Source organism: Ideonella sp. (genome assembly GCF_041287625.1).
Classification (GTDB): domain Bacteria; phylum Pseudomonadota; class Gammaproteobacteria; order Burkholderiales; family Burkholderiaceae_C; genus Ideonella.
The window spans coordinates 1-55465 of the sequence record NZ_JBGGNH010000007.1; the positions used below are offsets into that span (position 1 = coordinate 1).

Genomic DNA, 55465 nt, shown 5'->3' on the forward strand with positions numbered 1-55465 from the left:
GCTGCCGTCGGAGTCGGTGCCACTGTTGTAGTGGTTGGTCATCACGTAGATCTTCGACGTGATGCCGTCCTTGACGAAGTCCTGGCTCAGCGCGAACTCACCGTAGAAGTCGCACTCGTTGCCCAGGCGGTACTTCATGCCAGCCGAGCCGCCGTTCAGCGCGTAGCAGGCGCGCGAGGTGTTCTTCGAGGTCAGGCCGGGGCCGGCGCGGAAGTAGCCGCCCCAGTCGAGTGCGAAGGCCGACTGGGTGGTGGCGAGCAGCAGGCCGATGGCCAGCGGGGTGTGACGCCAAGCGGGGTGACGAATCTTCATGGTTGTCTCCTGACGGGGAGAGTGGGCCGCAGACCACTCGTGTTGTTGTGCAATGTTCAGACTGCTTGCGGCGAGCCGAATTATTAATGAATACTGAACAGCCAATTTATAGGTACTTACGATAGGGTGTTGGCGTACAAGCAACGCTTCTTCGGAGCCAATCAGCCGACAAGTTCGCGTAATCCCGGGTAACCTGCAAGTGAGCGCGCAGCCGCCACAGTCGGAGGCCGCTGGGATGCCCTTGCGGAGGGCCGCAGCGAGTTGCCCTTGCTCAGGGCGAGCGGGGCAGGCGCAGTTGCACCGAAAGACCGGTGGGGTGGACCGATTGCACCGACACCTGGCCGGCATGCCGCTCGACGATCTCCTTGACGATCGCCAGGCCCAGGCCGCAGCCCGTGCCTTCATGCGTGGCGCGGAAGAAGCGCTCGAACACCTGGTGCTGTTGCTCCAGCGGCAGGCCGGGGCCGTTGTCGTTCACTTCGACGCGCACCACATGCTCGCCTTCCGCCGCGACCAGCACCGTGACCTCGGCCCCGCGACCGGCATAGCGCAGCGCGTTGTCGATCACGTTGATCAAGGCCTCGCGCAGCAGCAGGCTGATGCCGCGCACGTACAGCGGCCCGGCCTCGTCCGCCACGGCAAAGCCCAGGTCCAGCCCGGCGTGCAAGGCGCGCGGCACCAGTTCCGCCGTCAGCTCGCGCGCCAGCTTGGCCATGTCCACCCGCTCCTGCGATTGGCGGGTGGCCGACTCCGGCTCGGCTCGCGCCAGCGTGAGCAGCTGGTTGACCAGGTGGGCGCTGCGGGTCGCGCTTTCGTGCACACGCTGCAGGCGAGCCTGCAAGGCGGGCTCGGTGGCATCTTTGAGTGCCAGTTCGGTCTGGCTTTTCAGGCCGGCCAGCGGCGTGCGAAGCTGATGGGCGGCGTCGCTGATGAAGCGCTTTTGCGCGCCCACGTTGCGCTGCACCGCGGCCAGCAGTGCATTGATGGCCTGGGCCAGCGCACGCACCTCGTGCGGCGCCACGTCGATCCGGATCGGCGTCAGGTCATTGGCTGCGCGGCCGACCACCTGGCTGCGCAGCCTGCTCAGCGGTGCCAGGCCGGCGCCGATGCCGGCCCAGACGATCATCGTCATCGCGATGATCAGCACCGACAACGGCAGCACCGTGTCCAGCAGGATGCGGCGCGCCAGCTCCTCCCGGTTGGTGCTGGAGCGCGCGACCTGGACCAGCATGGTCTGCGAAGGGCCGATGTCGTCGCCGTAGCTGAGGTAGAGCGCGGCCACCCGCACTTGCTCGAAAATCGGTTTTTCGCCTTGCTCCAGGTGAGGGTTGAGCTGGATCTGGCCGTCGTAGAAGCGCGGGTCGCCCGGTGCTGCGCCAGCATCGCCCGCGGTGGGCGGCGCTGGCAGGTTGCGGTTGCCGAGGATGAACTGCCCAGGCGGCGAGCTGACGGTGTAGAGCACCCTGTCGTTCGGGTCGGCCTCCAGGATGTCCTGCGCGGCACGCGGGAAGTCGATCAGCAACCCGTTGCCCACCGGCTTGACCTGGCGCGCCAGCGCACGGGTGGCCTGCAGCAAGCTGGCATCGATCGCCGCGTTGGCATAGCGGGCTGCCAGGTTGTAGGTGAAGAACGCGCCGGCCAGCCACAGCACGACTTGCGGCAGCAACACCCAGACCAGCAACTGCTGGCGCAGCGAGCGAGCGCCATGCAGCACGCCCAAGCCTTTGCCGAACAGCCGGTGGCTCAGCAGTTGCCAGCGGTCTGGCGGCAGCGGATCAGGCAGGCCGGCGGGCGCCGGCGGCGGGCCGGGCGGCAGGCCCGGGTCGGCATTCATGGGGGCGGGGCGATCGAAGGCAGGGACAAGGGCTGCTGCGCCGCGTCGGTGCAGCGCGCGGGTTCAGCGGAGCGCGGCTTCAGGCGACCACGGCTTCGGCTTCGAGCAGGTAACCCAGCCCGCGCACCGTGCGGATCGCCAGGCCCGAACCCTCCAGCTTGCGACGCAGCCGGTGGATGTAGACCTCGATCGCGTTGTTGCCACCGGCACCGCCTTCGCTGGCGCCCCCGGCGCGATCAGTGGCCCAGACCTGGTTGATCTGCTCCTTGGTGACCACCTTCTCGCGCTGCGTCAGCAGCAGGTCCAGCAGCATCCACTCGCGCGGGCTGAGTTCCAGCGGCTCGCTGCGCAGCATGGCTCGGCGGGTGTCGCGGTCGAAGCTCAGCGGGCCCATTTCGCTGGCGCTGCTGACCGGCTTGCTGCGGCGCAGCAGCGCCCGCAGCCGCGCTTCCAACTCGGGAAAGTCGAAAGGCTTGGTCAGGTAGTCGTCGGCCCCGGCATTCAGGCCGGCCACGCGGTCATCCAGGCTGTCGAGTGCGGTCAACACCAGGACCGGCAGGCCGGGCTTGGCGGCGCGCACGCGGCGCAGCACCGTCAGCCCGTCGACCATCGGCAGGCCAAGGTCCAGCACTGCCAGGTCGTAAGGTTGTTTGAGCAGCAGGAATTCGGCCACGGCGCCATTCGGTGCGTGCTCCACCTGGAAGCCAGCTTCGCGCAGCTGCGCAGACAGGGCGTCCGAGAGCAGAGCATCGTCTTCAGCGAGCAAGAGGTTCATGGGCAAAGCTTAACGTGCGCTGAGCGCGCCGGGGAGGCGGGAAACACCGGGCAAGACAAGACCCTTGCGCTGCACTTCAGCGCAAGCGGCTCAGCAGCGCCTGGGCGGCGGCCGGGTTGCGCTCCTTGGCGCCGCTGATGAAATAGAAGAACACGTCGCGCGGATGTGCCAGCTCGGCCGGCGGCGGGCCCGCTTCGATCTTCGGCAGCCCGGTCGGCTCCTGGCCGTCGCGCCAGGTGGCGACGCTTCTTGCCAGGCCGTCCAGCACTTCGGGCGTACAGCCCTCTGGTTGCCCGGACGCGGTGCGCATGAAGCGGCAGTAGGCGAAGTCGGCGGTGAGGTCGGGCAGCGGCGGGTAGTCGTCGGCCTCGGTGAACACCGTGGCCATGCCCATGGATCGCGCCAGGTCCAGGTATTCGCTGCAGCGGAAGCTCTCATGCCGGACGTCCAGCGCATGGCGCAGAGGCCGGCCGCCGAGCTCACTCGGCAGCAGCTTCAGGAAGGCGCCGAAGTCGGCCGCATCGAAACGCTTGCTCGGCGCAAACTGCCAGACGATGGGGCCGAGCTTGTCCTTCAATTCGAGCAGCCCGCTGGCCAGGAATTTCTCTACCGAGCCACCGGCCTCGGCCAGCACCCGTCGGTTGGTGGTGAAACGGTTGGCCTTCAGCGAGAACATGAAGCCGGGTGGCGTGTCGTCGTGCCACTTGGCGAAGGTGCCGGGCCGCTGGTCGCTGTAGTAGGTGCTGTTGATCTCGATCGAGCTGACCTTGCTGCTGGCGTAGGCGAGCTCCTTGGTCTTGGGCCAGCCTACGGGGAAGAAATTCCCGTCGCGCCAGGGCTCGAAGACCCAGCCGCCAATGCCCACGCGGATGCGCGGGCCGCCAACTGAAGACGAGGAGGAAGGCGAGTCCGGCAGGAGTGAAGGCGTGTGCATGGCGATGGGGCGCGCAGCCGCTGCGGCAATGGCTTGATCGTAGCGGCTCTGGCGCCGTAGGAGTGCGCCCACGCGCGGCCGAGGCCTGGTCCGTCTTGGCCGGCCGGGTGGGCGGGCCTATGGTTCGGCATTCGCCGCAGCCGCGGCATCAACAGGAGACTTCCCCCATGGACTGCAGCTTCCATCAGTTCCACGAGCTGTTTGCCCAGCTCGGCTTGCCCGCGGAGGAGGCAGACATTCGCAGCTTCATCCACGCTCACCGCCCACTGCCCGCTGGCGTACCGATCAACGAAGCCGATTTCTGGACGCCCGCCCAGGCCCAACTCCTCAAGGAGCAGCTCAAGCAGGACGCCGACTGGGCCGAGGTTGTCGACCAGTTGAACCTGGCCCTGCATTGAGCGCACCGGCCCGCATGCGGCTGGCCGCGCTGCTCAGCACTCGACGATGTTGACCGCCAGGCCGCCGCGGGCGGTTTCCTTGTATTTGGTCTTCATGTCGGCACCGGTCTCGCGCATGGTCTTGATGACCTTGTCGAGGCTGACGTGGTGGGTGCCGTCGCCGTGCAGCGCCATGCGCGCTGCGTTGATGGCCTTGACCGAGGCGATGGCGTTGCGCTCGATGCAGGGGATCTGCACCAGGCCGCCGACCGGGTCGCAGGTCAGGCCGAGGTGGTGTTCCATGCCGATCTCGGCTGCGTTTTCGACCTGTTCGGGCGTGCCGCCCATCACCGCGCAAAGCGCGCCGGCGGCCATCGAGCAGGCCACGCCGACTTCGCCCTGGCAGCCGACCTCGGCGCCCGAGATGCTGGCATTTTCCTTGTACAGGATGCCGATGGCCGCGGCGGTGAGCAGGAAGTCCACCACGCCGGCGTCGGTCGCGCTGTGCACGAAGCGCGAGTAGTAGTGCAGCACCGCGGGCACGATGCCGGCGGCGCCATTGGTTGGCGCCGTGACCACGCGGCCACCGGCGGCGTTTTCCTCGTTGACGGCCAGCGCATACAGGTTCACCCAGTCCATCACCTGCAGCGGGTCGCGCAGCGCGGCCTCGGGATTGGAAGTCAGCGCGCGATAGAGCGACGCGGCCCGGCGGCGCACCTTGAAGCCGCCCGGCAGGATGCCTTCGGTGCGGCAGCCGCGCGCCACGCAGTCCTGCATCACCTGCCAGATCTTCATCAGGCCGCTGTGGATCTCGGCCTCGGTGCGCCAGTGCAGTTCGTTGCGCCGCATGACCTGCGCGATGGACAGGCCGTGTTCCTGGCACAGCGCCAGCAACTGGTCGCCGCTGGTGAAGGGCAGCGGCAGCACGGTGGCGTCGGGTGCGATGACCTTTTGCTTGCTGCCGTCCGTCGCCACTTCGTCGCTGACGACAAAACCTCCGCCCACCGAGTAATAGGTGCGCGACTCCAGCTCGGCGCCGGCCATGTCATAAGCCGTGAACCGCATGCCGTTGGCATGGAAAGGCAAGGTTTCCCGGCGCATGAAGAGCAGGTCTTCGGCCTCGACGTACTCGACCTTGTGCTCGCCCAGCAAGTTCAACTGCCGCTCGCCGCGGATGGCTTCGAGGATGGCCGGCACCTGCTCCACGTCCACGCTGTCCGGCTCATGGCCGGCGAGTCCCAGCAGCACTGCCTTGTCGCTGCCATGGCCCTTGCCTGTGGCGCCCAACGAGCCGTAGAGCCAGCAGCGCACCCGGGCCACGCGCGGCAGCAGGCTTTCGTGCCGCAGGCGGCCGACGAACAGCCGCGCGGCGCGCATCGGCCCCACGGTGTGCGAACTGCTCGGGCCGATGCCGATCTTGAAAAGATCGAAGACTGAGACTGCCATGGAAGTCCTTTACCGCTGAACGGAGCAGAGCACAGTGGGCGCCGGGCCGCCCCAAGCCCACTGTGCACCCTCTCGGAGGGTGGTGGCGGTACCCCGCCACCGGGTGCTGTCATTCCGCGGGAATGCAACTGCAGAACAGGTTCCGGTCGCCCCAGACGTTGTCCACCCGGCCGACCGGCGACCAGTACTTGCCCTGGCGCAGGCTGGCCAGCGGGTAGGCCGCGGCTTCGCGGCTGTAGCCGTGCGCCCACTCCGTCTTCACCAGTTGCTCGGCGGTGTGCGGCGCGTTCTTCAGCGGGTTGTCCTCGCGCGGCAGCGTGCCGGCTTCGACCTGGCGGATCTCTTCGCGGATCGCGATCATCGCGTCGCAGAAGCGGTCCAGCTCGGCCTTGGGTTCGCTCTCGGTCGGCTCGACCATCAGCGTGCCGGCGACCGGGAAGGACAAGGTCGGCGCGTGGAAGCCGTAGTCGATCAGGCGCTTGGCCACGTCTTCGGCACTGATGCCCGACGAGTCCTTCAGCGGGCGCAGGTCGAGGATGCATTCATGCGCAACGCCGCCGCCCTTGATGCCGTCCTTGTTGCCGCTGAAGTGAATGTCGTAGTGGCCGGACAGGCGTGCTGCCACGTAGTTGGCGCTGAGGATCGCGGTTTCGGTCGCGGCCGTCAGGCCTTCGGCACCCATCATGCGAACGTACATCCAGCTGATCGGCAGCACGGCTGCGTTGCCAAGCGGTGCCGCGGAAACTGCGCCCACACCACCCAGGCGCTGCTGGCCGGCGGTGCCATGGCCCGGCAGGAAGGGCACGAGGTCTTCGACCACGCAGACCGGGCCGACGCCCGGGCCGCCACCGCCGTGCGGAATGCAGAAGGTCTTGTGCAGGTTCAGGTGGCTCACGTCGCCGCCGAACTGGCCGGGCGCGGCCACGCCGACCATGGCGTTCATGTTCGCGCCGTCCACGTACACCCGGCCGCCGAAGCTGTGCACCATCGCACACAGTTCCTTCACCTGCGGCTCGAACACGCCGTAGGTGGACGGGTAGGTGATCATGATGGCGGCCAGCTCGGCTGCGTGCTTCTCGCACTTGGCCTTCAGGTCCACCAGGTCCACGCTGCCGTTGGCGTCGCACTTCACCACGACGACCTGCATGCCGACCATCATCGCGCTGGCCGGGTTGGTGCCGTGCGCGCTCTCAGGGATCAGGCAGATGCGGCGGTGGGCTTCACCGCGGTTGGCATGCCAGGCCTGGATCGCCAGCAGGCCGGCGTATTCGCCCTGCGAGCCGGCGTTGGGCTGCAGGCTGATGCCGGCATAGCCGGTGGCCTGCGCCAGCCAGGCGCAGAGCTGCTCGTTCAGCAACGCATAGCCGGCCAGCTGGTCGGCCGGGGCAAACGGGTGAACTTGCGCGAACTCGGGCCAGGTGATGGGAATCATCTCGCTGGTCGCGTTCAGCTTCATCGTGCACGAGCCAAGCGGGATCATGCTGCGGTCCAGCGCCAGGTCCTTGTCCGAAAGCTTGCGGATGTAGCGCAGCATCTCGGTTTCGCTGTGGTGGGCGTTGAAGACCGGGTGCGTCAGGAAGGCCGAGCTGCGGGCCAGTTCGGCCGGCACCAGCGGCGCCACGCCGGCTTCGAACTGGTCGAAGGTGGGCAGCACAGCGCCATGGGCGAACAGGGCCCAGATCGCCAGCAGGTCGGCGCGCGTGGTGGTCTCGTCCAGCGTGATGCCGACCGAGGCGTCGCTGGCCTTGCGCAGGTTCATGCCAGCGGCGCGGGCCGCAGCCAGCACGGCCTCGGTTTGGCTGCTGGTCTGCACTTCCAAGGTGTCGAAGGCTTCTTCATGCGCCAGCGTGGCGCCCTGCTGCTTCAGGCCGGCGGCCAGGATGGCGGTGTAGCTGGCCACGCGGCGGGCGATGCGCTTGAGGCCTTCCGGGCCGTGGTAGACCGCGTACATGCTGGCGACGACGGCCGGCAGGACCTGCGCGGTGCAGATGTTGGACGTGGCCTTCTCGCGGCGGATGTGCTGCTCGCGGGTCTGCAGCGCCAGCCGGTAGGCCGGCGCGCCGTGCGCGTCGACGCTCACCCCCACCAGGCGGCCGGGCAGCGAGCGCTTGAACTCGTCCTTGCAGGCCAGGTAGGCGGCATGCGGGCCACCGGCGCCCATCGGCATGCCGAAGCGCTGGGTGTTGCCCAGCGCGATGTCGGCGCCTTGTTCGGCCGGCGCCTGGATCAGCGTCAGCGCCAGCAGGTCGGCCGCGACGATCAGCAGGCCGCCCTTGGCGTGCACCGCATCGGCCAGTGGCTGCAGCGCGCGCACCCGGCCGGTCACGCCGGGGTACTGCACCAGCGCGGCAAAGCACTCCTGCTGGCCAGCCTGCTCGGCCGGGCCGACGACGACGGTGATGCCCAGCGGCTTGGCCCGGGTGCGGACCACTTCCAGCGACTGCGGCAGCACGTCGTCGGCGACGAAGAAGGTTTCGCTCTTGCTCTTGCCCACGCGGGCGGCCAGCGTCATGGCTTCGGCCGCCGAGGTGGCTTCGTCCAGCATCGAGGCATTGGCCACGGCCATGCCGGTCAAGTCGGTCACCAGGGTCTGGAAGTTGACCAGGGCTTCCATGCGGCCTTGCGAGATCTCAGCCTGGTAAGGCGTGTAGGCGGTGTACCAGGCCGGGTTCTCGAGGATGTTGCGCAGGATGACGCCGGGCGTCAGCGTGCCGTGGTAACCCTGGCCGATGAAGCTCTTGAGGCACTGGTTTTTGCCGGCGATGGCCTTCAGCTCGGCCAGCGCCTGCGCTTCGGTTAGCGGCGCGGGCAATTGCATGGGCGCGCTGCGGGCGATGCTGGCAGGCACCAGGGTTTCGATCAGCGCACGGCGCGAGGCTGCGCCGATCACGCTGAGCATCGCGGCTTCGTCCTCCGGCGCCGGCCCGATGTGGCGGGCGACGAACTCGGCGTTGTTTTCAAGAGCGTCCAGGGGCGCGTGGGCGGACATCAGCATGGCAGCGGGTCTCGGCGGGGCGGCCGCGGTGGCGGCAGGAAAGAAAGGCGGGGAGGGTCCGGGGGCGGATCACGCCACCGAACCCGGCAGGATCAGTGCGGGATCAGAGCGTCTTCAGCAGCGCGTCGTATGAAGGCGCATCCATCAGCGCTTCGAACTCGGCCATGTCCGACACGTGGACCTTGAAGAACCAGCCGTTGCCCATCGGGTCGGTGTTGGCCAGCGACGGATCGGCGCGCAGCGCTTCGTTGACTTCGACGACTTCGCCGCTGACCGGCATGTAGATGTCGGCCGCGGCCTTGACGGACTCGACCACGCCGGCGATGTCGCCCTTGGCGTAGGTCGTGCCGACTTCGGGCAGGTCCACGAAGACCACGTCGCCCAGGGCGTCCTGCGCGTGCAGCGTGATGCCGACGACAGCGGCTTCGTGGTCCTCGATGTTGATCCACTCGTGATCGTTGGTGTACATGGTCGTCATGTGTCGGGCTCCGTGGTGTGTGGGGACAAAGAGAAATCAGCCGCGGTCATCAGCCGCGGTAGTAGCGGTTCGGTGTGAACGGTGTCGTGGCGACCGTCATCGGCAGCCGCTTGCCGCGCACTTCGGCGAAGACTTCGGTGCCGACTGCGGCATGCGAGGTGGGCAGGTAGGCCAGTGCGACGGGCGTGTTCACGGTGGGACCCAGCGTGCCGCTGGTCACGGTGCCCAGTTCGGTGCCGTCGGCCGCGAAGAGCTTGGTGCCTTCGCGCACTGGCGCCCGTTCCTTGCCGACCAGGCCGACGCGCTTGCGCGCCGCGCCTTCGGCGAACTGGCGGTCGATGACCGCGGCGCCGGGGTAGCCGCCAGCGCGAGCGCCACCGGCTCGCCGCACCTTCTGGATGCCCCACGTCAGGGCGGCTTCGACCGGCGTGGTCGTCGTGTCGATGTCATGGCCGTACAGGCACAGGCCGGCTTCCAGGCGCAGCGTGTCGCGTGCGCCCAGGCCGGCCGGCTTCACTTCGGGCTGGGCGAGCAGTTCGCGAGCCAGGGCCACGGCGTCGGCCTCGTGCACAGAGATCTCGTAGCCGTCTTCGCCGGTGTAGCCTGAGCGGGTCACGAAACAATCAGCGCCGGCCAGCGTGAACAGGCCGCCTGTCATGAAGGTCAGCTTGGCGACCTCGAGGTTCAGGCGGGAAAGCGCGTCGACCGCCTTCGGGCCTTGCAGCGCCAGCAGCGCACGCTCGGGCAGCGGCTTGACTTCGCAGCGGCTGCCGATGCGGGCCTGCAGGTGCGCGATGTCCGCATCCTTGCAGCCGGCGTTGACGATGACGAACAGGTCGCCAAACTTGCCTGCGGCCTCGCCGGCCGGGCGGGTGATCATCAGGTCGTCCAGCAGGCCACCCTGGTCATTGGTGAAGAACGCATAGCGCTGCTTGCCCGGCGCCAGGTCGATCACGTCCACCGGCACCAGGGTTTCCAGCGCGGCGGCGGCATCTGCGCCGATCAGGCGCAGCTGACCCATGTGCGAGACGTCGAACAGCGCGGCCGAGTCGCGGCACTGGCGGTGTTCGGCCATCAGGCCTGCGGGGTATTGCACCGGCATCGCATAGCCGGCGAATGGCACCATGCGGGCACCGAGTTCGAGGTGCAAGGCGTGCAGCGGGGTCTGCAGCAGGGCGGAAGTGGCCGGGGTGGGCGTGGAGCTCATGCGGGGTCGTCTCTTCAGGTCGGCGCTTGGAGGGCGGTCTGGCGAATCTCTTCATCCAATAGGCCCTCCCTGTCCGCTTTACCTGAGAGATTGACGGCGCGCCGTTGATGACGGCCACCGCTTGCCCCTTCGGTGGACGGGCTCATGGCCTTGCAGCCATCACCCGCCTCTCTCCAGTGAGGAACGCCCCGCCTGTTACGGCAAGACGCTTGTCAGTCCTTTTGCCTGAGCGTTCGAGGGGTGAACCTCTGCGCCTTCGGCGGCTCCGGGTGGAGCTCTCTCCTAACAAGCTGGGCAGTGTAACCGCAGCCGCGCGCCGCGCCAGCGCCATGCGATAGTCTCGGCCGTGCCGAAAAAAGACCCCGACCAAGCCCGTTACCAACCGACCTCGCGCCGCCAGCGCCTGGTCGTCATTGCCGTCACCGCCGCCACCGTGGTGGTGCTGTGGCTGCTGCTGATCTACCGGCCGGGCGGCCATTACACGATCTACGACCCGCCCAAGCCGGCTTGCAAGCCAGGGCAGGCGACCGACTGTGTGGGCGGCAAGGCGGACGTCCTGCTTTTGCCACCCGCGCCGGCGTCGAACAGCGGCGGCTGAATGCGCTGCGGCTGTCAGGCCGTGGCCAGCATCGCGCGGCCCACGGCTTCGGCGACCTCGATGCCGTCCACGCCAGCGGACATGATGCCGCCCGCGTACCCGGCGCCTTCGCCCGCCGGGAACAGGCCCTTGACGTTCAGGCTCTGGTGGTCCTTGCCGCGGGTCATGCGCAGCGGCGACGAGGTGCGGGTCTCGACGCCGGTCAGCACCGCGTCCGGCATCGAAAAGCCCTTGATCTGCCGCTCGAAGGCAGGCAGCGCTTCGCGGATCGCGTCCAGCACGTAGTGCGGCAGGACGGGGCGGTCCTTGGCGGCCAGCTCGGTCAAGTGCACGCCAGGCTTGTAAGAGGGCTCGACGCTGCCCAGCGTGCGGCTGGGCTGGCGCTTGATGAAATCGCCCACCAGCGCGCCCGGCGCCAGGTAGCCGCCGCCGCCCAGTTCATAGGCGCGAGACTCCCAGACGCGCTGGAAGGCCATGCCGTCCAGCGGGTTCACCGGGCCGCTGCCTGGCAGTTGCCGGTAGTCCGCCGGGTCGATGCCAACGACGATGCCGGCGTTGGCATTGCGCTCGTTGCGCGAATACTGGCTCATGCCGTTGGTCACCACGCGCTCGGGCTCGGAGGTGGCCGCCACGACTGTGCCGCCTGGGCACATGCAGAAGCTGTAGACCGAGCGGCCGTTGCTGGCGTGGTGCACCAGCTTGTAGTCGGCCGCGCCGAGGATGGGGTGGCCGGCATTCGGGCCGAATCGCGCCCGGTCGATCACACCTTGCGGATGCTCGACGCGGAAGCCAATGGAGAAGGGCTTGGCCTCCATGTAGACGCCGCGCTCGTGCAGCATCGTGAAGGTGTCGCGTGCGCTGTGGCCGAGGGCCATCACCACGTGGTCGGCGCGCAGTGTTTCGCCGGAGGCGAGTGTCACGCCGCGAATGTGGCGCTGTTCGCCCTTGCCTTCGATCAGCACATCGGTGACCCGCTGCTCGAAGCGGATCTCGCCGCCGAGCGCGACGATGTCGGCGCGGATCTTCTCGACCATGCTGACCAGCCGGAAGGTGCCGATGTGCGGCTTGCTGACGTAGAGGATCTCGTCGGGCGCGCCGGCCTTGACGAACTCGGCCAGCACCTTGCGCGTCAGGTGGCGCGGGTCGCTGATCTGGCTCCACAGCTTGCCGTCGGAAAAGGTGCCGGCGCCGCCCTCGCCGAACTGCACGTTCGACTCCGGGTTCAGCTGCTGCTGCCGCCACAGGCCCCAGGTGTCCTTGGTGCGCTGGCGCACTTCCTTGCCGCGCTCCAGCACGATGGGGCGCAGGCCCATCTGGGCCAGGATCAGCGCGGCGAAGATGCCGCAGGGGCCAAAGCCGACCACCAGCGGGCGGTGCTTGCCGCCGGCCGCAGTGTCGGCTGCGAAGTAGTCTGCCGGAACATGGCCGACAAAACGATAGGAGGTGTCCGGTGAGGGCCGGATGTGAGGGTCACCCGCATGCTTTTGAAGCACGGTGGCTTCATCAGCTTCTGGCGCCAACTCGCAGTCCACCGTGTAGATCAGCACGATGGCCGATTTCTTGCGCGCGTCGTAGGCGCGCTTGAACACGTTGAACCGGCTCAGCGCCGTGTCCGCAACACCCAGCCTGGCGACGATGGCCGGACGCAGTGCGTCTTCGGCATGGTTCAGCGGCAGGCGGAGTTCGGTGATCCTCAGCATGGTGCAGGTCTGCGGTGGCGGTCAGTCCAGGCCCTGGCGCAGGGCCAGTGGCACCACCGGCAGGCCAGGGCAGGGGGCTTTAGCCGCCCTTTTTCGCGCGCTTGCCGGCGCTCTTCTTGCTGCGGGTGTGCGAGCCACGTTCCAGGCTCACGCGCTGGCCGCGATGGGTGGTAACGGTCACGCCGCTCGGGACGGCGGGACGCGGGGTGGCCTTGCGGTCGGCTTCGGTAACGATCTTGTTGCCCATGGTGGCTCCAGTGAAAAAAGAATCAACCCTCAATTAGGCCACAAGCGCCGTGGCTGGCAGCCCCGCCTGGCGAGTCCGCCAGGCAAGGTTCAAAGAAAAAGCCGCCGCGCGGAGGGTGCGCAAGGCGGCTTGTTCAAGTGGCTTGGTGTCCTTTTGCGCAAACCCCGTGAAGGGTTGGCAAAGGTGACGAGCCTGATCTCGGCACTGGTCACAACAGTTAGGGCTGCTTGGTTCCCCACCTGACCCAGTTGGCCGTGCTTCCATGCGAGGAGGCCCGTCACCACGAATTCTAACCCAGGCCGAAGGGGCCACTTGAGGCCAGGCCAGGAAATGCGCTTAGCGCAGTTGCAGGTCGTCGTCGCCGAAACGCACATTGATCGGCTCGATCAGCACCTGCTTGCTGGCGCTGGCTTCCACCACGCCGGCAATGATCGCGTCCACACCCTGGGCCTTGGCGATTTCCACGGTGCGCTGGGCATCCTCGGCCTTCACGAACAGCGCGAAGCCCGCGCCCATGTTCAGCGTGGAATAGGCTTCGCGGTCGTCGTGCCTGGCGTGTTGCTGGATGAACTTCAGCACCGGCGGCACGGCGGGCACGGTGTGGATGCGGTAGGTCAAGCTGCTGGGGTGGCGCAGCAGCTTGCGCCAGCCGTGGCCGGTGATGTTGGCGCAATAGTGCATGGTCACGCCGGCCTTGGCCAGCGCTTCGGTGACCGGGCTGTACAGCGTGGTGGGCGCCAGCAGCGCTTCGCCGTAGGTGAGGCCGGGCTCGACTTCGGTCAGGTAGCCTTGCGGCAAGCGTTCGACCAGCTTGCGCGCCAGGCTCAGGCCGTTGGCATGGATGCCGCTGGAGCTGAGCAGCACGATGGCATCGCCCGCGCCCAGCGCGTCGCCCACGCTGAGGCGCGTCTTGGGGTTGATGATGCCGGTGCAGGACGCAGCCAGGTCGATGCGGCCGCTCTCGACGATGCCGGCCAGTGCCGGCGTTTCGCCGCCGCCCCAGGCCACGCCGCACACGTCACAGGCCTTCTTCCAGCCTTCGACCAGGGCCTGCGCACGCTGCGCGTCGGCGAACCAGTCGCTGCCGCCAGCAGCCCAGTAGGCTTGAACCACCAGCGGCGTGGCGCCAACGGTGATCAGGTCGTTGACCGCCATCGCGATCGTGTCCTGCGCAATGCCGGCGTAGTAGCTCTTGCCGGTCAGCGCCTTCATCTCGTCGGCCACCAGGGCCTTGGAACCGAGGCATTCGACGATGCTGGCCAGGTAGAAAGGCCCCACGTCGACCACGTAGGCCGACTCGCCGCGCGAGGCCGGCACTTCGCTGAAACCGTGGCCAGTCAGGTGGCCGGCGGTGGCGGCAGCGGCGCGCTGCGCGGCGACCTTCAGTGGGTCGATCAGGTCATAGTTGACGCCGGCCTGCTCGTAGCTGAGGGTGTCGGCGGCGGGGCTGTGGGAAGCGGATGCGGTCATGGCGCGATTATCCGACAGCCGCGGACGGCACCCGCTGAGTGGCCGGAGGCCTGCCGGCCTCCGGCCACTGGCTTCAGCGCTTGTTCGGCGCCGCCATGCCCGTCACCCGCACCGGGTTGCTGAAGCCCTTGCGCATGGCCTCGGCCATCTTTGCCGCCGTCATCTCCAGCTGCTTGGCGGCCAGGTCCAGCCCGGCGCGCTGGAGTTCAGGGTCGGACAGCTTCGCGGCCTCGGCCATTGCCAGCGCGGTGGCCAGCGAGCGCACCAGCGGGTCCCACGGGCCCACCGGGCCATTGCCGGTCGGGCCGCCGCCGTCGACCATCACGCCCCAGCTGACCCAGGTGCCCTGCTGGTAACGGCCGGGGTGCACCTTGATGCCGCCGCCGCCGCCAGTGCTCTGGTAGAACGCAAAGGCCACGCCGGTGCTGCCGGCGCCGGTGTGCAGGTGGGTGGTGCTGACGTTGTCGCTGCCGGCCGGGGCCTGCACCATCACCCGCCAGTCCAGGAAGGGCACCGCGTGGATGGTGTCGTAGGCCGACACCGTCTCGATTGCTGCGCTGGGCACGAAGCCGGTCTCGTTGGCGGCGTTGGTCAGCTCTGCGTCGGGCGAGATGGTGACGAAGTCGTCGTCGACGAAAGTGCCTTGCGCGACGTCGAAAGCATCGACGAAGGTGCCCTTTTCGCCATTGCCCCTGCCGCCACCAGGCAGGTACCAGGCGGTGGCCTGCACGTCGCTGCCTTCGACTTCGATGTTCAGGCTGGGCGAGAAGCTCACGCCAGGGCCGCCGGCTGCTCCGGTGACCGACCAGAAGGCGAATTGCGCGTTCTGCTCCTGGCCGTTGCTGTCTTCCCAGCTGATGTTGGACGAAGCCCAGGCCTGGTAGACGCCGGGGTTGTCCACCTGGGTGGACAGGGGGCTGACCAGGTCCAGCGCGGCGCTGCCGTGGCCGCGGCGGCCGCGAGAAAGCCAGGTCACGTAACGGGTGTGCACAGTGCTCATGTTTTGTCTCCAAAAAGGGTGCAGCGCATGGTCTGGACCCTGTCTGGGCGGCGGCGCTGCGGGCTGCCGCGAGCGGCGACAGCTGTGCTCATCGTGCGCTGCGGGCCTCCCGGTGTGCCACCCTCCGATGGGGGTTCGAGAAGGCCAAAAACGCGGATGTCGCATGCGGCACGGCGGGTCAACCCGAATGCCCGCGGCGTGCGCCGCGCCGCGGTCTGCAGGCTGGCCGGCCAACCTTAGAATGACCGGATGAGTTATGTCGTTCTGGCGCGCAAGTACCGCCCCCGCAGCTTCGAGGAAATGGTCGGCCAGGACCATGTGGTGCGCGCGTTGACGCATGCACTGGAGCAGCAGCGGCTGCACCATGCGTACCTGTTCACGGGCACGCGCGGCATTGGCAAGACGACGGTCTCGCGCATCCTGGCCAAGAGCCTGAACTGCACCGGGCCGGACGGCAACGGTGGCATCACCGCCAGGCCTTGCGGCCAGTGCACCGCCTGCCGCGAGATCGATGCCGACCGCTACATCGACTACATGGAGCTGGACGCTGCCTCCAATCGCAGCATCGACGAGATCCGGGAGCTGATCGAACGCGCGGCCTACAAGCCTTCGGTCGGCCGCTTCAAGGTCTTCATGATCGACGAAGCGCACCAGCTGACCAAGGACGCGTTCAACGCGCTGCTGAAGACGCTGGAGGAGCCGCCCGAGTACCTGAAGTTCGTGCTGGCGACGACCGACCCCGAGAAGATGCTGCCGACGGTGCTGAGCCGCTGCCTGCAGTTCAACCTGCGGCCGATGGCACCGCAGACGGTGCTGGAACATCTCACCCGCGTGCTGGAGGCCGAAAACGTGGCGGCCGAGCCGGGCGCGCTGCGCCTGCTGTCGCGTGCCGCACGGGGTTCGATGCGTGACGCGCTTTCGCTGACCGACCAGGCGATTGCCTACGGCGGCGGCCAGCTGCAGGAGCCTGCGGTGCGCGCGATGCTCGGCACCGTGGACCGCAGCCATGCGCTGCGGCTGGTGGGCGCGCTGGCGCAGCGCGACGGCAAGAGCGTGCTGGCGGAGGTCGAAGGGCTGCGCGCGCAAGGTTTGTCTGCCGCCGGCACGCTGGAGGAAATCGCTCGGTTGTTGCAGCACATGGCGGTGGAGCAGGCGGTGCCCGGCGCGCTGGACGAGACCGACCCGGACATGGAAGCGCCACGCCAACTGGCGCCGCAGCTGGCGCAGGACGAGACGCAACTGCTCTACAGCATGGTGCTGCACGGCCGCGCCGAGCTAAGCCTGGCGCCAGACGAATACGCCGGGCTGGTGATGGTCCTGCTGCGCTTCATGGCCTTCCCGGCTGCTGGCGGCGAAGCGCGTGCGCCTGCTGCGCCCGCGGTCAGGCCGACCGCGGCGCTGGTCGCCTCGCCGCAAGTGGCCTCGACCTCGGTCAGTCCGCCGCGGCCCGTGGTCGCCTCCGTGCCGACGCCTGTGCCTTCTCCGGCGCCTGTGGCCACCAGGCCTGCCGCAGCGCCGGCGGTCGCCGCCGCACCCGCTGTTGCTCCGCCGCCAGCCGCAGTGCCCAAGCCTGTCCCCGTGGCCAGCCATCCCGTGCCGCCTGCAGCGGTGCCCGCGGTGCCTCCAGGCCGCGCACCGCAGGTTCAGAAGCCTTCGACTGCCGATGAGCCGCCGCCCTGGATGGACGAGGCGCCATTCGAAGGTGAAGCCGCGCCACGCGTGGCGGCCCGGGCGCCGCGCGCGGTCGATCCCGAACCCGAGCCCGCTGCCCCGCGCGGCCCGGCCTCCGCCATGGCCTCGCGCCTGGCGCAGGCGCGGGACGCCGCGGCACAGCGCGAGCGCGACGCGGGCGACGCCTTGATGCTCGCCGAGCCGCCAGATGGGGCCGAGGACTTTGCCGAAGCACCTACCGTCCGCCCGGCGCCCGCGCCTGAGCGCGACCTGGCGATGCTGCGTGTGCCGCGCACGGCGCTGGGCGACCAATGGACTGAGGCGGTGGCAGGCATGTCGGCCAGCGGCAGCCTGGTGGCGCTGGTGCGCGCGCTGGCCATGCAGGCCGAGCTGATCGCGCAGGAGCCGGCAGGCGAGGGCGAAGCGGCGCGCTGGTCGCTGCGCGTCGAGCGCGAGACGCTGCGCGCGCCGCCGCTGGTCGAGAAGCTGCAGGCCGCGCTGCGCACTTGGTCCGGTCAGGCGGAGCTGGTGCTGGACGTTGCATCCGGTGTGGCGCTGGATTCCCCTGCGCTGCGCGATTCCGAACAGGCCAGGCTGCGCCAGCGCGAGGCCGAACTGGTGGTCCAATCACATCCATTGGTGCAGTCGCTGCTGGCCCAGTTCAGCACCGCCCGCATCGTGCCCGGCTCGATCAAGCCAACCTGAGCCGGTGCGCTGAATGCGCCAGTCTTGCTCCGTACTCCGAAAGAAAGGATCTCCCCATGATGAAGGGTCAACTCGCCGGCCTGATGAAGCAGGCCCAGGCCATGCAGGACAACCTGCGCAAGGCGCAGGATGAACTGGCGCTGATCGAGGTCGAGGGCCAGTCCGGCGCCGGCCTGGTCAAGGTCGTGATGACCTGCAAGAACGACGTCAAGCGCGTGACCATCGATCCCAGCCTGCTGGCCGATGACAAAGACATGCTGGAGGACCTGGTGGCCGCAGCCTTCAACGATGCGGTGCGCCGCGCTGAAACGCTGAGCCAGGAAAAGATGGGCAAGTTGACGGCCGGCATGCCGCTGCCGCCCGGCATGAAGATGCCGTTCTGATTTCAACGCGTGGGCCAGACCAGACTTGACGCATTGATTGAGGCGCTGCGGCGCCTGCCGGGCGTGGGCGTCAAATCGGCGCAGCGCATGGCCTTCCATCTGCTGCAGCACGACCGGGAGGGCGCCGAGCAGCTGGCCGAGGCACTGGGTGGCGCGCTGCGTGCGGTGCACCACTGCGAGCGTTGCCACACCTTCACCGAAGCGGCGATCTGCGACATCTGCAGTGACGAGTCGCGGGACGCGCGGCAGCTTTGCGTGATCGAGAGCCCGGCAGACCAGGCCGCGCTGGAGCGCACCGGCAGCTACCACGGCTTCTACTACGTGCTGATGGGCCGCATCAGCCCGCTGGACGGCATCGGCATCAGCGAGCTGGGGGGGCTGTCCATGGTGCAGCGCGCGCTGGATGGCAAGGTCGAGGAAGTCATTCTTGCGACCAGCTTCACTGCTGAAGGCGAGGCCACTGCGCATGTGCTGGCCGAGGGGCTGAAAGCGCAAGGCCTGCGGGTCACGCGGCTGGCGCGGGGCGTGCCGGCGGGCAGCGAGCTCGAGTATGTGGACCTGTCGACCATTGCGCATGCGATGGTGGATCGGCGCTGAAGCTCGCAACTCAAGTCCCAAAAAGCAAGCGGCGCCTGTGGGCGCCGTTTTGCATGGCGGGTGAAGGTGCGCTCAGCGTTGGGCCACCCGCAGCGGCTTGGGCGTCGCCTTCACATTGCGAGCCGCGGACACCGGCTTGCTCGCACGAACCGGGGTGGCACGTGCATTGGCCGTGCTCGCCACACGCGTTGCAGCCGCGCGTTGTGATGGCGCGGCCTGCGGCACGAAGACCACATAGGAAACGCCGGGCTTGAATTTCGCCGCTGCAGTCACCTTGTTCCAGGCCGCCACCTGCGCGGCACTGACGCGGTAACGCTGGGCCACTGCCGCCACGCTGTCGCCCTTCTTGCCTGCGCGCAGCGTCATGCGGCGCAGCGGTGGCACGTCTGGCGCCAGGGCCATGGTGGCGTTGTCGGCCAGCGCTTCGGGCACGTCGGCGTCCAGCTTGGCGCCGCGCGGCACCAGCAGCGTGGAGCCGGCCTTGACCAGCATGCGCGGCGGAATGCGGTTGACCTCGCGCAGCTGCGCTTCGCTCATGCCGACCTGCTTGGCGACATCCGCCGGGTGCAGCGTGCGCGGTGCCTGCCAGGCGGTCCAGCTGGCGAGCTGGCCGTGGAAGGCGCGCAGGTTGTCGGCGAACAGGTTGGCGTTGTCGTAGGGCAGCAGCACCTGCTCGGTGCCAGCGGCGAGGATCACCGGCTTGTTCATCTGCGGATTCAGCTGCTTGAATTCTTCCATCGGCACGTTGGCCAGCTTGGCCGCCAGCGCCACGTCCATGTCGCGCTCGATTGGCACGGTCAGGAAATACGGGTGGTTCTTCAGCGGCGGCAGTTGCACTGCAAACTGTTCGGGCTTGGCGATGATGTTCTTGATCGCCTGCAGCTTGGGCACGTAGTAGCGGGTTTCGTCCGGCATCTTCAGGCTGGCGTAGTCGGTCGGCAGGCCGGCCTTCTCGTTGCGCGCAATGGCGCGCTGCACATTGCCTTCGCCCCAGTTGTAGGCCGCCAGCGCGAGCTGCCAGTCGTTGAACATGGTGTGCAGCCGGTCCAGGTAGTCCAGCGCGGCGCGGGTGGAGGCCAGCACGTCGCGGCGGTCGTCGCGAAAAATGTTCTGCTTGAGCGCGTAGTCCTTGCCGGTGGCGGGCACGAACTGCCACATGCCGGAGGCCTTCGCGACGGAGATCGCCTGCGGATTGAACGCGCTTTCGACGAAGGGCAACAAGGCCAGCTCGGTCGGCATGTGGCGCTTTTCCAGTTCCTCGACCACGTGGTACAGGTAGCGCCCGCCGCGCTCGGCCATGCGGCGCATGTACTCTGGCTTGGCGGCGTAGAACTGCTCGCGGTTGGCGACCAGGTCGCCTTCAAGGTCCGGCATGGCGTAGCCGTTGCGGATGCGCTGCCAGAGGTCTTCCTGCGCGGTCAGTGCAAGCGGGTCGATTGGGGCGCCCGGCTCCAGCGGGTCGATTGGCCGCACGTCGCTGACCGGCGCTGATCCCAGGGCTTCCAGGTTCAGGCCAGCCACCGGGCTGGGCACTGCCGCGACGGGCTGCGTGCCACTGTCATTCCTCAGCTGGGCCGCGGGCGCATTGGCTGCGGTGAGCGCCGGCGTGCGGGCGAGCCGCTGGGCCACGGGGCCGTTGGCATTTGCCCCGGCGGTGTCGCCGAAATCAGGGGTTGCACAGCCTGCCAGCAAGGCGCCCAGGGTTGCCATGAAGCCGAGGAGGGGTTTGTTCATCTGAAGACGTTCTTCCATTCACGCAAGGCGGCAAAGGTCGACAGCGGGTCGTGCACCGAGGCGTCGTGTTGACGCGCGGAAGCCATCACCGCGGGCTGTTCGGACCGCAGGAAGGGGTTGATCGCTTGCTCGGTCGCAATCGTCGAAGGCAGCGTGGGCCTGCCTTCGCGGCGCAGCGCCTCGCAGTGTTCGACGTAGGCGACAAGCGCCGGGTTGGCGGGCTCCACGGCCTGCGCGAAGCGCAGGTTCGACAGGGTGTATTCATGGGCGCAGCAGACCCGGGTGTTGCCGGGCAAGGCGCTGAGCTTGTTCAGTGAGTCGTGCATCTGCCGTGGAGTTCCCTCGAACAATCGACCGCAGCCACCGGAAAAAAGCGTATCGCCACAAAACAGCAGCGGCGCCTCGGCGCCGCTGGCTGCAAGAAAGTAGGCAATGTGCCCTGAGGTGTGCCCCGGTACATCCAGGACCTCGAAGCAAAGGCCTTGCCAACATGCCACATCGCCATGATGCATCGGCGTAACGGGCACCGGCATCTTTTCGCTGGCAGGGCCCCACACCGGGCCTTGAAGCTGCGGCATCAGGGCTGCCACGCCGCCAACGTGATCACCGTGATGATGGGTCACTAGAATGCCCGACAGCACAAGATGCTGCGCCGCAAGTGCTTCCTGCACAGGTGCCGCATCACCCGGATCGACGACGAGCGCTTGTCGGCCGTCGTGCAGCATCCAGATGTAGTTGTCGGTGAAGGCAGGCAGTGCGACAAGTTTCATGACAGATGAGGCGAGGATTATAGAGATGACACACTGGCTGGAAACCCCGCCAGGACGTTATCTGCTGGACTGGGAGCAGGCGCGCATCGACGAGGCGGTGGCAGACCTGTTCGGTTTCCACGCCCTGCAGTTGGGCCTGCCGCAAATCGACGCCTTGCGCTGCAACCGCATGCCGCGGCGCTGGCTGGCCGGCTTGCCCTCCGGTGGTCCGTCGCCAGCGGCCCCGCCGATGTCCGCGCCAGCGATTGAACGCCCAACGGCGACATTCGGGCTTGATACCCTTGACGGTACCGGGGCGAACCCGGGCTTGCTGGCGCTGCGCCAGCCTTCATTGCTCTGCGAACCCGAGGCGCTGCCGTTCGAGGAGCGCAGCCTGGACCTGGTGGTGATGCCGCATACGCTGGAACTGGCGGCGGACGCTCACCGCACGCTGGCCGAGGTGGCCCGCGTGCTGCGGCCGGAAGGCCGGGTCGTGATCTCCGGCCTGAATCCGGTGAGCCTGTGGGGGCTTCGCCAACGCGGAGGGCGCGTGCGTCAATGGCTGGGCGCGCGCGAGCCTCCGTTGTTCCTGCCCAGCGAAGGCGAGTTCATCGGCTACTGGCGGTTGCGCGACTGGCTGCGCCTGCTGGGCATGGAACTGGAGATCGGGCGGCTGGGCTGTTATCGTCCGCCGCTTTTGTCGCCGCGCTGGCTGGAGCGATTCGGCTGGATGGAAAGCGTGGGCGGCCGCTGGTGGCCGGTCCTCGGCGCTGTCTACTTTGTCGTGGCGGTCAAGCGGGTGCGTGGCATGCGCCTGATTGGCCTGGCGCGCAATGAACGCAAGGCCAAGCAGGCCGCACCCGCGGCTGTGGCCAACCGGCAGGGTCGGCTCGGCCAGGCGCCAGCACCGGGCCCGCGGCGACCTTCCTGAAGAAACAAGACATGAGCGATGTGACGATCTACACCGACGGTGCCTGCAAAGGCAATCCTGGCCCGGGCGGCTGGGGAGCCTGGCTGCGCGCCGGTGAGCATGAAAAAGAGCTCTGGGGCGGCGAGAAGCTGACCACCAACAACCGCATGGAGCTGACCGCGGTGATCCAGGCGCTGAGCACGCTGAAGCGGCGTTGCACGGTGGCCATCTACACCGACAGCGAATACGTGCGCAACGGCATCATGACCTGGATCCACGGCTGGAAAAAACGCGGCTGGCGCACGGCCGACGGCAAGCCGGTCAAGAACGTCGAACTCTGGCAGGCACTGGAAGCGCAAGTGCTGCAGCACGACGTGACCTGGCACTGGGTCAAGGGCCACGCCGGCGACCCGGGCAACGAACGCGCAGACGCGCTGGCCAATCGCGGTGTGACGTCCTCGTCAAACTGAGTTTTGGGTCAACCGGGCACCGGGCCGCCCTGTCGCTCAGCCACCGATGTAGTGCATCTCGATTTTGCGTTCGGCGGCGTTTGACTGTTGGGATCGCAGCTCGGAATAGCGGTCGTTGCGGCCTTGCCAGATGGCCTGGATGTGCCCGCCCAGCGCCGCGTCACTGGCCGCGCCCTCGCGCAGCAACTGGCGCAAATCGTGGCCGCGGCTGGCGAACAGGCACAGGTAAAGCTTGCCTTCGGTCGACAGCCGGGCGCGGTTGCAGTCGCCGCAAAAGGCTTGGCTGACGCTGGAGATCAACCCGATTTCGCCGTGGCCATCGGCGTAGGCCCAGCGCTGCGCGGTTTCGCCGGGCGCGTTGGCGGGCAGTGCCAGCAGCGGCCAGTGCGCTGAAAGCCGGGCCAGCAGCTCGGCCGACGGCAGGACCTCGTCGAGCTGCCAGCGGTTCGTCGCGCCCACGTCCATGAACTCGATGAAGCGCAGCGTGACCTGCGGGCCGTAGTGCTCGCGCATGTGGCGGGCCATCGGCACGACCTGGTGGTCGTTGACGCCGCGCTTGACCACCATGTTGACCTTGATCGGGCCCAGGCCGGTGGCCAGCGCAGCGTCGATGCCGTGCAGCACATCGGCCACCGGAAAGCCCACGTCGTTCATGCGCTGGAACACGCTGTCGTCCAGCGCGTCCAGGCTGACTGTGACGCGCCGCAGGCCGGCGTCGCGCAAGGCCTGCGCCTTGCGGGCCAGCAGCGAGCCATTGGTCGTCAGCGTGATGTCCAGCGGCTGGCCGTCCACGCTGCGCAGCTCCGCCAGTTGCCCTACCAGGTTTTCCAGGTGCTTGCGCAGCAGCGGCTCGCCGCCAGTCAGCCGCAGCTTGCGCACGCCCAGCAGGGCGAACTGGCGCGCCAGCCGGGTGATTTCCTCGAAGCTCAGCAGCGCGTCATGCGGAAGAAACTGATGGCGCGAATCAAAGACTTCGCGCGGCATGCAGTAGCTGCAGCGGAAATTGCAACGGTCGGTGACCGAGATGCGCAGGTCGCGCAGCGGGCGCTGCAGGCTGTCCAGCACCACGCCATCTGAAGTTGCGGCGACAGGCACCACGGCCGGTGGCGCCAGGTCGCGCCAATCAGCCACAGGAATCACGCGTTTGGACATCCTCACATTGTGCCCGTGCGTTGCGAGGTCGGCGGCCGCGAGGGACATCGCCCACGGGGCCGATGAACACAAAGGCCCGCTTTTGCGGGCCGTTGTGAACCTTGGGCGAGCGCCGGTGGCGCCGGCTGCGTCAGTGGCGGTCGGTGGGGGCCACCATGACCGGCTCAGCCGCGCCGATTTGCGGCACGCGGCGCGCGCCATTGAAGCGCTTGGCCCAGTAGGAATAGTGCATGTCCTCGACCCGCACCTCGCCGCCAGCGCGCGGCGAATGGATGAACTTGCCGTCACCCACATAAATGCCGACGTGCGAAAAAGCGTGACGCAAGGTGTTGAAGAACACCAGGTCGCCGGGCTTGAGATCCGACTCCTTGACGGCCAGCAAGCCGGGGGCGCGGGCTTGTTCGTCGGCACGGCGCGGCAGTACCAAGCCAATGCTGTTTTCGAAGATGTGGCGGGTGAAGCCTGAGCAGTCGAAGCCTTCTTCGGCGGTGGTGCCGCCGCGGCGATAGCGCACGCCGATGAAGTTCATGGCCGACAGCACCAGGTCGGAAGCGGTGTCACGCACTTGCGAGAGCAGGGAGTGTTCGCCATTGCTGCCGACGACCGTCAGCATGCCGCGCTCTTGAAGCAGGCGCATGACGGGATCAGGGTTGGCGGCGTCGGGGGCGGCTTGCGCTGCCTGGCTCGCAAAGAGCAGCATCAGCATTGAAAACAAGCACAGCAGGACGAGTCGGGGACTCGGCTGGCTGACCCGGCCAGCGGGGAACTCGGGGGAATGCACGCGGGCAAGGATAGGCAAGCTGGCGAGGGGTGTCAAGCCAAAAAAGCCAGGAAAAATCATGCCTGACAAACCCTTAGCGCAGGTTGCCGCAGCTTTTTGTCACCAACGCCGTGTTGACTCGCGGGCCTGGGGTCCGCAGCAAAACGGGGCCATTGACCCCGTTTTGCATTTGAACCCGGTTTGCTCGGGCGCCGGCTGGCTTCAGCAGCGTGTCAAAGCACCTCGGAGGCAAAGTCCGCCAGGCGCGAGCGTTCGCCGCGGGCCAGCGTGATGTGGCCCGAATGCGGCCAGCCCTTGAAGCGGTCGACCGCGAAGGTCAGGCCGGACGAGCCTTCGGTGAGGTACGGTGTGTCGATCTGTGCCAGGTTGCCCAGGCAAACGATCTTGGTGCCAGGGCCGGCGCGCGTGATCAAGGTCTTCATCTGCTTGGGCGTCAGGTTCTGCGCCTCGTCGATGATGACGAACTTGTTCAGGAAGGTGCGGCCGCGCATGAAGTTCAGGCTCTTGATCTTGATCTTCGAGCGCACCAGGTCATTGGTGGCGGCGCGGCCCCATTCGCCGGCGGAGTTGTCGCTCTTGGCCAGCACTTCCAGGTTGTCGTCCAGCGCGCCCATCCATGGCCCCATCTTTTCTTCCTCGTTGCCAGGGAGGAAACCGATGTCCTCGCCGACCGGGACGGTGACCCGGGTCACGATGATCTCGGTGTAGCGCCGGTCCTCCATGACTTGGCTCAGGGCTGCGGCCAGCGTCATCAGCGTCTTGCCGGTGCCTGCGGTGCCGGTCAGCGTGATGAAGTCGCACTCCGAATCCATCAGCAGGTTCAAGGCGAAATTCTGTTCGCGGTTTCGTGCGGTCACGCCCCAGATGGAATGCTTGGCATGGGTGTAGTCGCGCAGGGTCTTGAGCACCGCGGTCTTGCCAGTGATCTCGTTGACGCGCGCATACAGCGGCGCTTCGCCAGGCACTTCCAGGAAGACAAACTGGTTGACCATCAAAGCCGGCACCAGCGGGCCGCTGATGCGGTAGAAAGTGTGGCCACCCTGGTTCCAGCTTTCCATGGTCTTGCCATGGCGCTCCCAGAAATCGGCTGGCAGCGCCATCACGCCGGTGTAGAGCAGGTCGCCGTCTTCCAGCGTCTTGTCGTTGAAATAGTCCTCGGCGGCCAAGCCCATCGCGCGGGCCTTGATGCGCATGTTGATGTCCTTGGACACCAGCACGACTTCGCGCTCCTTGCCGTGCTGCTCCCGCAGCGACTGCACGACGCCGAGGATCTGATTGTCGGCCTTGCCCTGCGGCAGGCCCGCCGGCAGCTTGGCATCCAGGAACGTGGTCTGGAAAAACAGCTTGCCGCCGGCCTCGCGGTGGCCGGTCTTGGCCAGCGGTACACCTGCAGCCGGGTCCAGGCTGTCGCCGGCCAGCGCGTCCAGTTCGCGGCTGACCTGGCGCACGTTGCGCGAGACCTCGCTCATGCCCTTCTTGTGGCCGTCGAGCTCTTCGAGCGTGATCATCGGCAGGTAGATGTCGTGCTCGTCGAAGCGGTAGATCGACATCGGGTCGTGCATCAGCACGTTGGTGTCCAGCACGAACAGCTTGGCCGGGCCGGTGTGGCGCGGCTTGCGGGGCTTGGCCTGCACGACCGGGCGGGCGGGCGCCGTGCTCTTCTTGGCGGCCGCCTTGGTGGGCAGTTGGCCGGTGGGTGCTGCGGCGCCAGGCGCCGGGTCCGCGCGCAGTTCGAGCGCGGGCGCACGTTCGTCGGCCGCTGGTGCGGCGACCTTGGTGGGCTGGCGGGAGGGTTTGGGTGCTGCCTGGGTGTCGTAGGCGGCAGCGGGGAGGAAGGAGGCGCGAGCGGCAGGGGGCTTGGGCAGTGGCATGGACAGCGGTGTTTGGATCGAAAGCAGGTTCAGAAACAAAAAAGCCGCACAGATGGCTGTGCGGCTTTTGGCTGGATGCGCGACGCGTTGATCTCGGGCATGAACCCATTATGCACAACTCGCCGACCCTGAAAAGCGGCTTGCGCCGCCTGCTTTCAGGCTGCTGTTTTCAATTCCTTCACGGCTTTGAGCACTTCATCCACATGGCCGGCGACCTTGATGCCGCGCCACTCGGCGCGCAGCACGCCTTTTTCGTCGATCAGGAAGGTGGAGCGTTCAATGCCCTTGACCTTCTTGCCGTACATGATCTTGTTCTTCACCACGCCAAACATGTGGCACAGCTTTTCTTCGGTGTCGGCAATCAGCTCGAATGGCAATTCAAGGTTTTGCTTGAACTTGTCGTGCGAAGCCATGTTGTCGCGCGAAACGCCGAATACAACGGCGCCCGCCTTGACAAAATCTTTGTGCTGGTCGCGGAACTGCATGGCTTCTGTCGTGCAGCCGGGCGTGTTGTCCTTGGGGTAGAAATAAAGGACCACGACCCGACCGTGAAACGCCTGCGGGGTGAACTTCACACCGCCGGTGGCCTGCGCTTCAATTTCCGGAAGATGTTTGTTGAGGGCTGGCGTCATGAGGATCTTGTCTTCTAGCGGGCGCCCCGGGAGGCATCACTCGACATTATAGATTGAAGCAGACATATTCCTGATCCCGGCTCGTACCAGAATGCCTCGGGGTCAGCCCTGAATCGAACATCACGCCGATCCGGCAGCGGGTGACAGCAGGATGGCGCCCACCACCTTGCGTCCTTCGTTGACCAGCACGTTGTAGGTGCGGCAGGCTGCGCCGGTGTCCATGGTCTCGATGCCGATGCGTCGCTCGATCAGTGCGCGGTACAGCTGCGGCGAGACAAACGCCAGCTTCGCGCCGCTGCCGAAGATCACCAGTTCAGGCTGCAGCGCGAGGATCTGCTCGAAGTGCGCCGCCGTCAGGTCCGCGGGCGAATTGGCAGCCCACGGTTGCACCTCGCCGCGCCAGGGCACCAGCACGCTGTGCGTGAACGGGGTCTGGTGCACCCACAGGCGATCGGCATCGAGCCGGGAAATGGCATTGACGCCTTCGAGTTGGTCGGGCTGGAATTTCAATCGACTTCCTTGGGGCGTTGAGGGTTGCCGGACCTGCGTGGCTGACATGGCCGCACGGGCTGCGGCTACGCGTTTTGGCAGGCCTGGCTTCGCTGGCTGCGAAGGCCTCCGGCAGGGCCTTTTCAGAGGGGGTCTATGGTTAAATTATAGGTTTCCTCACAGGAGAACCGGTTTGAAACCGATCGCCAAGTCCAGCAAGCTCGCCAACGTCGGCTACGACATCCGTGGCCCCGTGCTGGACAAAGCCCGGCAGATGGAGGAAGAGGGCCACAAGATCATCAAGCTGAACATCGGCAACGTTGCTGCGTTTGGTCTTGAGCCGCCCGACGAGATCGTGCAGGACATGATCCGCAACCTGCCAAATGCCGCCGGGTATACCGATTCCAAGGGCTTGTTTGCGCCGCGCAAGGCGGTGGTTCACTACTGCCAGGAAAAGAAGATCGCCGGCGTGACGGTGGACGATGTCTACCTCGGCAACGGCGCCTCCGAGTTGATCTCGATGAGCATGAACGCACTGCTGGACAGTGGCGACGAAGTGCTGATCCCGTCGCCCGACTACCCGCTCTACACCGCGGTGGTTTCGCTGTCCGGTGGCACGCCGGTGCACTACCACTGCGACGAAGGCTCCGGCTGGCTGCCGGACCTGGCCGACATGCGCGCCAAGATCACGCCGCGCACCAAGGCGCTGGTGCTGATCAACCCGAACAACCCGACCGGCGCGCTGTACCCGGACGAGATCCTGCAGGGCATGGTCGAGATCGCGCGGCAGCACGAGCTGGTGATCTTCTCGGACGAGATCTACGACAAGACCTTGTACGATGGCGCGACCCATACCAGCATCGCTTCGCTGGCAGACGACGTGCTGTTCCTGACCTTCAACGGCCTGTCCAAGAACTACCGCTCCTGCGGCTACCGGGCCGGCTGGATGGTGGTCTCGGGCAACAAGAAGCGCGCCCAGGACTACATTGAAGGCCTGAACATGCTGGCCTCCATGCGCCTGTGCGCCAACACGCCGGGCCAGTTGGCGATCCAGACCGCGCTGGGCGGCTACCAGAGCATCAAGGACCTGGTCGCGCCCGGTGGCCGCCTCGCGCGCCAGCGCGACCTGGCCTACGAGCTGCTGACCCAGATCCCCGGCGTCAGCGTCGTCAAGCCCAAGGCCGCGCTCTACATGTTCCCGCGGCTGGACCCGAAGCTGTACCCGATCGCCGACGACCAGCAATTCGCCTACGAGCTGCTGGCCGAGGAGAAGGTGCTGATCGTGCAGGGCACTGGCTTCAACTGGAACGCGCCGGACCACTTCCGCGTCGTCTTCCTGCCCAACACCGATGACCTCACCGAGGCCGTCGGCCGCATCGCGCGCTTCCTTGACGGCTATCGCAAGCGACACTCCGCCTGAGTTTTTTCCACGAGCATTGTTTTCATGAAACCCATCCAGGTTGGCCTGATTGGCCTGGGCACCGTCGGTGCCGGCGTCTTCCACGTGCTCTCCCGCAACCAGGAAGAGATTCGTCGCCGGGCCGGCCGTGGCATCGAGCTGGTCGCCGTCAACCGGCGCAACCTGGACCAGGCCCGCGCCATCGTTGGCGACAAGGCCGAGGTCGTGGCCAATGCGCGCGACATCATTGCCAACCCGGCGATCGACATCGTCATCGAGCTGGTCGGCGGCACCACGCTGGCCAAGGACCTGGTGCTCGAAGCCATTGCCGCCGGCAAGCACGTGGTCACGGCCAACAAGGCGCTGCTGGCAGTGCATGGCACCGAGATCTTTGCCGCCGCCCACGCCAAGGGCGTGATGGTCGGCTTCGAGGCAGCCGTGGCCGGCGGCATTCCCATCATCAAGGCGCTGCGCGAAGGCCTGACCGGCAACCGCATCGAATGGATCGCCGGCATCATCAACGGCACGACGAACTTCATCCTCAGCGAGATGCGCGACAAGGGGCTGGACTTCGCCACCGTGCTGAAGGAAGCCCAGCGCCTGGGCTATGCCGAAGCCGACCCGACCTTCGACATCGAAGGCGTGGACGCGGCGCACAAGCTGACCATCATGAGCGCCATCGCCTTCGGCGTGCCGGTGCAGTTCGCCAAGGCCCACATCGAAGGCATCACCCAGCTGCAGGCGGCCGACATCCGCTATGCCGAGCAGTTGGGCTACCGCATCAAGCTGCTGGGCATCACGCGCCGCCGTGAAGCCGTGGTGAACGGCGTCAAGGCCACCGTGGGCATCGAGCTTCGCGTGCACCCGACACTGGTGCCCACCAAGCGCCTGATCGCCAACGTCGAAGGCGCGATGAACGCCGTGGTGGTGCAGGGCGACGCTGTCGGCACCACGCTGTACTACGGCAAAGGCGCGGGCGCAGAGCCCACCGCCTCTGCAGTCGTTGCCGACCTGGTCGACATCACCCGCCTGCACACCGCCGACCCGGACCACCGCGTGCCCCACCTGGCCTTCCAGCCGGACGCCCTGGCCGACACGCCCATCCTGCCGCTGTCCGAAGTGCAGACCTCGTTCTACCTGCGCCTGCGTGTGGCGGACGAGCCTGGCGTGCTGTCCAGCATCACCACCATCCTGGCCGAGCAAAACCTGTCCATCGACGCCGTGCTGCAGCGCGAGTCCAACGAGGGCGAGAAGCAGACCGACCTGATCATCCTGACGCACGACACGCTGGAAGGCCGCATGCGCGCCGCGCTGGCGCAGATGCAGGCCCTGCCCACCGTGCTGGCGCCCATCGTCAGCATCCGGAAAGAAGAGCTCGCTTGAGCCGGACAACGCCCATGCTTTACATCAGCACCCGCGGCGACAAGACCGAGCGCCGCTTCTGCGAGATCCTGCTCGAAGGCCTGGCGCCCGATGGTGGGCTCTACCTGCCCGTCGTCTATCCGAAGGTCGACAGCACGACGCTCGCGCGCTGGCGCGGCCTGTCGTATGCAGAACTCGCCTTCGAGATCCTGTCGCTCTACATCGACGACATTCCAGCAGCCGACCTGAAGGCCTTGGTCCACAAGACCTACACCCCCGCCGTCTTCGGCAGCGAAGCCATCGTGCCGCTGCGTCCGCTGGGCGACAGCGGGCTGCAGATCGAAGCCTTGTCCAACGGCCCGACGCTGGCCTTCAAGGACATGGCGATGCAACTGCTGGGCAACCTGTTCGAGTACGAACTGGCGCGCCGTGGTGAACAGCTCAACATCCTCGGCGCCACCTCCGGCGACACCGGCAGCGCGGCCGAATACGCGATGCGCGGCAAGCGCGGCGTGCGTGTTTTCATGCTCAGCCCGCACGGCCGCATGAGCCCGTTCCAGCAGGCGCAGATGTTCAGCCTGCAGGACGAGAACATCCACAACATTGCCGTGGAAGGCGTGTTCGACGACGCGCAGGACATCGTCAAGGCCGTCTCGAACGACCTGGCGTTCAAGCGCCGGCACAAGATTGGCACCGTCAACTCGATCAACTGGGCGCGCCTCCTGGCGCAGGTCGTCTACTACTTCGCCGGCTACTTTCAAGCGACCAAGCAGGACAGCCAGCATGTCAGCTTCGCCGTGCCTTCGGGCAACTTCGGCAACGTCTGCGCCGGCCACGTGGCCCGCATGATGGGCCTGCCGATCAAGCAGCTGGTGGTGGCCACCAACGAAAACGACGTGCTGGACGAGTTCTTCCGCACCGGCACCTACCGGGTGCGCGGCAGCGCGGACACCTACGAGACCAGCAGCCCGTCGATGGACATCTCCAAGGCCTCGAACTTCGAGCGCTTCATCTTCGACCTGCTGGGCCATGACGCCGAGGCGGCAGAGCGCACGCGCACGCTGTTCAGCAAAGGCAGCTTCGCGCTGTCGGCTGACGAGAAGGCGAGCTTTGCCGAGTTTGGATTTGTCTCCGGCAAGAGCACGCATGCCGACCGCGTGGCCACCATCCGCGCCACCTGGAACCAGCACCACGACATGATCGACCCGCACACCGCCGACGGCGTGAAGGTCGCCGCTGAGCACGTCGAAGCTGGTGTGCCGATGATCGTGCTCGAAACCGCGCTGCCGGCCAAGTTTGCCGAGACCATTCGCGAAGCGCTGGGCCAGGAGCCGAGCCGCCCCGCAGCCTTGGCCGACATCGAACAGCTGCCCAAGCGCTTCACCGTGATGAAGCCTGACGTGGCCGCGGTCAAGTCCCTCATCGAGCAGCATTGCGCCTGAAGAAGCCATGAGCAGCGCAACCCACCCGCCGATGATGACCCTGGACGAGGCGCTGCAGCGCCTCACGTCGGCTGCCGCCGGGCACCGGCTGCAGGCGCAGGAAGCCGTGCCGACGGCGCAGGCGCTGGGCCGCGTGCTGGCCTCGCCGGTGCAGTCCACGCTGGACGTGCCGCCGGCCGACAACAGCGCGATGGACGGCTACGCGGTTCGCTTCGCGGACCTGGTGCCGGGGGCGTACGGCGCGGTGGTGCTGCCTGTCAGCCAGCGCATTGCGGCGGGCACACCCGGCCAACCGCTGGTGCCCGGCACCGCCGCGCGCATCTTCACCGGCGCCCAGGTGCCGGCGGGTGCGGACACGGTGCTGATGCAGGAAATCTGCGAAGCCCTGCCGGCCGCGGTGGACGTTGCGGGCGACGTGGCGCGGGTGCGCATTTCGCTCGCCACGGCGCCCAAGCTCGGGCAAGCCATACGCCGGCGTGGCGAAGACGTGGCGATGGGCGCCACGGTGCTGCGAGCCGGCGCACGGCTCACGCCGCAGGCGCTGGGCTTGGCGGCGGCGGTCGGGCTGGCCGAGCTACCCGTGCTGCGCCGCCCGCGCGTGGCGCTGTTCTCGACCGGCGACGAACTCGCCATGCCCGGCGAGCCGCTGAAGCCCGGTGCGATCTACAACTCCAATCGCTTCACGCTGCGTGCGCTGCTGCAGGCGGCCGGCTGCGAGGTACAGGACCTGGGCATCGTGCCCGACCGGCTGGACGCGACGCGCGCCGCGCTGCGCACCGCCGCGCGGGACGCGGACCTGATCGTGACTTCCGGTGGCGTCTCCGTCGGCGAGGAAGACCATTTGCGGCCGGCCGCCCAGGCCGAAGGCCGGCTGGACCTTTGGCAGATCGCCATCAAGCCTGGCAAGCCTCTGGCCTTTGGTGCAATCCGCCGTGGCGACGACGATGCCAGCGGCGAGGCGCTGTTCATCGGCCTGCCGGGCAACCCGGTCTCCAGCTTCGTGACCTTCCTGGTCACGGTGGCGCCAGTGCTGCGTGCACTGCAGGGCATGCCGGCCACGCTGCCGCAAAGCCTGCCGCTGCGCGCCGCCTTCGATTGGCCCAGGGCCGACAAGCGGCGCGAGTTCCTGCGCGTGCAGCTCACGCCCGAAGGCGAGTTGGCGCTGTTCGACAACCAGGGCTCCGGCGTGCTCACGTCCACCGTGTGGGCCGATGGCCTGGTGGACAACCCCGCCGGCCAGGCAATTGCGCGCGGCGACACGGTGCGCTTCCTGCCGCTGGCCAGCCTGATCGCGGCGTGACCATGATCACCATCCAGCTGAAGTTTTTCGCCTCCCTGCGCGAGGCCCTCGGCGCCGAGCAGGCGCTGAGCCTGCCGGCCGGCAGCAGCATTGCCGCAGCCCGTGCCGCACTGGTCGCGCGGGGCGAGCCCTTTGCCGGCAAGCTGGCGCAAGGCAGGGCGGTGCGCGCCGCGCTGAACCAGCAGCTGGCCGATGAGTCCGCCACGCTGGCGGATGGTGACGAACTGGCGTTTTTCCCGCCGGTCACCGGTGGCTGAGGCCATGGCCCGCGTCAGCATCCAGGCCGAAGACTTCGACCTGAGCGCCGAAGTGGCCGCCTTGCGCGCCGGCTTGGCGGGCGTCGGCGCGGTGGTCAGCTTCGTTGGCACGGTGCGCGACCGCAGCGACGGCGCCGCGGTCAGCGCCATGACGCTGGAACACTATCCCGGCATGACGGAGCGTGCCATCGAGGCCATGGTCGACCAGGCTGTCGCCCGCTTCGGCCTGCTGGCGGCGCGCGTGGTGCACCGCGTGGGCCCGCTGTTGCCGCTGGACCAGATCGTGCTGGTTGCGGTGGCTGCGGCGCATCGCGGTGAGGCATTTCAAGGCTGCGAATTCCTAATGGACTACCTGAAGACCCAGGCCCCGTTCTGGAAAAAGGAAGACACGCCGCAAGGCAGCCGATGGGTGGACGCCCGCGTGGCGGACGACGCGGCGCTGGCGCGCTGGGGCATCGTCGCCGGCAACGCCGCGGGCGAGGCGCAGGCGCCATGACGCCCACGCTGTTGCAAGCCCTGGCGGTGGCCATCGGCTCGGCGGTCGGGGCGCTCGCGCGCTGGGGCGCTGCCATCTGGCTGAACGGCAACTGGGGCGGCTTTCCGCTGGGCACCTTGTTCGTCAACTGCGCGGGCGGCCTGCTGATCGGCTTTGCGCTGGTCTGGTTCGCACGCTCGCCGGACGAGCTGCTGCGCCTGCTGCTGGTGACCGGCGTGCTGGGCGGCTTCACCACCTTCTCGTCCTTCTCCGGCGAATCGCTGGGCCTGCTGCAGCGCGGCCAGTTCGGCATGGCCTTGCTGCATTCGGCAGCTCACTTGTTCGGTGCGCTGGCTTGTGCTGCGGCTGGCTTCGGCCTGGGCCGGCTGGCATTGCGCTGATTGGCGCCGAGCTGCACATGGCCGTCTTGCTGAAGGTCGGCGAACTCGCCAGGCGCGCCGGCCTCACGGTGCGCACACTGCACCACTACGACAGCATCGGCCTGCTGCGCCCGTCCGCCCGCGCCGAAAACGATTACCGGCTCTACGACCAGGGCGACGTGGCCCGGCTGCATGCCATCCAGGCACTGCAGGGGCTGGGCCTGACGCTGGAGGAGGTTGGCCGGTTGCTGGCGGAAGGCGGTGCGCAGCTGCCGCAGATCGTCGAGCGCCAGCTGCAGTCCTTGCACCAGCAGATCCGCCAGGCGCAGGCGCTGCAGCAGCGGCTGGAGATGATGCAGCGCCGCCTCGGCGAAGGTGAGGAGCCGGAGCTGGACGAATTGCTCACCACGCTGCAGATGATGACCGTCTGCGACGCGCATTTCAGTCCCGCCGAGACGCGCCGCATCTTTGCCCAGTGGCCCAGCGTGGCGGCAGACTGGTGGCAGCTGATCGCCGAAGTGCAGGCGCTGATGGACAGCGGAGCGGAGCCGCTCGATCCGCAGGTACAGCCGCTGGCGCAGCGCTGGATGACGCTGATGCGCGACTGGATGCAGGGCGACTTCGACATGATGGAACGCTGGGGCAAGGCCTATCACAGCGACCCGGCCCTGCAGCGCGGTGGCGGGCCATCGCTGGCGATGGTGCAGTTCATCGAGCCGGCGGTGCAACTGCGGCTGTCGCTGATGCTGCGCTACCTCAGTGAAGACGATTTGCGCCGGCTGGGCCATGTGCCGCGCGAGGCCTGGGCGCAGCTGGCCACCGATGCGCAAGGCTTGATGGACGCCAAGGCCGGGCCCGGCAGCGAAGCCGTGCGTGCGCTGGTGCGCCGCTGGTTCGAGCTGTCGCATCAGTCGACCGGCGGCGACGCCCAGCTGCGCGACCGGTTGCGCCATGCCTTCGAGGCCGAGCCGCTGCTGCAACTGGGCGGACCGCTGACGCCCGAACTGCGCGCCTTCCTGAACCAGGCGATGTCCGACGGGGCTTGACCCTCACGCCACGTCAGGCCGGAAAGTTGCGGCCATGACAAGTCCAACACGCCCTCCGTCCGCAGCGCCCACGCCGCGCCAAGCGCTGCTGCGCGACCGCAATTTCCGCTGGATGCTCAGCGGCGGCCTGATCTCGATGCTGGGCGACCAGTTCACGCTGATCGCCTTGCCGTGGCTGGTGCTTCAAATGACGGCCGATACGCGGGTGCTGGGCATCGTGCTGGCCATGCTGGGCCTGCCGCGGGCGCTGTTCATCCTGATCGGTGGCGCCTTCGTGGACCGCCATTCGCCCAAGCAGGTGATGATGGTCACCAAGTACGTGAACGCCGCGCTGTTGGGCACGCTGGCGGTCATGGTCTGGGTGGGCACGCTGAACCTGCCGTGCTTGTATGCCTTGTCGCTGGGCATCGGCCTGGCCACGGCTTTCAGCATCCCGGCCGGCACGTCCATGCTGCCGCAGGTCGTCAAGCGCGAATGGCTGCAGCCGGCCAACAGCGTGATGCTGGGCCTGCGCCAGCTGACGATGTTCGCCGGCCCGCTGCTGGCCGGGCTGATGATCACCGTGCTGGGCACCGGCCATGAGGCGGGCGCGCTGACGGACGCACGCGGCCTCGCCGCAGCGTTCGCGCTGGACGCCTTCAGCTTCGCGATCACCATCTGGACGCTGTCCAAGGTGCGCATGCTGGGTGGCAAGCCGGCCCTGCCGGCAGGGGCCTCGGTGCTGGGTGCAGTGGTCGAGGGGCTGAAGTCCTTCTGGCGGGACGTGCAACTGCGCAGCTGTTTGCTCTACTGGTCTGCGGTGGCTTTGCTGATCAGCGGGCCGGTGCAGATTGCGCTGCCGGTGCTGGCCAAGGCGCAAGCGAACCTGGGCGCCGCAGCGCTGGGCAGCATGCTGGCTGCACACGGCGCCGGCACGCTGCTGGGCATGGGCCTGGCCGGCGCCAAGCCGCACTGGCGGCTGCGCAGCCTGGGGCTGACGCTGCTGGCGGTGGACGCGATGGTGGGCCTGCTGTTCATGCCCATGGGCAGCATCACCGCCGCCTGGCAGGGCGCAGGGCTGCTGCTGCTGATCGGTGCGCTGGGTGGCTTCATGCAGGTGGCCGTGTTCACCTGGATCCAGCGCCGCGTGCCGCAGGCCATGCTGGGCCGGGCGATGAGCCTGTTCATGTTCATCTTCATGGGCCTGGCGCCGGTCTCGGCAGCGGCCACCGGCTGGCTGCTGCGCGCGGTGCCGCTGAATGCGCTGTTCCTGGGCGGCGGCGGGCTGCTGGTCGCTGTGGTCATCGTGGCGCTGCTGGCCACGCCGATGCGCAACGTGAACGACGAGCCCGCGGCCGCCTGAATCCAGTGCAAAGTGCTGCGGGCGTGGCGATGCGGCGAAGTCCCTGGCGAAGAAACTGAGGGTAAACGCCTTACCATCGCTGTCTCATGTTGATGGAACGGCTGATCGATCCCCTGGACCTGCGCCACGCGCTGGGCCGTTTTGCCACGGGCGTGACCATCGTCACCTGCCGCGATGCCGCCGGCCACGCGGTCGGGCTGACGGCGAATTCGTTCAATGCGCTGTCGCTGGACCCGCCGCTGGTGCTGTGGTCGCTGCGCAGCGGCAGTCCGAACCGGACGATCTTCGAGCAGGCCACGCACTTTGCGATCAATGTGCTGGGCCAGGGGCAGATGGAGCTGTCGCGCCGTTTCGCCACGCCGCACGCAGACCGGTTTGCCGAAGGCTCCTGGCACGACGGCCCCGGCGGCGCGCCGCTGCTGGAGGGCGCGCTGGCGAACTTCTCCTGCCAGCTTCACAGCGCACAGGAAGCCGGTGACCATGTGCTGTTCATTGGCAGGGTGCTGGCGCTGCAGCATCATGCCGGCGCGCCGTTGGTGTTCCAGTCGGGTCATTACCGGGCGGTGGGCGAGCCGCTGTAGCCGGCGCGTGACCGGACGCTGGCCTTCTTGATGCAGCGCAAGCCGTGAGCGCGGGCTTTGCCATCGAATGCTGGCAGACCCGCGGCGGGACTTGAAAACAGGGTGCCTTTGCCCCATGTCCGTACGCAATTGGAGGTCATTCCCATGCGTCTCGACAAACTCACCACTGCATTCCAGCAAGCCCTCGCCGAGGCCCAGAGCCTGGCCGTGGCACGCGACAACCCTTACATCGAGCCGGCCCACGTGCTGGCCGCCATGCTGGCCCAGCCGGACGGCCCCAAGGCCTTGCTGGACCGTGCCGGCGCCAACACCGCGGCGCTGCGCACCGCGATGGAAACGGCGATCAACGGCCTGCCCAGCGTGCAGGGCCGTGACCAGCAGGTCCAGACCGGCCGCGAGCTGGTGCAACTGCTGCAGCAGGCCGACAAGGAGGCCATGCAGCGCGGCGACCAGTTCATTGCCAACGAAATGTTCCTGCTGGCGCTGGCCGATGCGAAGAACGACATCGGCGGCATCGTGCGCGGCCACGGGCTGACGCGCAAGGCACTCGAAGCCGCCATCACCGCCGTGCGCTGCGGCCAGACGGTCGACTCGGCCGAGGCCGAAGGCCAGCGCGAGGCGCTGAAGAAGTACACGCTGGACCTCACCGAGCGCGCCCGCCAGGGCAAGCTGGACCCGGTGATCGGCCGCGACGATGAGATCCGCCGCGCCATCCAGGTGCTGCAGCGCCGCAGCAAGAACAATCCGGTGCTGATCGGCGAACCCGGTGTGGGCAAGACGGCCATCGTCGAAGGCCTTGCGCAGCGCATCGTCAATGGCGAAGTGCCCGAAACCCTGAAGAACAAGCGTGTGCTGGTGCTGGACATGGCCGGCCTGCTGGCCGGTGCCAAGTACCGCGGCGAGTTCGAGGAACGGCTCAAGGCCGTGCTGAAGGAGGTCTCGCAGGACGAAGGGCGCATCATCCTGTTCATCGACGAGCTGCACACCATGGTGGGCGCCGGCAAGGCCGAAGGCGCGATGGACGCTGGCAACATGCTCAAACCTGCGCTGGCGCGCGGCGAGCTGCACTGCATTGGCGCCACCACGCTGGACGAGTACCGCAAGTACGTGGAGAAGGACGCTGCGCTGGAGCGCCGCTTCCAGAAAGTGCTGGTGGGCGAGCCCACCGTGGAGGCGACCATCGCCATCCTGCGCGGCCTGCAGGAAAAGTACGAGGTGCACCATGGCGTGGAGATCACCGACCCGGCCATCGTCGCTGCGGCCGAATTGAGCCACCGCTACATCACCGACCGTTTCCTGCCCGACAAGGCCATCGACCTGATCGACGAGGCCGTGGCCAAGATCAAGATCGAGATCGACTCCAAGCCCGAAGTCATGGACCGGCTGGACCGCCGCATGATCCAGCTGAAGATCGAGCGCGAGGCGATGAAGAAGGAGCACGACGAGGGCTCGCAGAAACGCCTGTCCTTGATCGAGGAAGAACTGCTGAAACTGCAGCGCGAGTACAACGACCTCGAAGAGATCTGGACTTCTGAAAAGGCCGCCGCGCAAGGCTCGGCCCACCTGAAGGAAGAGATCGACCGCATCAAGTTCCAGATCGAGGAATTGAAGCGCAAGGGCGACTTCAACAAGGTGGCCGAGCTGCAATACGGCAAGCTGCCCGAGCTGGAGAAGAAGCACAAGGAAGCGCAGGCCAAGGAGACTGGCAAGGCCCAGGGCGCGAAGGACGGCAGCGGCCGGCCGCAGTTGTTGCGCACGATGGTCGGTGCCGAAGAAATCGCCGAGGTCGTGGCGCGCGCCACCGGCATCCCGGTCGCCAAGCTGATGCAGGGCGAGCGGGACAAGCTGCTGCAGATGGAAACCAAGCTGCATGAGCGCGTCGTGGGGCAGGACGAAGCCATCGTCGCGGTGGCGGACGCCATTCGCCGCTCGCGCGCCGGCCTGTCCGACCCGAACCGGCCAACCGGCAGCTTCCTGTTCCTGGGCCCCACCGGCGTGGGCAAGACCGAGCTGTGCAAGGCGCTGGCCGGCTTCCTGTTCGACAGCGAGGACCACATGGTGCGCATCGACATGAGCGAGTTCATGGAGAAGCACTCGGTGAGCCGGCTGATCGGCGCGCCGCCGGGCTACGTGGGCTACGAGGAAGGCGGCACGTTGACCGAAGCCGTGCGCCGCAAGCCCTACAGCGTGCTGCTGCTCGACGAAGTGGAGAAGGCCCACCCGGACGTGTTCAACGTGCTGCTGCAGGTGCTGGACGATGGCCGGCTGACGGACGGCCAGGGCCGCACCGTGGACTTCAAGAACACGGTCATCGTGATGACCAGCAACCTTGGCTCGCACATGATCATGCAGATGCAGGGCCAGGATCCAGAGCTGATCCGCGAGGCGGTGTGGGGCGAGGTCAAGGCGCATTTCCGGCCTGAGTTCCTCAATCGCATCGACGAGACCGTTGTCTTCCACGCGCTGGACCAGCAGAACATCGCCGCGATTGCCCGCATCCAGCTGCGTGGCCTGGACGCACGCCTGACCAAGATGGACATGAAGCTCGAAGTCTCGGAAGCCGCGGTGGCCGAGATCGCCAAGGTCGGCTTCGACCCGGTGTTCGGCGCCCGGCCACTGAAGCGCGCGATCCAGCAGCGCATCGAGAACCCGGTCGCCAAGCTGATCCTGCAAGGCCGCTTCGGCCCGAAGGACGTGGTGCCGGTGGACGTGGAAGACGGCCAGTTCAACTTCGGCCGCGTGGTGCACTGAGCGCGCTTTGCGCCTGTGCTGAATCAGCCGCAAGCCCTGCTGGCGGCTCCGACCGGCGTGCGTCCCTAGAATGGGCGCACGCTTTTTTCATGGGCGAAGCCTCAAGCCGCCCTTTGCTGCACACACCATGTCCCAAGCTTCTGCGGCTGCGGCCAGCACCTCGCCTTCTTCCGTCAACGGCGAGCTGCCGGTGGTCATCGTCGGCGCCGGCCTGGCCGGGCTCACGGTGGCGCTGCACCTTGCCGAGCAGGGCCAGCCGGTCGTCGTGCTGGCCAAGCGTGACCTGGGCGAGGGCGCCACGGCCTGGGCCCAGGGCGGCATCGTCGGCGTGCTCGGGTCTGACGACAGCGTTGAATCCCACGTGCGCGACACGCAGGATGCCGGTGCCGGCCTGGTCGCTGAAGACACCGCGCGTTTCATCGCCGAGCACAGCGCCCGCGCCGTGGGCTGGCTGGTGGAGCAGGGCGTGCCGTTTTCGCCGGACCCGGACGGCCCGCTGGGCCTGCACCTGACACGCGAAGGCGGCCACGCGGTGCGCCGCATCGCCCACGCGGCAGACGCCACCGGCAAGGCCATCCACGAGTCGCTGCTGGGCCGCGCCCGCGCGCATCCGCTGGTGGACCTGCGCGCGCGCTGGATGGCGGTGGACCTGATCACCAACCGCCACCTGAAGCAGTCCGAAGGCAGCGCGCCACGTTGCCACGGCATCTATGCGCTGGACATCGACACCCAGCGCGTCGAGACGCTGCCCGCGCGCGCCGTGGTGCTGGCCACCGGCGGTGTGGGCAAGGTCTACCGCTACACCAGCAACCCCGACACGGCGACTGGCGACGGCATTGCCATGGCCTGGCGCGCTGGCTGCCGCGTCAGCAACATGGAGTTCATCCAGTTCCACCCGACCTGCCTGTACCACCCGCAGGAGCGCAGCTTCCTGATCACCGAAGCCATGCGCGGCGAAGGCGCGGTGCTGCGGCTGCCGGGCGTGCCGGCTGAAGACTCGCCGTGGGGCGCGCGCTTCATGGCCGCGCATGACGAGCGGCTGGAACTCGCGCCGCGCGACATCGTGGCCCGTGCGATCGACTTCGAGATGAAGAAGCACGGCGTGGACCATGTCTGGCTGGACGCGACCCACCTCGGTGAAGCCTTCCTGAAAGAACACTTCCCGAACATCCACGCCCGTTGCCTGACGCTGGGCATCGACATTGCGAAGCAGCCCATCCCCGTGGTGCCGGCCGCGCACTACACCTGCGGCGGCGTGGTCACCGACCTGTCTGGCCGCGCCGATGTGCCGGGTCTGTTCGCCGTCGGCGAAGCCACCTACACCGGCCTGCACGGCGCCAACCGGCTGGCCAGCAACTCGCTGCTCGAATGCGTGGTCATCGGCCAGACCTGTGCCAAGGCCATCCTCGAAGAAGCCGTGCCGCTGGCGCCGAAGCTGCCCGCCTGGGACGAAAGCCTGGTCGAAAACGCCGATGAGCAAGTCGTCATCTCGCACAACTGGGACGAGCTGCGCCTGCTGATGTGGAACTACGTCGGCATCGTCCGCACCACCAAGCGGCTGGAGCGGGCACTGCACCGCATCAAGCTGCTGAAAGACGAGATCGAGGACTACTACGCCAACTTCCGCGTCAACCGCGACCTGCTGGAACTGCGCAACCTCGTCGTCTGCGCCGAACTCATCGTGCGCTCAGCCCTGATGCGCCACGAAAGCCGCGGCCTGCACTACAGCCGCGACTTCCCGGCCACGCTGCCGGTGAGTTTTCCGACGGTGTTGACGAGGAAGGCGAAGAGCCGGTCCTGAGCGTTCAGCGCCGCGCCCGCATCGCGTTGCGGGCCTGCACGAAGCCGTAGGCGAACTCCACAGCTTCCATCACGGCGCGCTCGGATTCGCTCCGCTCATGCTCGGTCTGGAAAAACGCCAGGTCCACGTCGTGGCGGATGTAGCGCGGCGGTAGGCGGTTCAGCGCGACGCAGGCGATGTCGGCGAGTACGTCGTCGTTGTCCTGCAGGTGGGGAAAGTGCTGGCACTGGTCCAGCACCGTCGAGAACACGGCTTTTTCGTAGAAGTTGTGGATCGATGCGATGTCCATGACCAGTGCGCCGGCGGCGTGGCCGGGCGAGCAGACTGCAATGCGCCCAGTGTGCCGCCGGGTTCGCGCCGGTGGAGGGTGGCGGCGCTGTGCCAGATGACGGATTGACGCAGCATTTCACGGCCACGCCCCGGTCGCGCCCCTATAGTGCGCGCATCCGGCCGGCGCCCCGCCAGGCCTTCCCGATGGCTTCGCCACAGCGTTTCACGGAGACCCGATGCCCGCGCCGATCGAGTTCTATTTCGACTTTTCCTCGCCTTACGGCTACCTCGCTTCCGAATTGGTGGACGCGATTGCCGAGCGCCACGGCCGCAATGCGATCTGGCACGCCGTCGTGCTGGACGCGACCTACCAGTCGCAGGACCGCATCCGCATCCCCACGCACATGATGCGCAGCGAGTACGTGATGCGCGACGTCGAGCGCTCAGCCGGCTACTACGGCCTGCCGTACAAGGCGCCGGCACACCCCAGCCTGCATACCGAGCTGGCGGCCCGCGTGTTCCAGTGGCTGGGTGACCGCCAGCCGCAGCAGGCGCGCGACTTTGGCCACGGCGTGTTCCGCGCCCTGTTCACCGAGGACCGCAACATTGCCGATGCCGCGGTGCTGCAGGAACTGGCCACGAAAGCCGGCATGTCCGAGGCGGACTTCCACACGGTGCAGACCGACGGCACGACCAAGACGCGCCTGAAGGCCGAGATCGACGTGGCCCAGGCCCGCGGCGTCTTCGGCTCGCCGTTCTTCATCGTCGAAGGCGAGCGCTTCTGGGGCGTGGACCGGTTGCCGCAGCTGGAGCGGTGGCTGGAAAAAGGAGCTTATTGACGACCACCCCTACGCGCTTCGCGCGCCCCTCTAGGGGCACCACCAGCGGAGCGGCAGAGCCGGATCCGCGGCGGTCGCTGGATAGGTTCAAGTAGCGCCGGGCTTGGTGCGTTTTGCCCTGGCTTTTGCAACAGCGTCCAGTTGTGGGGCGTGCGCTGGGGAATTGGTGCTGAGCGCGTCCACGTCGATGGCGTCGAGGACATCGATGTGATGGTCGGCCAGCAGGCGCTTTCCGACCTGGCTGTGGGCGAGCTTGTAGAGGCGCTGGATCTTGTTGCCGAGGCGATCTGGCGAGGCCGGGTCGGCAGCCAGCTTCATCAGCGCCGCCTTCGCGACATGGATCGCCCAGGTGGCTTGGGTCAGCACGTGGGGGCCTTTTTCGTCCAGCAATCCCACCGCGTTCTGCGTCCTGGACTCCAGCAGATCGAATGGGTCCATGACCCTGATGAACCGATCCTTGCGCCACTCCACCAGCACGCTGTCCTGGACGACCTTGGCCGTGAACTCGTTGGACTTCCTCAATCCGTTGATGGTGTAGAGCTGGTGCAGGATGTCGATGTTGCGTTCCTTGCCATCGCCAACGGGCAGCCGCAGCTGCGCCACGATGGCCGTGCGGCTGGCCTTCTTCGGCTGCACCAGACGAGCCCGCATCTCGCGCGCCAGATCTCGGGCGCGGGCAGCATGGCCGAGCGCATCGCCGTCGTTCGAGACGACCGCACCTTCTGCGGTGATGCCGAATCTGTCCATCCAGAAGGCGAGGGCCTGTCCGCCAACCAGGACCATGTCCGAACCCATGTTGGACAGGAAGAGGTCGACGGTTGCCGCATCGAGCGGCGCTTCATCTGCGGGTAGTTGAGGATCGGTGGCCAAGGTGGCCGCTCAATAGGGCGAGTCGATGAGTCGCAGGTCCTTGGCTTTGCCGCCCGCGAACCAGCTCAGTTGATCGCCGGCCAATCGGCCGGACTGGACCTGCGCCAGGTCTCGCGCCTGTTGTGCGCGTTTGAAGGCCCAAAGTGCCGCGTCCGACGCCGTGCCGTCTTCTTGTGCGTCGGCGTTTCGCAGCAATGCCGCGATCTGCGCTGTCGACAAGCCGGAAGATTCAAGTGCCGCCCCAATGCGCGCCCAATGCTCGACCTGCTGTGCGGCCGAGCGGGACATCAAAGCGCCTTGCGCCTGTGCCGTCTTGAAAAGCGTGGCGCCGATGCGGATGGAGTTCGAAATCATGGACTTTCCGTGGCAATGTGCGGCATTTTGCCACTGCGAGGTGGCTCGGTGTGCAAAGCAAAACGGAGCCTTCCGGCCCCGCGTTCCGGGAAGTTTGCTGGACTCAGCCCGCCAAGCTGCCTAGCACCCGCATCGAATAGTCCGTCGCCTGCACGTCTTTCGTGAGCTTGCCGATGGAGATGCGGTCGACGCCGGTGGCGGCGATGTCGCGTAGGCCTTCGAGGGTGATGCCGCCGGAGGCTTCGAGCAGGGCGCGGCCGGCGGTGAGGGCGACGGCTTCGCGCATCTGGCCGGGGGTGAAGTTGTCCAGCAGCACGCTGGTGGCACCGGCGGTCAGGGCCTCGGCCAGTTGAGCCAGGGTTTCGACTTCGATCTGGATGTCCACCCCCGCGTTCAAGGCCTTGGCGTTGGCCAGCACCGGGGCGATGCCACCTGCTGCGGCAATGTGGTTTTCCTTGATCAGGATGCCGTGCCACAGCGCCAGGCGCTGGTTGGCCCCGCCGCCCACGCGCACCGCGTATTTCTGCGCCTGGCGCAGGCCGGGCAAGGTCTTGCGGGTGTCCAGCACCACGCAGCCGCGCGGGTTCGGCGAGGCGCCTTCGATGGCGTCGGCATGCCGGCGTGTGGTGGTGGCCACGGCTGACAGCAACTGTAGGAAGTTCAGGGCAGGGCGCTCGGCGGACAGCAGCGCGCGGGCGTCAGCTGCGATTTCCACCACCGGCGTGTTGGCCGCCATGCGCGCGCCTTCGGCGTAGTGCCACTGCAGCGTGGCCTGCGGGTCCAGCGCTGCGAAACAGGCGTCGAACCAGTCACGGCCGCAAAGCACGGCTTCCTCGCGCACGGTGACACGCGCTTCGACGCGGCGGCCGGCGGGCACCAGCAGGCTGGTCCAGTCGTGGGTGCCGATGTCTTCGAACAGCGCCTCGCGCACATTGCGCGCCCGGGCTTCCTCAAGTGTTTCGTTGTGGTCAAACATGATGTGCTTGGCGTCAGGCGGCACCGATGCCTTTGACCAGCCCCTGCACCTTGGGCGCGAGGGCGGAGGGGTTGGCTGCGACGAAGTCCAGCATGCGGTCAATGCAGCGCTTGGCTTCCAGGCCGAGCGCGGGTTCGACGTGGATTTCGCCAGCGCCTTGTTCCAGGCAGGCGATCACGCCGGCCAGGCCGTTCATCGCCATCCATGGGCAGTGCGCGCAGCTTTTGCAGGTGGCCGAATTGCCGGCAGTGGGCGCTTCGATCAGCGTCTTACCGGGTGCCAGCTGCCGCATGCGGTGCATGATCAGGTTGTCGGTGGCGACGATGTATTCGCTGGCCTTGCCGTTGATCACCGCGCTCAGCATCTGCGAGGTCGAGCCGATGACGTCGGCCAGCTTGACCACCGCCTCTGGCGACTCGGGGTGCACCAGCACCATCGCGTCCGGGTGCTCGGCCTTCAGCAGTTCCAGCTCGGTGGCGCGGAACTCGTCGTGCACGATGCAGGCGCCGTTCCACAGCAGCATGTCGGCGCCGGTTTCCTTCTGGATGTAGCCGCCGAGGTGGCGGTCCGGTGCCCAGATGATCTTCTGGCCCTGGTCCTTCAGGTGCTTGACGATGGCCAGCGCGCACGAGCTGGTGACCATCCAGTCGGCCCGGGCCTTTACCGCGGCGCTGGTGTTGGCGTAGACGACCACCTGGCGGTCTGGGTGTGCGTCGCAGAAGGCGGCGAAATCGGCCGGTGGGCAGCCCAGGTCCAGCGAGCAGGTGGCGTCCAGGTCGGGCATCAGCACGCGTTTGCCGGGTGACAGGATCTTGGCCGATTCGCCCATGAAGCGCACGCCGGCGACGACCAGCGTCTGGCTCGCATGGTCGCGTCCGAAGCGGGCCATCTCCAGCGAGTCGGCCACGCAGCCGCCGGTTTCGAGCGCCAGGTCCTGAAGGTCGCCGTCCACGTAGTAGTGGGCGACCAGCACCGCGTTGTGCGCTTTCAGCAGCGCCGCAGCCCGGGCCTTGCGCTCGGCGCGCTGCGACACCGTCAGGGGCGGCGGCACCTTGGCCCAGGCGTGCATGGTGCAGCTGTCACCCTTGGCGTCCTGCCGGGTGTAGTCGAAGAGTACTTCGTTCATTTTTGCATTTTAGTACGTGGCATTGCCGGCAAGGCATGTGGGGGCATGCAGCTTTGCCAAGCACGGCTTCAGTTCATGCGAACGCGAAAAACTGGCTGGGGGGCATGCCGACGGCGCGTTTGACCATGGCCGTGAAGGCGCTCGGGCTGGCATAGCCCAACTCCGCGGCGATGAGCCGCATCGGCTGCTTGCGCGCTGCCAGCGAAAGTGCGTGACCCAGCAGCAGCTGCTGGCGCCATTGGGAGTAGCTGCTGCCGAGCTGGTCCTTGAACAGCCGGGCCAGCGTGCGCGGGCTGATCGCGGCTTGCTCGGCCCAGCCTTCCAGGTCGGCATGGCGCATGGGCTCGGCCAGCATGGCTTCGCAGAGCTGGCGCAGGCGCTTGTCCTGCGGCAGCGGCAGGCCCAACGGCACCGCGGGCGCGCGGCGCAGCTCGTCCAGCAGCAGCGTGGCAATGGCTTGCTCGCGGGCCACGTCGTCCGGCGGACGGGGCGGCGGCTCGCCTGGACGCAGCGGATCAGCCTCCACCGCCAACTGCAGCACCAGTTCGCGCAGCAGTGGGGTGACTTCCAGGACCCTGCACCCGTGCCAGGGCGAATCGGCGGCGCTGCGATGCAGCTCGGCAATGGCGCTCGGGTCCATGTAGACGGTGCGCAGGTCCGCCTGCTGCACGGCAGTCACGCTGTGAACCGTGCCGGGCGGAATCCACACCGCGCGCGAAGGCGGCAGCAAATAGGTACTGTCGCTGGCATGCCCACGGGCGCCGATGCGCACCGCGCCGTCCACCGAAAACACCAGCTGGCCCCAGGTGTGCGAATGCGGCTGGATGTCCATGTGATGTGCCATGCGGCGCGCCTTGGCGCGCAACGGGCGCTCGGGGCTGGGCGCGTAGCGGCGCGGGTCCAGCGGCGGCACGCTGGCGCGAAGGGGCGGGGCAGCCTGGTTTGGCATGAATTCGACAGATGTTGGCGAACTATCGTAACCCTGACGCCAGCACCCTGCCTACAGTGCCGGCATGACGACGACCACGACGAACACCCGCCTGCCGCTGTCGGCCGAGGACGCTGCCCGGCGCAGCGCCGACGTGCGCACCATCGGCCTGATCGGCCTGGCGCACGGCACCTCGCACTTCTTCCATCTGCTGCTGCCGCCGCTGTTCCCGCACTTCATCCGCGAGTTCGGCCTGAGCTATTCCGAAGTGGGCTTGCTGGTCACGGTGTTCTTCGTCATCTCCGGCGTGGGCCAGGCGCTGTCGGGTTTCCTGGTGGACCGCACCGGCGCGCGGCCCATCCTGTTCGCGGCCATTGCTTGTTTCTTTCTGGCTTCGGTGCTGGCCGGTTTTGCTGGCGGCTTTGGCGGGCTGATGGCGGCAGCGGCGCTGGCCGGCCTGGGCAATGCGCCGTTCCATCCTGTTGACTTCACCATCCTGAACAAGCGCGTCTCGTCGGCGCGCCTGGGCCATGCGTTTTCGGTGCACGGCATCAGCGGCAACCTGGGCTGGGCGGTGTCGCCGGTGTTCCTGATCGGCCTGACCGAAGCCTTCAACTCGGTGCGTGCGGCCTATGCGGGCACCGCGCTGCTGGCATTGGTCGTCATGGGGATCCTGTACCTCAATCGCGATGCGCTGGACGACCGCCAGGGCAGCTGGGGCCATGAGAAGGCTGGTGCGGCTGCGGCGCCCGTCGAACATCCGATGGCCTTCCTGAAGCTGCCTTCGGTATGGCTGTGCTTCTCGTTTTTCTTCTTCACGACCGCGGCGCTGGCGGCCATCCAGAGCTTCGCCAGCCCGGCACTGTCGCAGCTCTACGGCCTGCCGCTGGGCGCCACCGCATTTGTCGTCACCGGCTACATGCTGTGCGGTGCGGCCGGCATGGTGCTGGGCGGTTTCCTGGTCAACCGTTCGGAGCGGCTGGAGCGGCAGATCAGCCTGGCGATGAGTGGTGCAGCCGCGCTGCTGCTGCTGGCCGGCATTGGCTGGCTGCCACCAGTGGCAGCGGCCTGCGTGGCGGCGCTGGCGGGCTTTGGCACCGGCATCGCGGGCCCATCACGCGACATGCTCATCAAGCGCGCCTCGCCGCCCGGCGCCACCGGGCGTGTCTATGGCACGGTGTATTCGGGCCTGGACACCGGCTTTGCCGTGGCCGCCCCCATCTTCGGCGCGCTGATGGACGGCGGCCATCCTCGGGGCATCTTCTTTGGCGCGGCCATTGCGCTGATGCTGGGCGTGGGCGCTGCGGGTCTGGTCGGCGTCTCGCGGCGGCGCTGAGCGGGGACCCAAGTCACGCGGTTCCGTGACCTGTCTCAAGCCACATTCCCCGTTCAGTTCATGCTGTGGATCATCTCGCGCACGCGCGGGTAGATCTGCTGCTGCCAGCGCCTGCCGCTGAACACGCCGTAGTGGCCCACCCCCAGCTGCACATGGTGCTGCTTCATGTAGGGCTTGATGCCGGTGCAGAGGTCGTGGGCGGCAACAGTCTGGCCGATGGCGCAGATGTCGTCCCGCTCGCCTTCGACGGTGAACAGCGCCGTGCGGCGGATGGCTGCGGGCTCGACCTTCTGGCCCTTCACCACCATCTCGCCCTTGGCCAGGTCGTAGGTCTGGAACACGCGCGCCACGGTTTCCAGGTAGAACTCCGCCGGCAGGTCATTGACGGCGAAGTATTCCTCGTAGAAGGTCTGGGTGTGGGTGGCGCGCGGCAGGTCGCCGGACAGCAGGTTCTTGTACAGGTCCACAAAGGCCTGGCGATGCCGGTCCGGGTTCATGCTCATGAAGGCGGTGAGCTGCACGAAGCCGGGGTAGACACGGCGCATCGCGCCTGGGTAGCGCGGCGGCACGCGGGCAATCAGGTTCTCCTCGAACCATTCGATGGGTTTGCTGATGGCGAGCTCGTTGACACCCGTCGGGTTGACGCGGCAGTCCACGGGGCCGGCCATCAGCGTGAGGCTGCGCGGCTGGGCGATGTGCTCGCGCTGGGCCATCAGGGCGACGGCCGCCAGCGCCGGCACGCAGGGCTGGCAGACCGCCAGCACGTGCGCGCCCGGGCCCAGCGTGGCGATAAACTCGATCACCTGCTCGACGTAGTCGTCCAGCCCAAACGCGCCTTCCGACAGCGGCACGTGGCGGGCGTTGTGCCAATCGGTGATGAACACGTCATGGTCGGCCAGCAGTGTGCGCACCGTGTCGCCCAGCAGCGTGGCGAAGTGGCCTGAGAGCGGCGCGACGACCAGCACGCGCGGCAATTCGCTGCCCTTGTCGGCCAAGTCTGCGCGGCGAAAGTGCAGCAGGCTGCCAAACGGGCGCTTCAGCACCACCTCTTCGGTCACCGCCACCGACTGCTCATGTCCGGGCGCGCCCACCATGACCTTCGCGATGTTGAAGGGGGGGCGGTGGTGGGTCAGCCTGAGCCGGGCAAACACATTGAGGCTGGCCGCCAGCGGCTTGGTCAGCATCTCCGACCAGGGGTTCTGGAAGTGCGGCTGGTTCAACCAGGACGTGGCCGCGCGAGCAGCCGTCTGAAACGGCGCCAGGCAGTCGGTCTGCGCTTGGTAGGCGGAATACATCATGGTGTTATGGGGCCGCGGTGAGAGGCCACTGGAAGCGAGCAAGGCAGAGGCACCTCCGAGGCAAGGAACGGGCCACTCGCCTGTCGCCAGCGCGACAGCGCAGTGGGCGTTCAGCAGGCGCTTGCAGGGTGGGGTGGGCACAACGCTTGCGAGAATCTGTGCACACAACAGGAGCCGCATTCATGCCCAACGCCCCGGTGACGACCACGCTGACCCTCAGCAGCAAGAACTACTCGTCCTGGTCGCTGCGCGGCTGGCTGCTGGCGCGCTTCGCCGGCCTGCCGTTCGAAGAGGTGCTGCTGTCGCCGGACGACCCCGGCGCCAGGGCCGAGATGCTGCTGCTCGCCCCATCCATCCTCGTGCCCTGCCTGCGGCACCAGGGCGTGCAGGTGTGGGACACGCTGGCGATTGCCGAGTACCTCAACGAGGTGAAGCCCAAGGCCGGGCTGCTGCCGGCAGACCGTGCGGCGCGGGCGCACTGCCGCGCGATCTGTGGCGAGATGCATTCGGGCTTCACCTCGCTGCGCTCGGCGCTGCCGATGAACCTGAAGGGCCACTTCAAGGGTTACAAGGTGTGGAGCCGCGCGCAGGCCGACATCGACCATGTGCTCGCCATCTGGCAGGACTGCCTGAGCCGCTACGGTGGCCCGTTCCTGTTCGGCGAGAAGCCCGGCATGGCCGACGCGATGTACGCCCCCGTCGTCACGCGGCTGCGCAGCTATGACGTGAAGGTCCAGAACGCCGCCTGCGCCGCGTACTGCGACACCATTGCCAGCCTGCCCGAGATGAAGGAGTGGACGGCCGCAGCGCTGCTGGAGCCGGAGGCGATCGACGAACTCGAGGTCGAGTTCTGACGCTCAAACGCCCCAGCCCTTGGGCTTGGGCAGGTCGCCGTGGAGCTCCGCCTCATGTCGGTGCCAGCCCGTGCCCTTTTCCGGGGCGCTATGGGCAATGACCAGTGGGGCGATGACCCTGCCACAGGTTTTCAGCGGCGGGCGCCCACCAGCAGCACCACGCCGGCCAGCACAACGGCCACCGCCGACCACTCGAAGCCGGTCACCGTCTCGCCGCCAATGGCCACGCCCAGCAGCATCGCGATCACCGGGTTGACGAAGGTGTAGCTGGACGCCAGCCCGGCGGGGGCCTGGGCCAGCAGCACCATGTAGGCGTTGAAGGCGATCAGCGAGCCGAACACCACCAGGTAGGCCCAGGCGGCGATGGCGACCGGCTGCGGCGGCCACTGCGGCTGCTCGCCGGTCAGCAGCGAGAGCAGCAGCAGCACCGCGCCGCCGCAGATCATCTCGCTGGCGAAGCCACTGGCGCCAGGTGCCAACGGCAGCCTGTGCTGGCTCAGCACGCTGCCGATGGACCAGGTGACACAGGCCACCGTGATGGCGATCAATCCGGCGGTGGACGACTGGAAGCCTGCGCCTTGCGTGAGCATCAGCACACCGACGAGACCGACCGCGATGCCGGCCAGCTCCAGCTTGCCGGGCCGGATGCCGAACACCAGGTTGACCAGCGCGATCATCATCGGCACCACCGCGATGAAGGCCACCACCAGCCCGGAGCCGACCGAGACCTCGGCCACTGCCGTGCCGCCCATGCCGCCACCCAGCATCAGCGTGCCGACGATCAAGGCATTGCGCCATTGCTTCGCGCTTGGCATCGGCGTGCCACGCCAGCGGGTCCAGGCCAGCAGCACGCCGCCGGCCACCAGGAAACGCGTGCCCATCTGGAAATACGGCGGGAAGCTCAGCAGCGCGTATTTGATGACCAGGTAGGTCGAGCCCCAGACCAGCCAGGTGGCGGCGAGGCAGGCGAGGATCAGCGGGCTGAAAGTGGCGCCGGCCGGGCGGGCAGAGGTGACGGTGGTGGTCGACATGCGCTCATCGTAGCGAGGCCGCACGCCGCATTCGATGGGAAAGCCAAGGTCCGGTGCCGGGTGGGGTTTGGTTTTCAAGGTGTTTCGCATGCTAGGCTTTGAACACCATGAGCACACCCCTGACTCAGCCTGCCGCTGCGGCACCGCTCGCGCTGGACGCCTATGACACCCGCATCCTGGCCGAACTGCAGGCCGATGCGAGGCTCAGCATGACGGAGCTCGGCCGCCGCGTGCACCTCTCGCAGCCGGCAGTCACCGAGCGCGTGCGCAAGCTCGAAGCCGCTGGCGTGATCACCGGCTACCGCGCCACGGTGGACCTGAAGGCGCTGGGCTACGGCATCCGCGCGGTCATCCGCGTAGGTCGGGCCGAGTACGCAAGGGTCGTCAAGCTGATCCAGCAGACGCCCGAGGTCGTCAATGCCTACAACGTCACCGGCGAGGACAGCTGGGTGCTGGAGATTGCGGTGATCGACGTGGCCCACCTGGACGCGGTGGTGACCCGTTTCTGCATCCTGACCGAAACAAGCACCTCCATCATCCTGAACGCCGCCCGCGAGCACCAGACCATGCTGCCGGCCCGCGGCGAGGACGTGAAGCCACCTATTCGCAAGATCCACAACGCCTGAGACTCTCCCATCTGCCGAAGGACCTGCCATGCCAACCGAGATCCCCGTGTTTTCGACCTGCGACCTGTGCGATGCCGACAAGGACCCCAGCAACGGCGACTTGCGCGTGCTGCCGCCACTGTTCCGCGACTTTGGTGGCGTGACGCGTTTCGCCGGCCCCATCAGCACCGTGCAGTGCCTGGAAGACAACTCGCGCGTGCGCGAGGCGGTGATGTCGGCGGGCGGTGGGCGGGTGCTGGTGGTGGACGGCGGCGGGTCATTGAAGCGCTCGCTGCTGGGCGGCAACCTGGCGCAGGCGGCAGAGAAAAACGGCTGGGCTGGCGTGCTCGTGTTTGGCGCCGTGCGTGACGCGGCGGAAATGCGCGCCCGCCAGGTCGGCATCCGCGCGCTGGGCCTCACTCCCATGCCCACCGAGCGGCGCGACCAAGGCCTGCGCGACGTGCCGGTGCAGATCGCAGGCGAATGGCTGCGGCCGGGCGAATGGCTGTATGCCGATGAAGACGGCATCGTCGTGAAACGAAATGCGGCCTGATAGCTCGATTTCTGGGCTATACTGATGAGCTTGTCGGGGCGTAGCGCAGCCTGGTAGCGCATCTGGTTTGGGACCAGAGGGTCGCGAGTTCGAATCCCGCCGCCCCGACCAAAAAACAGCCAAGGGCCACATGCATTTGCATGTGGCCCTTTTGCTTTGTGGGTGCCTGATCAGCAGCGCAGCTTCAGCTGCCCGCCTTGTTCGGGTCACGCCAGGCGCGCTCGAAAGGCAGCCGCCACGCATGTGGCGCAATCAGTTGGTGGATGGACTTCGGGCCCCAGGAGCCAGGGGGGTACAGCCGCACTGGCGGCGGCGCTTCCAGCAAATGGGTGGACACCTGCCACAGCCGCTCAATGCCTTCTGCGGTGTTGAACAAGGTGTGGTCGCCGCGCATCGCGTCCAGGATCAGCCGCTCGTAGGCTTCCAGCACATCGCCCAGCATGCCGGTGTCGTGCATCGCGAACTGCAGGCTCAGCTTGTCCAGCCGCATGCCCGGCCCGGGGCGCTTGCCGTAGAACGACAGCGACATCTTCGACGCATCGGCCAGGTCGAAGGTGAGGTGGTCCGGCCCCTGCGCGCCCACGCCGGAGCCGGGCGGGAACATGCTCTTGGGCGGCTCGCGAAAGGCGATGGAGATGATGCGCTGGCCCTCGGCCATGCGCTTGCCGGTGCGCAGGAAAAACGGCACGCCGGCCCAGCGCCAGTTGTCGATGAAGCACTTCAGCGCGATGAAGGTCTCGGTCTCGCTGATCGGGTCCACGCCTTCTTCCTGCCGGTAACCGGCGTACTGGCCACGCACCACGTGCTCGGGCTGGATCGGCAGCATGCTGCGGAAGACCTTGTTCTTCTCTTCGCTGATGGGCGCCGGCTCCAGCGCGGTGGGCGGCTCCATCGCCATGAAGGCCAGGATCTGGAACAGGTGCGTGACCACCATGTCGCGGTAGGCGCCGGTCTGCTCGTAGAAGCCCGAGCGCTGGCCCAGGCCCAGCGTCTCAGGCACGTCGATCTGCACGTGGTCGATGAAGTTGCGGTTCCAGATCGGCTCGAACAAGCCGTTGGCAAAGCGGAAGGCGAGGATGTTCTGCGCCGGCTCCTTGCCGAGGAAATGGTCGATGCGGAAGATCTGCTCTTCGGCGAACACCTCGTGCAGCTGGCTGTTGAGCGAGACAGCGCTGGCCAGGTCCACGCCAAACGGCTTTTCCATCACGATGCGCGAGCGCTCTACCAGCCCGGCCTGGCCCAGCATGCGCACGGCCGACAGCGCGGCACTCGGCGGCACGCTGAGGTAGTGCAGCCGGCGCGACTCCACGCCCATGACCTCTTCGGCCCGCGCCACCGCGGCCTGCAGCGCTGCTGCACCGTCGGCCAGCGCCACGTAGTCCAGGTTGCCGGCGAAGGCCTGCCAGTCCGCATCGCTCACGCGACGGCTGCCAAATTCGTCGAGCGCCTTGCGGGCCAGTTGGCGGAAGCCATCGGCATCCATCTGGTCGAGCGACACGCCGACGATGCGGCAGCTCGGGATGAGGCCGGCATTGCACAGGTGATAAAGCCCGGGCAGCAGCTTGCGCCGCGCCAGGTCGCCACTGGCGCCAAACAGCACCACCACCTGCCCGAATTGCGGGCCGACACCAGGATGAATCTTGGCCAAGGGCAGGTCTCCGGTCAGCGGGACGGTGTCCCGGGTTGTGGTTCATCCATTGCTTGCAAGTCGCGGGCCGGCCCCCGCCTTAGAATGCGCGGCTTCACACTGCCCGTAGCTCAACTGGATAGAGCAGCTGCCTTCTAAGCAGCAGGTCGGGGGTTCGAGTCCCTCCGGGCAGGCCATCTTGTTCAAGGCAGCCTGGCAGCACGCGCTACTTGCGCTTGTACTGTGTGGCGCCGAAGAGCACTTCGCGCGCCTTGTCGTCGGTGACCGGTTTGCGCCGGTCGGCCAGCACTTCCACGCCGCGCTTGACGGCAGGTCGCTTGGCCACCTCGTCGAACCAGCCCTTGAGGTGCGGGAAGTCGTTCCAGTCAATGCCCTGGTTCTTCCACGAGCGCAGCCAGGGGAAGACGGCGATGTCGGCGATGCTGTATTCCTTGCCGCCGAGGTAGCGAGAGTTGGCCAGGCGCTTGTCCATCACGCCGTAAAGCCGCTTGGCTTCGTTGGTGTAGCGGTCCACCGCGTAGGCGATCTTCTCGGGCGCGTAGACGCGGAAGTGATGGGCCTGGCCCAGCATGGGGCCCACGCCGCCCATCTGGAACATCAGCCACTCCAGCACCTCGTACTTGGCATGCGTGCTGGCGGGCAGGAAGCGGCCGGTCTTGCCGGCGAGGTAGAGCAGGATGGCGCCGGATTCGAACAGCGAGATCGGCTTGCCGTCCGGGCCGTCCGGGTCGACCAGCGCGGGGATCTTGTTGTTCGGGCTGAGGGCCAGGAACTTGGGCAGGAACTGGTCACCGGCGCCGATGTCGATCGGGATGGCGCGGTACTTCAGACCGCACTCCTCCAGCATGATGTGGACCTTGTGCCCGTTGGGGGTGGGCCACGAATACACTTCAATCATGAGCGCGTCTCCTCGGGCGGTATCAGCCTGAACGCACTCTAATCCAAAGCATGGGCAGGACGCTTCGGCAATGGCTTCTCGGCGGCGCTTCCGGTGCCGAGAAAGCTGTCAAACAATGGTGCGCCAGCGAGGGCCTGGTGCTCAAGCTCACGCACGAGCGCGACGGCTTCGTGATCGAGCCGGCGCGTGAGGGCTTGCCGCTGCGCATCGAATGGGGACCGTCGCA

54 protein-coding genes, 2 tRNA genes, 1 other RNA gene, 1 pseudogene and 2 riboswitches (1 of these 60 cut by a window edge) are annotated in these 55465 nt (G+C 67.3%); of the genes and pseudogenes, 27 read left to right on the forward strand and 31 right to left on the reverse strand.

Features of this window, described 5'->3' with window-relative positions; genetic code table 11:
- The 4 genes from ACAH41_RS01400 to ACAH41_RS01415 all read right to left on the reverse strand — a co-directional run.
- The coding region (locus ACAH41_RS01400; protein WP_325654965.1) for a carbohydrate porin at window positions 1-312 on the reverse strand (312 nt) is incomplete at its 3' end.
- A 271-nt stretch (window positions 313-583) separates the two neighbouring features.
- Window positions 584-2146, reverse strand: a complete 1563-nt coding sequence (locus ACAH41_RS01405; RefSeq protein WP_325654963.1) for a sensor histidine kinase — start codon at window positions 2144-2146, stop codon at window positions 584-586.
- A gap of 79 nt (window positions 2147-2225) precedes the next feature.
- Complete coding sequence (locus ACAH41_RS01410) at window positions 2226-2921, reverse strand: response regulator transcription factor (protein ID WP_325654961.1); 696 nt, start codon at window positions 2919-2921, stop codon at window positions 2226-2228.
- 76 nt (window positions 2922-2997) lie between these two features.
- Window positions 2998-3855 carry a DUF72 domain-containing protein gene (locus tag ACAH41_RS01415; protein ID WP_325654960.1) on the reverse strand — a complete coding sequence of 286 codons (858 nt, stop codon included), beginning with the start codon at window positions 3853-3855 and terminating at the stop codon, window positions 2998-3000.
- Between the two features lie 167 nt (window positions 3856-4022).
- On the opposite strand from ACAH41_RS01415, the gene ACAH41_RS01420 reads away from it, so the two are divergent.
- Window positions 4023-4253: a DUF2789 domain-containing protein gene (locus ACAH41_RS01420; protein WP_325654959.1), complete on the forward strand. Its 231-nt coding sequence runs from the start codon at window positions 4023-4025 to the stop codon at window positions 4251-4253.
- Between the two features lie 33 nt (window positions 4254-4286).
- Here ACAH41_RS01420 and ACAH41_RS01425 read toward each other — a convergent pair whose 3' ends face one another.
- The 4 genes from ACAH41_RS01425 to gcvT form a co-directional block, all read right to left on the reverse strand.
- Window positions 4287-5678, reverse strand: coding sequence for an L-serine ammonia-lyase (locus ACAH41_RS01425; RefSeq protein ID WP_325654957.1), 1392 nt, complete (start codon window positions 5676-5678; stop codon window positions 4287-4289).
- Between the two features lie 109 nt (window positions 5679-5787).
- Window positions 5788-8673: an aminomethyl-transferring glycine dehydrogenase gene (gene gcvP, locus ACAH41_RS01430; RefSeq protein WP_325654955.1), complete on the reverse strand. Its 2886-nt coding sequence runs from the start codon at window positions 8671-8673 to the stop codon at window positions 5788-5790.
- Window positions 8674-8776: 103 nt separating this feature from the next.
- On the reverse strand, window positions 8777-9151 hold the full coding sequence (gene gcvH / locus ACAH41_RS01435; RefSeq protein WP_141288416.1) for a glycine cleavage system protein GcvH: 375 nt from the start codon (window positions 9149-9151) through the stop codon (window positions 8777-8779).
- A gap of 49 nt (window positions 9152-9200) precedes the next feature.
- Entirely contained in the window at window positions 9201-10358 is a 1158-nt protein-coding gene (gcvT, locus tag ACAH41_RS01440) for a glycine cleavage system aminomethyltransferase GcvT (RefSeq protein WP_325654954.1), read from the reverse strand.
- 59 nt (window positions 10359-10417) lie between these two features.
- Window positions 10418-10545, reverse strand: a riboswitch (glycine riboswitch).
- Between the two features lie 16 nt (window positions 10546-10561).
- A riboswitch (glycine riboswitch) is annotated at window positions 10562-10653 on the reverse strand.
- A gap of 51 nt (window positions 10654-10704) precedes the next feature.
- Here gcvT and ACAH41_RS01445 point away from each other — a divergent pair.
- Window positions 10705-10956, forward strand: coding sequence for a hypothetical protein (locus tag ACAH41_RS01445; protein ID WP_325654952.1), 252 nt, complete (start codon window positions 10705-10707; stop codon window positions 10954-10956).
- A gap of 14 nt (window positions 10957-10970) precedes the next feature.
- Here ACAH41_RS01445 and ACAH41_RS01450 read toward each other — a convergent pair whose 3' ends face one another.
- From ACAH41_RS01450 to ACAH41_RS01470, 5 genes are all read right to left on the reverse strand, one after another.
- Window positions 10971-12656, reverse strand: a complete 1686-nt coding sequence (locus ACAH41_RS01450) for an NAD(P)/FAD-dependent oxidoreductase (protein ID WP_325654950.1) — start codon at window positions 12654-12656, stop codon at window positions 10971-10973.
- Window positions 12657-12735: 79 nt separating this feature from the next.
- On the reverse strand, window positions 12736-12903 hold the full coding sequence (locus tag ACAH41_RS01455; RefSeq protein ID WP_325654948.1) for a hypothetical protein: 168 nt from the start codon (window positions 12901-12903) through the stop codon (window positions 12736-12738).
- A 182-nt stretch (window positions 12904-13085) separates the two neighbouring features.
- An RNA gene (gene ffs / locus ACAH41_RS01460) (signal recognition particle sRNA small type) lies at window positions 13086-13182 on the reverse strand.
- A 57-nt stretch (window positions 13183-13239) separates the two neighbouring features.
- Window positions 13240-14373, reverse strand: coding sequence for an AIR synthase-related protein (locus ACAH41_RS01465; RefSeq protein WP_325654946.1), 1134 nt, complete (start codon window positions 14371-14373; stop codon window positions 13240-13242).
- A gap of 73 nt (window positions 14374-14446) precedes the next feature.
- The gene (locus ACAH41_RS01470; protein WP_325654944.1) at window positions 14447-15373 is read right to left on the reverse strand and encodes a hypothetical protein; all 927 of its coding nucleotides are present in this window, start codon (window positions 15371-15373) and stop codon (window positions 14447-14449) included.
- 249 nt (window positions 15374-15622) lie between these two features.
- On the opposite strand from ACAH41_RS01470, the gene dnaX reads away from it, so the two are divergent.
- Genes dnaX through recR form a run of 3 tightly spaced genes read left to right on the forward strand, consistent with a single transcriptional unit; the run spans window position 15623 to window position 18729 of the window.
- Window positions 15623-17749, forward strand: a complete 2127-nt coding sequence (gene dnaX / locus ACAH41_RS01475) for a DNA polymerase III subunit gamma/tau (protein ID WP_325654942.1) — start codon at window positions 15623-15625, stop codon at window positions 17747-17749.
- 56 nt (window positions 17750-17805) lie between these two features.
- Window positions 17806-18132, forward strand: a complete 327-nt coding sequence (locus tag ACAH41_RS01480) for a YbaB/EbfC family nucleoid-associated protein (protein WP_141289860.1) — start codon at window positions 17806-17808, stop codon at window positions 18130-18132.
- Window positions 18133-18141: 9 nt separating this feature from the next.
- Window positions 18142-18729, forward strand: a complete 588-nt coding sequence (gene recR / locus ACAH41_RS01485; protein ID WP_325654940.1) for a recombination mediator RecR — start codon at window positions 18142-18144, stop codon at window positions 18727-18729.
- A 72-nt stretch (window positions 18730-18801) separates the two neighbouring features.
- Here recR and ACAH41_RS01490 read toward each other — a convergent pair whose 3' ends face one another.
- Window positions 18802-20463, reverse strand: coding sequence for a transglycosylase SLT domain-containing protein (locus ACAH41_RS01490; protein ID WP_325654939.1), 1662 nt, complete (start codon window positions 20461-20463; stop codon window positions 18802-18804).
- Complete coding sequence (gene gloB / locus ACAH41_RS01495) at window positions 20460-21233, reverse strand: hydroxyacylglutathione hydrolase (RefSeq protein ID WP_325654937.1); 774 nt, start codon at window positions 21231-21233, stop codon at window positions 20460-20462. Before gloB ends, ACAH41_RS01490 begins: the two co-directional genes overlap by 4 nt.
- A 25-nt stretch (window positions 21234-21258) precedes the next feature.
- Between gloB and ACAH41_RS01500 the strand changes: the two genes are divergently transcribed.
- Together ACAH41_RS01500 and rnhA are read left to right on the forward strand one after the other, a co-directional pair.
- Entirely contained in the window at window positions 21259-22143 is an 885-nt protein-coding gene (locus tag ACAH41_RS01500) for a methyltransferase domain-containing protein (RefSeq protein WP_325654935.1), read from the forward strand.
- A gap of 11 nt (window positions 22144-22154) precedes the next feature.
- Entirely contained in the window at window positions 22155-22592 is a 438-nt protein-coding gene (gene rnhA, locus ACAH41_RS01505) for a ribonuclease HI (RefSeq protein WP_325654934.1), read from the forward strand.
- A gap of 36 nt (window positions 22593-22628) precedes the next feature.
- Here the strand turns inward: rnhA and moaA are convergent, their stop codons facing one another.
- From moaA to ACAH41_RS01530, 5 genes are all read right to left on the reverse strand, one after another.
- The gene (gene moaA / locus ACAH41_RS01510) at window positions 22629-23744 is read right to left on the reverse strand and encodes a GTP 3',8-cyclase MoaA (protein ID WP_325654933.1); all 1116 of its coding nucleotides are present in this window, start codon (window positions 23742-23744) and stop codon (window positions 22629-22631) included.
- A gap of 130 nt (window positions 23745-23874) precedes the next feature.
- Window positions 23875-24381, reverse strand: coding sequence for a C40 family peptidase (locus tag ACAH41_RS01515; protein WP_325654931.1), 507 nt, complete (start codon window positions 24379-24381; stop codon window positions 23875-23877).
- A gap of 356 nt (window positions 24382-24737) precedes the next feature.
- Complete coding sequence (locus tag ACAH41_RS01520) at window positions 24738-26396, reverse strand: PhoH family protein (RefSeq protein WP_325654929.1); 1659 nt, start codon at window positions 26394-26396, stop codon at window positions 24738-24740.
- Window positions 26397-26551: 155 nt separating this feature from the next.
- Window positions 26552-27028 (reverse strand): peroxiredoxin, encoded by a 477-nt coding sequence (locus tag ACAH41_RS01525; RefSeq protein ID WP_325654927.1) that lies wholly within the window; start codon window positions 27026-27028, stop codon window positions 26552-26554.
- 120 nt (window positions 27029-27148) lie between these two features.
- On the reverse strand, window positions 27149-27538 hold the full coding sequence (locus ACAH41_RS01530; RefSeq protein WP_325654925.1) for an Mth938-like domain-containing protein: 390 nt from the start codon (window positions 27536-27538) through the stop codon (window positions 27149-27151).
- A 172-nt stretch (window positions 27539-27710) separates the two neighbouring features.
- Between ACAH41_RS01530 and ACAH41_RS01535 the strand changes: the two genes are divergently transcribed.
- The 12 genes from ACAH41_RS01535 (at window position 27711) to nadB (ending at window position 41653) form a co-directional block, all read left to right on the forward strand.
- Window positions 27711-28937 carry a pyridoxal phosphate-dependent aminotransferase gene (locus ACAH41_RS01535; RefSeq protein ID WP_325654923.1) on the forward strand — a complete coding sequence of 409 codons (1227 nt, stop codon included), beginning with the start codon at window positions 27711-27713 and terminating at the stop codon, window positions 28935-28937.
- 24 nt (window positions 28938-28961) lie between these two features.
- Window positions 28962-30299 carry a homoserine dehydrogenase gene (locus tag ACAH41_RS01540; protein WP_325654920.1) on the forward strand — a complete coding sequence of 446 codons (1338 nt, stop codon included), beginning with the start codon at window positions 28962-28964 and terminating at the stop codon, window positions 30297-30299.
- A 14-nt stretch (window positions 30300-30313) separates the two neighbouring features.
- Window positions 30314-31720, forward strand: coding sequence for a threonine synthase (gene thrC, locus ACAH41_RS01545; protein WP_325654918.1), 1407 nt, complete (start codon window positions 30314-30316; stop codon window positions 31718-31720).
- A 7-nt stretch (window positions 31721-31727) separates the two neighbouring features.
- Window positions 31728-33020: a gephyrin-like molybdotransferase Glp gene (glp, locus tag ACAH41_RS01550; RefSeq protein ID WP_325654916.1), complete on the forward strand. Its 1293-nt coding sequence runs from the start codon at window positions 31728-31730 to the stop codon at window positions 33018-33020.
- A gap of 2 nt (window positions 33021-33022) precedes the next feature.
- Window positions 33023-33277: a MoaD/ThiS family protein gene (locus ACAH41_RS01555; protein WP_370538135.1), complete on the forward strand. Its 255-nt coding sequence runs from the start codon at window positions 33023-33025 to the stop codon at window positions 33275-33277.
- Window positions 33278-33281: 4 nt separating this feature from the next.
- A complete protein-coding gene (locus tag ACAH41_RS01560; protein ID WP_325654914.1) occupies window positions 33282-33773 on the forward strand; it encodes a molybdenum cofactor biosynthesis protein MoaE in 492 nt (163 codons plus the stop codon).
- Window positions 33770-34153: a fluoride efflux transporter CrcB gene (gene crcB, locus ACAH41_RS01565; protein ID WP_325654912.1), complete on the forward strand. Its 384-nt coding sequence runs from the start codon at window positions 33770-33772 to the stop codon at window positions 34151-34153. The genes ACAH41_RS01560 and crcB overlap by 4 nt, the downstream gene beginning before the upstream one ends.
- A 17-nt stretch (window positions 34154-34170) precedes the next feature.
- Window positions 34171-35178, forward strand: a complete 1008-nt coding sequence (locus ACAH41_RS01570) for a MerR family transcriptional regulator (protein ID WP_325654911.1) — start codon at window positions 34171-34173, stop codon at window positions 35176-35178.
- A gap of 34 nt (window positions 35179-35212) precedes the next feature.
- Complete coding sequence (locus ACAH41_RS01575; protein WP_325654908.1) at window positions 35213-36520, forward strand: MFS transporter; 1308 nt, start codon at window positions 35213-35215, stop codon at window positions 36518-36520.
- A gap of 86 nt (window positions 36521-36606) precedes the next feature.
- On the forward strand, window positions 36607-37101 hold the full coding sequence (locus ACAH41_RS01580; protein ID WP_325654906.1) for a flavin reductase family protein: 495 nt from the start codon (window positions 36607-36609) through the stop codon (window positions 37099-37101).
- Between the two features lie 144 nt (window positions 37102-37245).
- Complete coding sequence (clpB, locus tag ACAH41_RS01585) at window positions 37246-39852, forward strand: ATP-dependent chaperone ClpB (RefSeq protein ID WP_370538132.1); 2607 nt, start codon at window positions 37246-37248, stop codon at window positions 39850-39852.
- Window positions 39853-39979: 127 nt separating this feature from the next.
- Window positions 39980-41653: an L-aspartate oxidase gene (nadB, locus tag ACAH41_RS01590; RefSeq protein WP_325654904.1), complete on the forward strand. Its 1674-nt coding sequence runs from the start codon at window positions 39980-39982 to the stop codon at window positions 41651-41653.
- 4 nt (window positions 41654-41657) lie between these two features.
- Here the strand turns inward: nadB and ACAH41_RS01595 are convergent, their stop codons facing one another.
- Complete coding sequence (locus ACAH41_RS01595) at window positions 41658-41942, reverse strand: late competence development ComFB family protein (protein ID WP_325654903.1); 285 nt, start codon at window positions 41940-41942, stop codon at window positions 41658-41660.
- Window positions 41943-42159: 217 nt separating this feature from the next.
- Here ACAH41_RS01595 and ACAH41_RS01600 point away from each other — a divergent pair, with 217 nt between their 5' ends.
- Window positions 42160-42762 carry a 2-hydroxychromene-2-carboxylate isomerase gene (locus ACAH41_RS01600; RefSeq protein WP_325654902.1) on the forward strand — a complete coding sequence of 201 codons (603 nt, stop codon included), beginning with the start codon at window positions 42160-42162 and terminating at the stop codon, window positions 42760-42762.
- A gap of 87 nt (window positions 42763-42849) precedes the next feature.
- Here the strand turns inward: ACAH41_RS01600 and ACAH41_RS01605 are convergent, their stop codons facing one another.
- From ACAH41_RS01605 to ACAH41_RS01625, 5 genes are all read right to left on the reverse strand, one after another.
- Window positions 42850-43632, reverse strand: coding sequence for a hypothetical protein (locus ACAH41_RS01605; RefSeq protein WP_325654901.1), 783 nt, complete (start codon window positions 43630-43632; stop codon window positions 42850-42852).
- A gap of 9 nt (window positions 43633-43641) precedes the next feature.
- A complete protein-coding gene (locus ACAH41_RS01610) occupies window positions 43642-43986 on the reverse strand; it encodes a hypothetical protein (RefSeq protein ID WP_325654900.1) in 345 nt (114 codons plus the stop codon).
- 103 nt (window positions 43987-44089) lie between these two features.
- On the reverse strand, window positions 44090-44962 hold the full coding sequence (gene nadC, locus ACAH41_RS01615) for a carboxylating nicotinate-nucleotide diphosphorylase (protein ID WP_325654899.1): 873 nt from the start codon (window positions 44960-44962) through the stop codon (window positions 44090-44092).
- Window positions 44963-44975: 13 nt separating this feature from the next.
- Window positions 44976-46088 carry a quinolinate synthase NadA gene (nadA, locus tag ACAH41_RS01620; RefSeq protein ID WP_325654898.1) on the reverse strand — a complete coding sequence of 371 codons (1113 nt, stop codon included), beginning with the start codon at window positions 46086-46088 and terminating at the stop codon, window positions 44976-44978.
- 73 nt (window positions 46089-46161) lie between these two features.
- Complete coding sequence (locus ACAH41_RS01625) at window positions 46162-47037, reverse strand: helix-turn-helix transcriptional regulator (RefSeq protein ID WP_325654897.1); 876 nt, start codon at window positions 47035-47037, stop codon at window positions 46162-46164.
- A gap of 64 nt (window positions 47038-47101) precedes the next feature.
- On the opposite strand from ACAH41_RS01625, the gene ACAH41_RS01630 reads away from it, so the two are divergent.
- Window positions 47102-48352 carry an MFS transporter gene (locus ACAH41_RS01630; RefSeq protein WP_325654896.1) on the forward strand — a complete coding sequence of 417 codons (1251 nt, stop codon included), beginning with the start codon at window positions 47102-47104 and terminating at the stop codon, window positions 48350-48352.
- A 53-nt stretch (window positions 48353-48405) separates the two neighbouring features.
- Here the strand turns inward: ACAH41_RS01630 and ACAH41_RS01635 are convergent, their stop codons facing one another.
- Window positions 48406-49650, reverse strand: a complete 1245-nt coding sequence (locus ACAH41_RS01635; protein WP_325654895.1) for a polyhydroxyalkanoate depolymerase — start codon at window positions 49648-49650, stop codon at window positions 48406-48408.
- Between the two features lie 182 nt (window positions 49651-49832).
- Between ACAH41_RS01635 and ACAH41_RS01640 the strand changes: the two genes are divergently transcribed.
- Window positions 49833-50504 (forward strand): glutathione S-transferase family protein, encoded by a 672-nt coding sequence (locus ACAH41_RS01640; RefSeq protein ID WP_325654893.1) that lies wholly within the window; start codon window positions 49833-49835, stop codon window positions 50502-50504.
- Between the two features lie 12 nt (window positions 50505-50516).
- Here the strand turns inward: ACAH41_RS01640 and ACAH41_RS01645 are convergent.
- Window positions 50517-50633: pseudogene (locus ACAH41_RS01645) on the reverse strand (cupin); the annotation flags it as partial.
- Between the two features lie 2 nt (window positions 50634-50635).
- Window positions 50636-51535: a drug/metabolite exporter YedA gene (gene yedA, locus ACAH41_RS01650; RefSeq protein WP_325654966.1), complete on the reverse strand. Its 900-nt coding sequence runs from the start codon at window positions 51533-51535 to the stop codon at window positions 50636-50638.
- Between the two features lie 107 nt (window positions 51536-51642).
- On the opposite strand from yedA, the gene ACAH41_RS01655 reads away from it, so the two are divergent.
- The 3 genes from ACAH41_RS01655 (at window position 51643) to ACAH41_RS01665 (ending at window position 52804) form a co-directional block, all read left to right on the forward strand.
- Window positions 51643-52161: an Lrp/AsnC family transcriptional regulator gene (locus tag ACAH41_RS01655; RefSeq protein WP_325654891.1), complete on the forward strand. Its 519-nt coding sequence runs from the start codon at window positions 51643-51645 to the stop codon at window positions 52159-52161.
- Between the two features lie 28 nt (window positions 52162-52189).
- Complete coding sequence (gene rraA, locus ACAH41_RS01660) at window positions 52190-52693, forward strand: ribonuclease E activity regulator RraA (protein ID WP_325654889.1); 504 nt, start codon at window positions 52190-52192, stop codon at window positions 52691-52693.
- Between the two features lie 34 nt (window positions 52694-52727).
- Window positions 52728-52804, forward strand: a tRNA-Pro gene (locus tag ACAH41_RS01665).
- 73 nt (window positions 52805-52877) lie between these two features.
- Here ACAH41_RS01665 and zwf read toward each other — a convergent pair.
- On the reverse strand, window positions 52878-54341 hold the full coding sequence (zwf, locus tag ACAH41_RS01670) for a glucose-6-phosphate dehydrogenase (protein ID WP_325654887.1): 1464 nt from the start codon (window positions 54339-54341) through the stop codon (window positions 52878-52880).
- A 99-nt stretch (window positions 54342-54440) separates the two neighbouring features.
- On the opposite strand from zwf, the gene ACAH41_RS01675 reads away from it, so the two are divergent.
- A tRNA-Arg gene (locus ACAH41_RS01675) sits at window positions 54441-54517 on the forward strand.
- A 29-nt stretch (window positions 54518-54546) separates the two neighbouring features.
- Here ACAH41_RS01675 and ACAH41_RS01680 read toward each other — a convergent pair.
- Window positions 54547-55239, reverse strand: coding sequence for a glutathione binding-like protein (locus tag ACAH41_RS01680; RefSeq protein ID WP_325654885.1), 693 nt, complete (start codon window positions 55237-55239; stop codon window positions 54547-54549).
- Window positions 55240-55289: 50 nt separating this feature from the next.
- Here ACAH41_RS01680 and ACAH41_RS01685 point away from each other — a divergent pair, with 50 nt between their 5' ends.
- A protein-coding gene (locus ACAH41_RS01685; protein WP_370538133.1) for a hypothetical protein crosses the window boundary here: on the forward strand, window positions 55290-55465 show its beginning. Its footprint extends 604 nt past the window's final position; the window shows 176 of its 780 coding nt (coding positions 1-176); the start codon lies at window positions 55290-55292; the stop codon falls past the right edge of the window.

Coding starts and splice junctions, on each gene's coding strand:
- ACAH41_RS01420 (WP_325654959.1), top strand. CDS start 4,023: ATGGACTGCAGCTTCCATCAGTTCCACGAGCTGTTTGCCCAGCTCGGC.
- gcvT (WP_325654954.1), bottom strand. CDS start 10,358: ATGAGCTCCACGCCCACCCCGGCCACTTCCGCCCTGCTGCAGACCCCG.
- glp (WP_325654916.1), top strand. CDS start 31,728: ATGAGCAGCGCAACCCACCCGCCGATGATGACCCTGGACGAGGCGCTG.
- ACAH41_RS01500 (WP_325654935.1), top strand. CDS start 21,259: ATGACACACTGGCTGGAAACCCCGCCAGGACGTTATCTGCTGGACTGG.
- ACAH41_RS01655 (WP_325654891.1), top strand. CDS start 51,643: ATGAGCACACCCCTGACTCAGCCTGCCGCTGCGGCACCGCTCGCGCTG.
- ACAH41_RS01575 (WP_325654908.1), top strand. CDS start 35,213: ATGACAAGTCCAACACGCCCTCCGTCCGCAGCGCCCACGCCGCGCCAA.
- ACAH41_RS01570 (WP_325654911.1), top strand. CDS start 34,171: ATGGCCGTCTTGCTGAAGGTCGGCGAACTCGCCAGGCGCGCCGGCCTC.
- nadB (WP_325654904.1), top strand. CDS start 39,980: ATGTCCCAAGCTTCTGCGGCTGCGGCCAGCACCTCGCCTTCTTCCGTC.
- ACAH41_RS01470 (WP_325654944.1), bottom strand. CDS start 15,373: ATGAGCACTGTGCACACCCGTTACGTGACCTGGCTTTCTCGCGGCCGC.
- ACAH41_RS01580 (WP_325654906.1), top strand. CDS start 36,607: ATGTTGATGGAACGGCTGATCGATCCCCTGGACCTGCGCCACGCGCTG.
- ACAH41_RS01480 (WP_141289860.1), top strand. CDS start 17,806: ATGATGAAGGGTCAACTCGCCGGCCTGATGAAGCAGGCCCAGGCCATG.
- ACAH41_RS01640 (WP_325654893.1), top strand. CDS start 49,833: ATGCCCAACGCCCCGGTGACGACCACGCTGACCCTCAGCAGCAAGAAC.
- ACAH41_RS01515 (WP_325654931.1), bottom strand. CDS start 24,381: ATGCGCCTGCTTCAAGAGCGCGGCATGCTGACGGTCGTCGGCAGCAAT.
- gcvH (WP_141288416.1), bottom strand. CDS start 9,151: ATGACGACCATGTACACCAACGATCACGAGTGGATCAACATCGAGGAC.
- ACAH41_RS01600 (WP_325654902.1), top strand. CDS start 42,160: ATGCCCGCGCCGATCGAGTTCTATTTCGACTTTTCCTCGCCTTACGGC.
- ACAH41_RS01680 (WP_325654885.1), bottom strand. CDS start 55,239: ATGATTGAAGTGTATTCGTGGCCCACCCCCAACGGGCACAAGGTCCAC.
- dnaX (WP_325654942.1), top strand. CDS start 15,623: ATGAGTTATGTCGTTCTGGCGCGCAAGTACCGCCCCCGCAGCTTCGAG.
- ACAH41_RS01455 (WP_325654948.1), bottom strand. CDS start 12,903: ATGGGCAACAAGATCGTTACCGAAGCCGACCGCAAGGCCACCCCGCGT.
- ACAH41_RS01465 (WP_325654946.1), bottom strand. CDS start 14,373: ATGACCGCATCCGCTTCCCACAGCCCCGCCGCCGACACCCTCAGCTAC.
- ACAH41_RS01410 (WP_325654961.1), bottom strand. CDS start 2,921: ATGAACCTCTTGCTCGCTGAAGACGATGCTCTGCTCTCGGACGCCCTG.
- ACAH41_RS01625 (WP_325654897.1), bottom strand. CDS start 47,037: ATGCCAAACCAGGCTGCCCCGCCCCTTCGCGCCAGCGTGCCGCCGCTG.
- ACAH41_RS01520 (WP_325654929.1), bottom strand. CDS start 26,396: ATGCCACTGCCCAAGCCCCCTGCCGCTCGCGCCTCCTTCCTCCCCGCT.
- nadC (WP_325654899.1), bottom strand. CDS start 44,962: ATGTTTGACCACAACGAAACACTTGAGGAAGCCCGGGCGCGCAATGTG.
- ACAH41_RS01425 (WP_325654957.1), bottom strand. CDS start 5,678: ATGGCAGTCTCAGTCTTCGATCTTTTCAAGATCGGCATCGGCCCGAGC.
- ACAH41_RS01560 (WP_325654914.1), top strand. CDS start 33,282: ATGGCCCGCGTCAGCATCCAGGCCGAAGACTTCGACCTGAGCGCCGAA.
- clpB (WP_370538132.1), top strand. CDS start 37,246: ATGCGTCTCGACAAACTCACCACTGCATTCCAGCAAGCCCTCGCCGAG.
- ACAH41_RS01490 (WP_325654939.1), bottom strand. CDS start 20,463: ATGAACAAACCCCTCCTCGGCTTCATGGCAACCCTGGGCGCCTTGCTG.
- ACAH41_RS01405 (WP_325654963.1), bottom strand. CDS start 2,146: ATGAATGCCGACCCGGGCCTGCCGCCCGGCCCGCCGCCGGCGCCCGCC.
- ACAH41_RS01595 (WP_325654903.1), bottom strand. CDS start 41,942: ATGGACATCGCATCGATCCACAACTTCTACGAAAAAGCCGTGTTCTCG.
- ACAH41_RS01555 (WP_370538135.1), top strand. CDS start 33,023: ATGATCACCATCCAGCTGAAGTTTTTCGCCTCCCTGCGCGAGGCCCTC.
- yedA (WP_325654966.1), bottom strand. CDS start 51,535: ATGTCGACCACCACCGTCACCTCTGCCCGCCCGGCCGGCGCCACTTTC.
- ACAH41_RS01525 (WP_325654927.1), bottom strand. CDS start 27,028: ATGACGCCAGCCCTCAACAAACATCTTCCGGAAATTGAAGCGCAGGCC.
- nadA (WP_325654898.1), bottom strand. CDS start 46,088: ATGAACGAAGTACTCTTCGACTACACCCGGCAGGACGCCAAGGGTGAC.
- gcvP (WP_325654955.1), bottom strand. CDS start 8,673: ATGCTGATGTCCGCCCACGCGCCCCTGGACGCTCTTGAAAACAACGCC.
- ACAH41_RS01415 (WP_325654960.1), bottom strand. CDS start 3,855: ATGCACACGCCTTCACTCCTGCCGGACTCGCCTTCCTCCTCGTCTTCA.
- moaA (WP_325654933.1), bottom strand. CDS start 23,744: ATGTCCAAACGCGTGATTCCTGTGGCTGATTGGCGCGACCTGGCGCCA.
- gloB (WP_325654937.1), bottom strand. CDS start 21,233: ATGAAACTTGTCGCACTGCCTGCCTTCACCGACAACTACATCTGGATG.
- crcB (WP_325654912.1), top strand. CDS start 33,770: ATGACGCCCACGCTGTTGCAAGCCCTGGCGGTGGCCATCGGCTCGGCG.
- thrC (WP_325654918.1), top strand. CDS start 30,314: ATGCTTTACATCAGCACCCGCGGCGACAAGACCGAGCGCCGCTTCTGC.
- ACAH41_RS01540 (WP_325654920.1), top strand. CDS start 28,962: ATGAAACCCATCCAGGTTGGCCTGATTGGCCTGGGCACCGTCGGTGCC.
- ACAH41_RS01610 (WP_325654900.1), bottom strand. CDS start 43,986: ATGATTTCGAACTCCATCCGCATCGGCGCCACGCTTTTCAAGACGGCA.
- rraA (WP_325654889.1), top strand. CDS start 52,190: ATGCCAACCGAGATCCCCGTGTTTTCGACCTGCGACCTGTGCGATGCC.
- ACAH41_RS01450 (WP_325654950.1), bottom strand. CDS start 12,656: ATGCTGAGGATCACCGAACTCCGCCTGCCGCTGAACCATGCCGAAGAC.
- ACAH41_RS01635 (WP_325654895.1), bottom strand. CDS start 49,650: ATGATGTATTCCGCCTACCAAGCGCAGACCGACTGCCTGGCGCCGTTT.
- rnhA (WP_325654934.1), top strand. CDS start 22,155: ATGAGCGATGTGACGATCTACACCGACGGTGCCTGCAAAGGCAATCCT.
- ACAH41_RS01630 (WP_325654896.1), top strand. CDS start 47,102: ATGACGACGACCACGACGAACACCCGCCTGCCGCTGTCGGCCGAGGAC.